We start from the raw sequence: 57,671 nt of genomic DNA, 5'->3' as shown, positions 1-57,671 counted from the left end.
TCATTTCGGCTCCAAAAGGACACGTCGTTGGCGTGAAAGGTCAATGTCTGATAGTTTTGCTGCCTTTTTAACAATTTAGGCAAGCTTGGTAAATCTTTGTTGCTGTATGTTTCTGACGCCGCTTGAAAAGCGGGCGGATAAATGGACGTATTCAGTAAAAACTCGGCGTCGGACGTATTCCCTTGGCCAACCTGCTGATAAAAGTTAGGAAAATGAAAGCTTTCTTTTAATAAGTCATTAAGGAAGGGTGTCACAGGCTTTCCGTCTACTTCCAGTCCAAGAGCGAATTGCTGAAAGGCTTCGAGCTGCAGGACAAAAATATGGCGTCCTTCGGCAGCGCCGAATAAGTTTCGTTCTTCTGGTGAAGCATTGTAAGAAGCAAAGGCTTGCTGCGGGTCTTTGATTTCCTGAATGGTTTCGATCATTTCTTCCTTATTTTCAATCGCAAGCGCAAGCTCACTGCTGCCATCGGCAAAGGCGAGCACTTCATACGTAATCAGCCCTTGTTTTTCAGCTGCGACGGCGGTATCTGGGATGAATTGGTTTGAATAAGTGGTGAGATTGATCGCGATGATGACGATACCTGTAGCCGGGATCAGCCAAAACCAGCGTGACGTGCTCGTTTGCAAAAGATCAGTCCGTTTATTGGCAGAGCGAATGATGAGAATGATAATGGGCAATAGAACAAAGTCGATAAATAATAAAAAGTATTCTGGACGAATTAAAGAGGCGACGGAGTCACCGACAGTGCCGACTTGGTTGATCTGGCTTAACGCGTGATACGTAACAATATAGCCGGAGTAGTTATAATAAACGACGACAGAGAATAAAAAAACACTCATAATGAGATTCACGATGACAAAGAGCGTCCATTTGACAGGGCGCCAGCGTATCATCGCGACCATCCCAAGGATCGCCAACACATAGCCTATCTCAACCCAAACACTTTGTAATATATTGACTTGTGAAAATAACGTTGAACGGATGAAAATCAGTTTAGCGAGCAAAACAAACGTAAACCAAAAGAAAGGCCAAGCTGTCCAGGCCTCATTGGTCCTTTCGGTTCGTGGCATTCCCATGGCAAGACACACCCCTTCACTTGTGGCGGGTTCTTTTAACCCGATCTTTCTCTAACTTATCATACAGAGGGAAAAAACGGCGTTTCACATATCATGTTCTGCCGTGTAAAAAGCATGCGCTAAGATGCTCGTTTATTTAAGAAATATTCGTTTTGATTTGTAAAAAGATGGGGATCGGCTAGATGTTTTTTTAGATTCATCAATGAAGTTGCACTGTAATGCAAACTGTTTCTAACCTTTATGGCATCGCTTGCCGTGGGTGTGTGAGTTTGACTAAATGAGGAAGATCGTGTGGGCGATTGTCAAAAGGCATAAACACCGACTGTCCAGTAAACAGCCGGTGTTGTTAATGTCTGCGGTTCTGCTGCTATTCTTCTTCAGCTTTTGCCTCCGCATCCGCTGTTTTTTGTGGAACGGCGGTCACGCGGAAGCCTGTGAGGTCAGCATTCTCGATATGTTGAACGCGTTTTGTGAAGGAGAAGGACCATGGCTTACTGCGATGGGCACCGATCGGAAATTCTTCCATCGAAAAGCCGGCTTCAGCAATGATGTTTCCTTCACGATCGACGATTCGGATTGGAAGCTCCTTAATGACTAAGTCTTTTGACGTGCCATTATGGATAAGGAGCATCACATTTAAATCGCCGTTTTCCTTATACTCAGCATTCAAACCAGTAAAGCTAATCTGGTTTTTTGCCGGTGGATTTTCCTCAACGAATTCCTTCAGTTTACGCTGGTGCGGCCGAATGAGTTTTTGTCTCCATTCAGGGTGAAGCTCTAGCGTATGCTTTTCCTCGGGCTTTTTTAAATCAAAGGCAAGTGCCCAACCGGAAGAAGGAAGCTCATCTTTTGGCACGTTCAAGTCCGCATCGCGAAACGTAAAGAGCCAAGGGCGATCACTTTCCGCAGGCAGGCGGCCGAGGCGGGCTAAGTCAAAGACACGATGACCAAGCTGGTTTTCGTCTTTATCCAACAAGTAAACGCCCATTTTCGGAAGTCCGATGTCATACGCTAAGCTGTTGCGGACGAACGCTGTGACGCCGACGTCTTTCCGGTTCACTTGCAAGTCGATTCCGGCCATCGAGATTTGATTCGGTTGAAGCGCCGGCAAGTCATTGCTCATAAATTGATACACGTATTTCTCTTCATCCTGCAGCTTCCACTGCGGGTGAAAGGAGAGCTTTGTTTGAACCGGTTCGTTACGATTAGGTGTTGCTTGTTTTTCAATGTTCAGGTCATCTGAGCTGACAGAGCGTTCTTTTCCTTTTCGCTCAATCGGCTTATTTTTTTTGTTTTTAAAGAATGGGAGCATTCCAATTCCTCACTTTCCTTCGACAGTTTCCAGTGATTCAGCTTCCGGCATAGCAATTTCCGCCGCCGCTTTCGCTGACTTTTGAGCTTCAAAAAGTTGGTTGGCGACGATCGCAAGCTGCCGCGTCACATCGCGTTCAATGTTTTGGTACATCATCGTGAACAATTCAAAGCCGTCGTTTTGATACAAACGCATTGGGTCTTCCTGCTGGTATCTGCGCATACTAATCCCTTCCTTGAGGCGAGTCATCTGCTCAAGGTGGCGAATATAATGGTGATCGACCGCAGACAAGCAGGCACGTTTCATAGCGCCTGTTAATTCTTCGTTCTGAAGGAACGGCTTCAGTCGTTCTTTATAGGCTTCAGTCGTGTCATTTAGTTGCTTCATGAGATCTTCACGGTCTTCGATCGTCGTTAGCTCAGGCTCAAAAGTCGTATCGGCGAGGCATTGGTTTACCTCGAAGTTTAAGCCTTGCAAATCCCATTCCTCTGGTAAAAGGTCTTCGGCACAATATTTTTTCATGATATTGTCAAAGTGACCGTCAACGAGAGGCATTAAGTCTTTGAGAAGGTCTTCTGACGCAAGCCAACGGTCGCGTAGCTGGTAAACGACGTTTCGCTGTTCATTGATGACGTCATCAAGCTTTAACGTATACTCGCGGATGCTGTAGTTGCTTCCTTCAGAAATGCGCTGCACGCGATCGATGAAATCGTAAATATCTTTATTTAAAATTTTTCCGTCGACGTTCAGCGTAAAGCCGTCTTTCTTTTTCTCAAGCTCTTCGCTTGCAAAGCGTTGGATAATGTCATCTTCTACAGAGACAAAGAAGGTTGATTCTCCAGGATCTCCTTGGCGTCCGCTCCGCCCTTTGAGCTGGTTATCAATCCGCCGCGATTCGTGACGCTCTGTACCTAAGACGAAAAGCCCGCCGAGCTCAGCGACGCCATCGCCGAGGAGAATGTCAGTACCGCGACCAGCCATATTGGTCGCAATTGTAATTTGTCCAAGCTGTCCGGCGTTGGCAATCATCTCGACTTCTTGCTCCACGCTTTTCGCATTTAATATTTGGTAAGGAATCTGTTCTTTGTCTAAGTAGGAAGCGACCTCTTCTGACTGAATGATCGACGTCGTCCCAACCAACACAGGCTGCCCTTTTTCGTGACGTTCTTTCACTTCTTGCAACATCGCTGTATATTTGTTTTCTTTGGTTAGAAAGACGTTGCCTTTATTGTCTTTACGAATGATTGGCCGGTTCGTCGGAATTTGGATGACGTCCATGCCGTAAAGCTCACGGAACTCTTTTTCCTCGGTTTTGGCCGTTCCGGTCATACCGGCAAGCATCGGATACATTCGGTAATAGTTTTGCACAGTAATTGATGCGGTTGTTTTGTTTTCTTCTGTGACAGTGACTTTTTCCTTCGCTTCAATTGCCTGGTGCAATCCATCGGACAGGGTACGTCCTTCCATGACTCTTCCTGTGAACATATCGACGAGCAAAATTTTGTCATCTTTGACAATGTAGTCGACATCTTTTTTAAACATCACCCGAGCTCTTAATGCTTGGATCGTGTAATGATAGAGCGTTTGGTGCTCAAGATCATATAGGTTGTCAACACCAAAGGCTTTTTCGACTTCTTGAATGCCGTCGTCGGTGAGGTTTGTCGTTTTCGACAGGAGATCAAAGGTAAAATGCACGTCTTGTTCAAATCGTCTTGCCAGCATCGCACAGACGTGATGAAGCTGGGCGCTGACAGTCGTTTTGGCAGCAATAATCAGTGGCGTCTTCGATTCGTCGATTAACACTGAGTCCACTTCGTCGATAATGGCGAAATGGTAGGGCCGTTGCACTTTTTGCGACATGTCATTGACGAGGTTGTCGCGCAAATAGTCAAAGCCGAATTCATTGCCGAGACCGTATGTAATGTCGGCTTGGTATGCTTCAGCTTTCTGACCACGGTCCATCATCGGCACATTTAAGCCGACTGTCAAGCCGAGAAATTCATGAATTTTGCCAATTTCTTCAAAATCTCGGCGGGCGAGGTATTCGTTGACGGTAATCACATGAACGCCTTGTCCTTCCAATGCCTTCACATAGCTTGGTAAGGAAGCGACGAGCGTCTTTCCTTCACCTGTCGGCATTTCGGCAATATTTCCGTCAAGCAGTGCGAAACCTCCAATAAGTTGGACATCGTAATGACGTTTTCCAAGCACTCGTTTAGAAGCTTCGCGTACGACCGCAAAAGCTTCCTCTTGAATCGCTTCTATTCCTTGTTTATAGCGGCGAATCCCTTCAATGACTTCTTTCCATTGCAGCGTTTTTTGCCGAAGCTCGTCATCGGTCAATCGTGCGATGTCGTCTTCCATAGCATTGATTCTTTGTACACGCTTTTCATAGTATTTGAGCTTACGCTGTTGCTCAGACCCCAGAATTCGTTTTAATGTGTCAAGCATTCAATTCGCTCCTTACATTGAGGCTCATTATAGTATATCATGTATGATAGAAAACGATAAATGTAGAAATATGGTTGTTTTTGGGGGAAGTGTGGGAAATAGAATCAGAGAATGAATCAAGGGAGGAACATTTTTGAGGGGAACATGGAAGCTGGCCGTCTTTATGGCCTTGGTCTTTTCTGTATTAATTCCACAATGGACAGAGGCACAAGACCAGTCATTAGAGCAAGTGCGCACCTACGTCAAAGATTATTATGTCGATCAGGTCGACCCTGAAATTTTGGAACGAGACAGCATTCAGAGCATCATGGATGGTCTTGATGAATACTCTGTTTATTTATCCCCCAAGGACTTTTCATCATTTGTCGGGAGTATAGACCGCGCCATTTCAGGAATTGGCGTCTCAGTATCTCCGCACGAAAAAGGTCTTGAGATCGTAGAAGTGTTTAAGCAAACACCCGCAGCCGAAGCGGGAATTAAAGCCGGTGATATTTTAACGACAGCGGATGGTGTCACCTTGGAAGGCAAATCGTCGGATGAGGCCTCCAGTCTGCTTCAAGGCGAGCCAGGAACGTCGCTGAAAGTGACTGTTTCTAGAGAAGGCACCGATGAGACGCTTACGTTTACATTATTTCGTGCGAAAATTTCTGTTCCGACCGTAGACTATCAAGTGCTAGGTGGAGACATCGGTTATTTTCATTTATACAGCTTTAATGAACAGTCAGCAAATGAAATGAAAGCAGCGATGAAAGCGATGGGGCCGGTCGAGCAATATATTGTTGATATTCGTGATAACGGTGGCGGTTATTTAAATGTGGCCCAAGAAGTAGCCGGCTTGTTCCCAGGTGTCATGGAAGCAGTGATGACTGAGGACAGAGAAGGTTTCCAAGACCTTTATTTTGCAGCTAAGCAGGATCAAACGTTTAAGCCGCCTGTGTTTTTAGTGATCAATGGTCAATCGGCAAGTGCATCTGAGGTATTGGCTGCTGCTGTGAAAGAGCAAGGTGACGGTGTACTATATGGAACGAACACGTTTGGGAAAGGTACGGTGCAGACGATCTTCCCATTAGATAATGGCGGTGTCATTAAGCTGACGGTCGCGCGTTTTTATTCACCAAGTGGTGCACCGATTGATGAAGTAGGCGTTACCCCAGATGTTGAGACTGCGCAAGGTGAAGAATTATTCAAAGCACACGAGGACGCGCTTTTACGGCAATGGGATTTGGAAGGTGAAGACATCACGGCTTTGCAAGGCAGTGCGGGAAAAGCATTTTTACTTCACTCTGACCATCCTTCCAATTGGAGCATGATGGAAGAGGAAGAGGTGTCTCTTGTCGAGTTAGGTGGCGACGGTGTTGATGTTTCTCTAGAACCATTATCATTGAAAACAGCTGCGCTTTTACCGAAAACCTCCATGCAGCAAGAGACAACCTATCTCATAGGTGTTGACGAGGAAACGGCGTCACGTGTAGAGATTACAGGAGAATTAGGCCCACCCACGACCTTGAAAGCTCCCTTTTCAGATGTAAAAAACGATCAATATTTTACCGACGCAATTCGCGTATTGGCAAACGAAACAATGGTCAGAGGGACAGGAGATGCGCGGTTTAGACCACATGAGAAAGCAACACGTGCAGAAGGTGCCATCTTGCTGACGAGAGCGATGGAGCTGACAGGCCAAGGAAAGAACAGTTTGTTTGCTGACGTGCAGAAAGATGATTACTATGCCCCTGCTGTCAATGGTCTTGTGAGTGAAGGGGTTATTCAGGCAGATGCTGAGCACCGATTTTATCCGCAAAAACATTTGACGAGGGGAGAGTTTGCTGTCTGGATTCAACGCGCCTTTAACCTACAGGCTGGGAATGACCTGCCATTTACAGATGTCGTCGCAAATTCGACGTATGGTCATGCGGTCAGTGCATTATATGAAGCATCTGTCATTAAAGGTGGAAGTAACCAGCAGTTTAATCCTCATCAGACGGTCACTAGAAGTGACATGGCCGTGATGGTATACCGTGCCCTCCTGTTACAAACAAAGGATCCTGATGTGCAAAAGATCACTTGGATGCCTTAAAAAGAGAAAAACATAAGGGTGTGGGGAAATGAAAAAAAAGTGGCTGCTCGCTGCGGGACTTGTGCTTGCAACCCCGCTGCACGCTGAGGGCGCAGATGATGTCTCAGGACATTATTTTGAAGTGGAAATTCGTGATTTACAAGAAGCGGGCATTATGAATGGATATGGCCATGGAGAGTTTAGACCCGATCAGCAGGTGACAAGAGCTGAGTTTGCTGCCTTTATCTCAAGAGCGCTAGCGTTACCTAAAGGTGATGCACGCTTTTCTGATGTTTCAAACAGCCATCCTTTGTTCGATGAGGTGTCTATGGCTGCTTCAGCGGGCATTGTGACCGGCGTTGACGAGCAATCATTTCAGCCGGAGCGGCCCATTTCACGTGAAGAGATCGCTGTGATGATCGATCGTGGCGTGCAATACAAGGACATTGAGCCAGAAGCTGCCACGCTAACGTTCACTGACCGTGATGATATTTTATATCCATTAAATGTTCGCCACGCGGTCTCTTTAGGCATCGTTGCTGGGAATAAGGATGGTCGTTTTCTGCCGAAAGACACAGCGACACGCGGTCAAGCAGCAACTTTTATTCATCGAATGCTTGAAGCAATTGAGCGCATAGAGAAAGAAAAGCAAGCTGAAAAAGAAAGGCTAGAGGCTGAGAAAGAAAAAGAAGCAGCGGAACAAAGAGAGCAAGAAGCAGAAGCTGACAAAGAGGAACCTGCTGACCCACCGGAACCAAAACAAGGTGAGTTTCGCGTCGCTTCTTTCGACGATGACGGTCAGGCAGACTACTCTGATGTGTTTACCTCTTGGGAAGAAGCCCTCGAATTAGCTGAAGATGAAGGTGCAGAAGCGATTTACGAAGGTGACAAAGTTGTCTGGATTTCGGAAGGTCTTGCTGTTAGTTCAGGACTGACATACATTTATGCCCCATCTGAAGATAATAAAGACGGGAATGGAGCGCAAATTACATACGTTGCCCCAGGTACGGAAATGAAATTGCTGTCCCCTGGCGAGGAACGGGTCGATGTGATGCTGCAAGGGCTGGATGGCTCAGTGAATTTACATGATGTGACTTTAATCCCTGCATCGCTCGTTAAAGAAAGGGCATACTACACGAACGAAGATGGAAATCTCGTACATTATTTATATATTAACGGGAGTTATGTAAAATATTTGTACGGCGAGGCCCCTTCCTTTATTAATGAAGGCGACAAAGCGTTTAGCTGGGACGGTTATACGTTTAGCGACGACACATTTTATCAGTATTTTTCCTTTATGCCCCTTCGCTCAGAATCGGCCTACTCTGCGGAAGAGTTAGACCGATACGTTAAAGAGCATAAGCCTGAATCGCCTTTAATCGGCTTAGGAGAGGTGTTTAAGGAAGCTGAAGACACGTATGAAGTAAATGCATTGTATCTGCTTGCCCATGCGATTCATGAGAGCAATTGGGGAACGAGTACTATTGCTCGAGAAAAAAATAATTTGTATGGTTTGCGAGCTTATGACGTGAATCCGAATGAAAATGCGATGGCTTTTGAGTCAATGGAAGCCAATATTGATTTTGCTGCGTCTTACGTGTCAGAACGCTATTTGACGGATGCGGAAGGGACGTATTTTAACGGCGAATATCTCGGAAATAAAAAGGGCGGCATGAATGTCGTGTATGCGTCAGACCCTTATTGGGGGCAAAAGATCGCTGGGCGCATGTACCAGGCGGACAAATTCCTCGGCGGGAAGGATATCGACGCGCTTGATATCATTGAGCCATGATCTAAAAGGGAAAAAGAAGAGTTAGGTGAGAGATATGGAAACGGTAAACATACTAGAAGTTCCATTTGCGAAGGCGACGATGGATGAGATGGTGACGACATTGGAAAAGCGTCTGTTGAACGAAGAAAAAACGTTTGTCGTTACAGCGAATCCGGAGTTTGTCATGCATGCGCGGGAAAAACAGGCTTTTTTGAGCGAATTCAAGAAGCCGATTTCATCACAGCCGATGGCATTGGTGTCGTGAAGGCGGCGCAATGATTGGTGACCCGTTGCCGGAGCGGGTCGCCGGCTACGATCTAATGCATCGCTTACTTGCTGAATGCGCAGCCCACGGGCGCTCGGTTTATATGATTGGTGCTCAGCAGGAAGTGATTGAGCAAGCAGTTGGGGAAGTGGAAAAGCTCTATCCAGGTATCACGATTGCGGGTTGGCGCAATGGCTATTTTGATATCGATGATGAACAGGTGATTGCTGACGTTCAAGCTGCCAAGCCTGATCTTGTGCTTGCCGCTTTAGGAATGGAGCGTCAGGAAAACTGGATTGCTACAGCACTCCCTTACGTGGAAAAAGGGGTATTTATTGGTGTAGGCGGTAGCTTTGATACGTTGACTGGAAAAATGCCACGGGCACCGTTAATCTTTAGAAAAGCAAACTTAGAATGGTTTTATCGTTTGTGTAAGCAGCCCTCGCGGTGGCGCCGTATGCTCGCGCTCCCTAAATTTGTGCTAACTGTGAAACGTGAGCAAAAACAAAGGTCTGCCTTATGAGTACGCCGTCATTTGTAAAAAGTGCGCTTATTATTACAATGGCGACGCTCGTCTCAAAAGTATTGGGCAGTGTTTTTCTCATCCCGTTGCAAAACATTGCTGGCGATGAAGTGTTTGGTATTTTCCGGTTCGTCTATCCTTTTTATATGGTGGCACTCATTTTATCAGTGGCCGGAATTCCAATTGCGATATCCAAGCTGATCTCGGAAGCGCGGGCTGAAGGTCATTCGTCCAGCGTCCGAGATATTTTTGCGACAGCTTCCATTTTGGCGCTTGCTTTTGGCGTTGTCACCTTTTCGTTGATGTTTAGTTTATCAGGCCCGTTTGCGAAGTGGTTTTGGAATGATACGGCTCAGCTATCTCTTGCGGTCGTCTCCGTTACACTGCTCGTCGCCCCATATATGGCCGTATATCGCGGTTTTTTTCAAGGCTTCGATGATATGAGGCCGACAGCTTTTTCACAAATGTTTGAGCAATTTGTTCGGGCTGGCGTGACCTTGATCGCAGCTTACGTCTTTGTACAATTAGGTACAGACGTGTCAACGTTGGCAGGGTATGTGATGACCGGCTCGATCGCTGGTGTAGTGGTCTCACTCTTTTACTTGCGTTGGACGTGGATTCGCTCACCTTTTCGCCCACATGCTGAGGAGCCATATACGGTGGCGCGTTTCTTGAGTTGGTCAAAACGAATTTTAAGCTTGTCGCTTCCGGTTGCGGTCGGGACGTTGACGATGGCTTTATTGAACTTAGTCGATTCAATGACGATCCCGAATGCCCTCGATGGTGATCCTAGTATATTGTACTCTCTCTATGGGCGTGGGGTGACCCTCGTGCAGATTGCGACGGTCTTTTCGAGTGCGATTATTTTACCGTTGATTCCGCGGATTACGCGCGCGCTCACCACAAATAATGATGGTGAAGCGAAACTATTTGTTACACGGTCTTTAAATATGGCTCATTTAATCAGTTGGCCGGCTGCCGTGGGGCTAGTGGCTCTTGTCGTACCGGTGAATATCGCCTTATTCAAGGATGCAAGTGGTAGTGAAGCCATTGCTCTCCTCAGCGTAAGCAGTCTGTTTACTTCTTTTTCCGTCTTGACGACAGGAATATTACAAGGCATTGGTCGAGCCCGCATGGCGGCTTATATCATTATTGGTGCTGTATTGATTAAAGCAATGCTGAATATGTGGCTAACACAGACAGCTAGCATTTCAGGTGCGGCGATAGCGACCATCATCGTGTATGCGTTGATTTGGCTGGTCAATGTTTGGTTGTCACAGCGTACTCTGCCGTATTCAGTGCAGTGGCGTACGCCGATCGTCTGTTTTATCGCAAGTGTGATCATGGGCGCTTTTATTGGCACGCCATGGTTGCTCATTGACGGTTTGGTTAGCTCAAGAGGCTCGGCGTTGTTATATGTCATCATTGCGATCCCAGTAGGCGCTTTATTGTACGCTGCGCTCGTGCTTTTCGGTCGAGGGGTGAACCGTGACGAGTTACAGATGATTCCTGGCGCAAGCCGCTTTTTTAAAAAAACCCTTCATTGATTTTTAGCAAAAAATAGTGTATCTTTTCTGAAGTGTTATTGGACAACTGTTGCGCTCTTTTCAGCAATGATACGTGTATAGTGGTTGTGCAAATGACGAACGCTATCCTTTGTACAGGAATGTAAATCAGGGAGTTGGGCCATTAATGATTGAATTGATTGCTATCATGAGTTGTTTTATTGCTTCAATAATATTGACACCAGTCGTCAAAAAATTGGCTTTTGCTATTGGCGCTGTAGATCGTCCGAATCACCGAAAGGTCCATCAGCGTATTATGCCCCGCCTCGGCGGTTTGGCAATTTTTATGAGCTTTGTGCTCGGTTTTTTGTTTTTCCAGCCAGATAAAAGCTTGTTGTGGCCGATTCTTGTAGGTGCATTGATCATCGTGATCACAGGTGTGTTGGATGATATCTTTGAGCTGTCGGCAAAATGGAAGCTGATCGGGCAGATTTTAGCTGCTTCTGTCGTCATTCTTTCAGATATTCAGATCACCTACATCGATATTCCGTTTATCGGATTATGGGAGCTTGGTCTTCTTAGTGTACCATTTACGTTATTATGGATCGTCGGGATTACGAATGCCATTAACTTAATAGACGGACTCGACGGTTTAGCAGCAGGTGTTTCAGCGATCGTGCTCCTTGCTGTTTCGACGATGGCTATTTTAATGGGCGATACGTTCGTTGCGATGCTCGGTTTTATCCTTATGGGGAGCACGCTCGGTTTTCTCGCCTATAACTTTCATCCAGCGAAGATTTTTATGGGCGATACCGGCGCGCTGTTTTTAGGCTTTATGATTTCGGTGCTTGCCATTCTTGGCTTTAAAAACATTACGTTTTTTTCGCTACTCGTACCTGTCATTATGCTCGGTGTGCCGATTTCAGATACGTTCTTTGCGATTATTCGTCGTATTGTTAATAAAAAGCCGTTGTCGGCGCCTGATAAATCACATTTGCATCATTGTTTACTCAACTTAGGTCTGTCCCACCGTGCGACAGTTCTCGTCATTTATGCAATGGCAGCGATGTTTGGCTTAGTGGCGATCGTCTTTTCACAAGCGACTTCTACGCTCTGGGTTGCGGTCGGCATCATCGTTGTTTTGCTTTTGGTGATTCAACTGATTGCCGAAGGAATTGGTTTAATGGGGAGCTCGTTTAAACCGCTCTTAAACTTTTTCCGCCGTGTTGGTGCGCGACGCTAAATCAATATCGTTTTATTTGTGAGTGGTCCGGTGAGCTATCGTAGCCCACCGGACTTTCTTCGTTCAGAGTGGTGTAGGAGTTGATGGGAGGATATCCTGTGAAATGCAGGATATGGTATGATAAAGCTTAGATTAGACTAGAATTTGAGGGAGTGTCGTGCGTTTTGAAAAAAATATTGATGGTTGTCTTTGTTGTCAGCCTGCTTGTGACCGCACCGCTCATTGTTGAACGGTTTTCTGTGGAGCAAGCTAATGATACATACCAAGTTGTTGTGCCTGAAAGTCAGCTCAACGGTTTCGAACGTTGGGGAATCGATGAAGAAGGCTTAGTCAATGGGTTAAAGCAGGCTGGTGTACATGCAATTTCTGTTGAACCAGAAACGATTCAATCGTTGGAAGATCAGCTGGAGTTGCTTTATGTGAACAAGCCTGATTTTTTAAGGGAGCATCCTGACGCTGTCGCCGAATACCGAGACAAGTCTGGCTTCTTTATTGCACCTGTCGAAGGCTCTGAAGACATTTTTCAGCAGGTCCAATCCGCTCTTGGCGATGCGATTGAGGGAACGATGCAAACGAATGATGTAGGGCATCCTTACTTTTTCGTGCAAGGTGGAGAATGGCTGACTGAAAAACCGATCACGTTTAATATGGATCGCATTGACCAATTGAAACAAAGCGAGTTTGGTATCGTCCTTCGAATGAGCAATGATATTGATGAAAATAATGACTATTTGCTAGATCAGATGGTCACGATTCAAGAAGAGTATGCAGCAGACCAAGTGATTTTTCTCGGTGAAAAAGCTTTAGGGATGCCGCTTGAAGAGCCTGTATACAATGGGGAGAATGAAGAAAAAAGGTTAGAAGAGTTTACCGACTTCTTTAAAGAAAATGGCTTTAAGGTGGCGCAAATCGAGTTTTTTGAACAAGAAGGTTTGCAATCGTATGGTTTCGCATTAGGCAACAGAATTTTGCGACTTCATAGCCTTAATCTATATGACAATCGCTCTCCTGAATCATACGTAGAGCGGGCGAGTCGGGCTGTCAAAGAACGAAACATGCGTTTGCTCTTCGTGAATATTTTTGATGAAGGCAAGCTGGAGAGCGGTTCATTCAAGCCGGATTCAATGCTGCAAAATTCGGTCAACACGATTGCTGCGATTCATGAGGCGATTCCGAACCAGTTTGAGCATGGAAAAGCTCAGCCATTTAGTGAAATTACCCAGCCATTGTGGGCGAAGTTGGCGGTTGCAGTAGCCATTGCTGCTTTGACAGGTTTAGCACTATTAAATGTGTCGCGACGCCTGGCCTATGTAGGGATGGCCAGTATGCTCGTCGTTGGGCTGCTTTGGACGGTTGTTGATATTGGATTGATTGGTAAGGCGCTAGCACTTTTCGTTGGTATTCTCGCTCCGGCGATGGCGGTTGGTCAAGCGCTGCACGTGAAAAGCAAAGCCGATTTGTTGAAAAAATATGTGCTTGCTGGTGCGTTATCTCTTGCAGGATCGTGGTTGATCGTTGTGATTTTGTACGGCAATGAGTTTTTAGTAAAGGTCGACGAATTCCGTGGCGTGAAACTACTTTATGTAGGTTCGATCGTATTGCTGACGGTATATCTAATCTACAAAAATAAAACGTGGCTCGGATATTTACGTGAGCCAGTTCGCTACTACCAGGTTGCGATCATCGGTGTGCTGCTGGCCGCCTTTGCGTACTTTTTAATGAGGAGTGGAAATGACGCCACTGTGAGCGGGATCGAATTGCAGTTTCGGACAGCGCTGGAACAGCTTTTATACGTAAGACCTCGTACGAAAGAATTTCTGATTGGATTCCCGGTCTTTGTCTTTGCGATGTATCATGTCATGAAAGGACGTAACATGGCGGTTGTCCTTTATCTAGGGGCAGTCATTGGCACGATGTCTCTCGTTAATACGTTTACACATTTGCACATTCCGCTGTCAATTTCGCTCTTACGTTCGATCTATGGCCTCATCATCGGACTTATCATCGGCTTGTTGCTCATCGTCGTTTGGAAAGGGCTTGTCCGCTTGTATCATCGTTTCATTCGTCCGAGGTGGTCATGATGAAGGTCGTGCTGTCAGGCTACTATGGATACGATAATATGGGAGATGAAGCGATCCTTTATTCGATCATTCAGGCGCTCCGTGCACAGGACCCGGCAATTGACATTACGGTTCTGTCGAATCAACCTGAAGAAACAGCGAAAGCATACGGCGTTTCAGCAGTGAACCGCTGGAGAATTAAAGATATGATGAAGTCGCTGAAAGAGGCGGATGGTTTCATTAGCGGGGGCGGCAGCCTGCTGCAAGATGCGACGAGCAATAAAACGGTGCCTTATTATGCTGGGTTAATGCAGATGGCTTCCTGGCTCGGTAAACCATATGCCGTTTATGCACAAGGTATCGGTCCGTTATCCAAAAAACTTGGGCAGCGACTGACTGTGTCATCAATGAATAAAGCGGCCGTTGTGACCGTACGAGATGAAGGCTCGCTTGCATTGCTTCGCTCCCTTGGCGTGAATCGATCTGTTGACGTCGTTCCTGATCCTGTGATGGCTTTGGAGCCGTCTGATGCATTGCCTAATTGGTTTCATGAGCAAGGTGAATCACGTCCTGTGATCACGTTGTCGGTAAGGGATTGGCCATCGGAAGAGCCATATTTGCAAAAAATGGCTACTTCTGTTGAAAGGCTTGCAAAAGAGAAAGGAGCCGCGGTTGCGCTGCTTCCGGTGCATGGTGAACATGACTTAAAAACGAGTCAGGCTCTCGCCGAGCACCTGCAATCTCCTTATTTGATGTTTCCACATGATGCTTCTTTAGAAGAAAAGCTCGCAATGGTTAGGGATAGCGAGCTCTTGATTGGAATGCGTCTTCACGCACTTATTTTTGCAGCAACAAGCAACACACCTTTTGTTGCCGTAAGCTATGACCCTAAAATTGATGCGATAGCAAAACAATTGCAGCAACCGCTTGTCGGTCATGTATCGGATCCATGGACGGCAGACGATTTGTATAAGCTCTCTAGCCAACTTTGGAATGATCCAGATATTCGGACTGTGTTGGGTGAGAAAGTAAAGCCATTAAAAGAAAGTGCTGAACGAACAGCCATAAAGGTGCTTACCGCCTTCGGTACGTAATCAAATTGTAAACTTTCGCCTGAATGCTTGAATCACAAGTGTTCAGGCGTTTTTTTTTCTGGATAAATTGACATATTCCGACGGTAAACCCTATTTTATCTTGAATTTTTTTCGTTGAAGGCTTACATTTAGAAAAGGAGACGGCATCATCGCACATTCCTTCTTAAAACTCCTTCAACGAGAAAAAACACCTGTGAATCAATGATTCCATCCTCGAAATTGATGTTGTTCAGTACCTTATTGAATGTATGTCGGGCATTCAAAACGACGACGCAGGACAGATAAAGATGTGAAGGTATGTTTTGTTAAAAGAGAAAAAGAACAAAGAAATGAAGGATATTGTGCGGGAAAAACGTATTTTGGAGGTTTGTGTAAGGATGGGGAAGAGTAGGAGAATACTTCACGGTTTTGGTGCGCTGTTGTTTGGATTGGTTTTTTTACTTGCCGCTAATCAGGCAATGGCTGCTGCCAAGGGCACGGTTACTGTCGATGGCTTAAATGTTCGTTCGTCGCCCGCAATGGATGGGAGTGTTCTCGGAAAGCTAAATACGGAGCAAGAAGTATCCGTTTCCGACACTCAGGGAGATTGGCTTACCATCACATACAAGGGAGAAAAAGCATACGTACATAAAGATTATGTATCTTTGGGCAAGAGCAATGGAAAGGCTACAGAGAAATTTGCTATCACAGTGAACGGACAAACAGTGCAATCACCTGTTTCGCCTGTGATGGAAAATGATCGGTTACTCGTTCCCTTTCGTGCGATCTCAGAAGCCTTAGGTGTCACAGTGCATTGGGTGAATGACACTCGACAAGTTCACGCTAAAGATAACGGAAAAAAGATTGTGATGACCGTTGATTCAGCAGATGTTTCGGTTGATGGACAGACGACAACAGTGAATCCAGCACCATCGATTCGTAATGAGCACACGATGATCCCTTTGCGTTTCTTTTCTGAAACCTTTGGTGCTACTGTCCACTGGGATCAGAACACACAGTCAGTCACAATTAAGCGGGATGCGTCTGATATCCCACCTGCCCCAAATCCATCAGACGGCTCACAGGCGGCTCAAGTGGAACAAGTAGGGAAAGATACAGAGCTGAAAGCAACGCCAATGAGCACTTCTAAAACGATCGCTTCCTTAAATAAAGGGGATGACGTTCGCGTCATTCGCGAGGAAGGCGGCTGGCTGTACGTTGAGCATGAGGGGAAAAAGGGATATATTAGCCAAACGGTTCTTTCTAGTGGCGGAACAGAAGCTGAAGGGCTTGTAGCGGTCGTCAATGCAGACATTTTGAATGTTCGCAGCTCAGCCGATGCAAGCAGTAAAAAGCTAGGAAGCCTTGACCGGGGTGAAGAGGTTGACGTGATTACAACACAGGACAACTGGGCAAAAATTCGAAGAGGCAACCTTGTTGGCTGGATTCATACCGGCTATGCAACCCTGTATGATAGAGGTGGCCAGCTGACTAGAGAGCTATCTGCACCGGAAAAAACGGAAGGCAACAACCGGACAACGTTTACGTGGTCAAAGCTCGGTGATGTAAACACGAGGCAAATTATGACCGAGCAAGGCGTAGCGATTAGCACGAATGCTGGAGAGATCGGAAGCTTTAATTTTCAGCACCCTGGAATCCAAAGCGTCAGCACGACCAATGGAAATTACGGAAAGCAGATTGATGTAAAGCTATCACCTGGCTACCATTATGTCGTTCGTCATTCGTCCGGCAGTGTCTCGTTAGACATCTTACCGAGCGGGTTAAAGGGCAAAAAAGTCGTTGTCGATGCAGGGCATGGAGGGCATGATAGTGGAGCTGTTGGAGCGACTGGGCTTCTTGAAAAAGAGGTTACGCTTGACGTTGCGAAAAAGCTGAAGGCGAAGCTTGAAGCTGCTGGGGCGACTGTGATTGAATCACGTCCGACGGGGGATTTTACAACCCTCTCAGGGCGGGTACAAATCGCACATGAAAATGGCGGGGATGTCTTTGTCAGCATTCATGCCGATTCGTTCTCAGCAACATCAAAAGGTTCAACATCATTTTATCATTCTGGTAAAAACCCTAGCTGGGAGCAAAGTAAAGAGCTGTCAGACCTAGTTATTCATTATTTAACAAGTAATTTAGGGACTGTAAGCCGTGGGTCAGTGGATAAAAGCTTCCACGTCATTCGTGAGACAGAAATTCCTGCCATTCTTGCAGAGACAGCCTTCTTGTCAAACCCGCAAGAAGAAGCATTGTTAAAGACAGATGCGTTTCGTGAAAAAGCGGCAACTGCTCTTTTCCAAGCGCTTGAAGCGTATTTTAAGTAAAACATCTATGCAAGACCGCGTCTTCTCTGGTAAAACGATCTAGGGGATTGGCGCGGTTTTTGTCTTTTTCATACTCAGCAGGGCAATAAACAATGTCGAGCGCAAGCTTTGACAGCCTTGAGCAGCATCTGTAAGTTCGCCCGGACGGCTGACAAACGCTCGTATCCATCGTTGCTTGACTTGTTTCGTCTCGTCAGTAACCAAGGTTCTATTCAAGTCTTCTCTCGCCTTCACGCTCAGGCTGTTAAACAGGAGAGTTAGCAAAAAACGATCGACAAAGCCAAGTTTGACTTTGACTGCACACTGAAAGCCCCGCCTGTTAAAGGCGGGGCTTTATAGTTTGTTTCTATCGAGAAGGAGACGAGGCAGTGCTCGTGTCATCTTCTGGAGAGTTGACGTCTAAATGCCTTTGTAAATTTTGTTGTACTTCTTGGAGTGAATCGTCAGAAACTTGATAGTAGTAAACGTCTTGACCAACGGAATTACGGATATATGTCCCTTCACCAATTAACGAGAGGTGCTCGACATCGAGCTGTCCGTTCGTTGTCAAATAGTCGTGGAAAGAGATCATGTCGTTAAATTTCATATTGGTCGTTAAATGATCACTAATATCTGTGAACACATCATCAAATTTTGTAATCGATTCAAGCCTCATGGATTTTTCTAAGACCGACTCGATAATCAGCTGTTGTCGTTGTCCACGTTGAAAATCGCTGTCAATTCGCGTGCGGGCGAAGGCGAGAGCTTCCTCGCCATTTAACGTCTGCTCCCCTTCTCGGAGCGTAATGGCACCTTGGACATCTTCAGAGTTTTGTTCAGAAAATGCAAATGGAACGTCAACGGTGACACCGCCTAAAGTGTCAATGATCGACATAAAAGCTTGAAAGTCTAAACGGACATAATAGTCGACCGGTACTTGCAAAAATTGCTCAACTGTTTGCACGGTCATGTCGATACCGCCAAATGCATGGGCATGATTAATCTTATCATTATAATCGCGACCGATAATCTCTGTATATGTGTCGCGTGGAATGCTGACAACTTTTACCGATTTATCATTTTTATTAAAAGTTGCAAGCAGTAAAGCATCGGTACGGGCGTTGTCACTTCCAAATCCTCGTGTGTCACTAGAATCAATGCCCATAAACAAAATGGATGTATTATCGACATTCGGGTCAATTGGTTTGTCTCTTAATGATGATTTATTGCTCTCTTTCCTGCTTTCAAGTTCCTGCTGAGCCTGATCTACGGCTTCTTTCGCAGATAATCCGACGCTCACGGCGTAAGAGGTTGCTGCAATGCCTAAAACGAGAAAGGGAATGAGGACAAAAACCACAGCCTCCTCCTTTTTTGTAATCGGCGTTTTTTTCGCGTTTCACTCATTCGTAATAAACTCCTTTTTTCTGTAGCAGCCTGGTTTTATGATGATCCATGGTGAACATCCTTCTCCAAGTATTCGCTCCCTAAGATCGAAATTTGTCCTTGTCCATTTGTCATTTCTGTTATCCAATCGACAAAGTGATCGTGATCATTAGGTGCAACATACATTTGTATGCCGACTTGATTAGAATAGTCCATTTGCTTCACAGGGTATTGAGAAGACCGAACTTCATTTTCTACTTTTCCAACCCAGTGGTAATCAATTTCGACAAGAACAACATTCATTAAAATACGTTCAACGATGCCTACATGTTTTAATGTTTCGCTTACTGTTTTCCCGTAGGCACGTATGAGTCCACCGGCACCGAGCTTAATGCCGCCAAAATATCTCGTAACGACAACAACTGTGTCCTTCAGTTGTTGTTTTTTTAACACTTCCAGCATTGGGACACCAGCGGTACCGCTTGGTTCACCATCATCATTGGCTTTTTGAATTTGGTCGTGTTCGCCAGTTAAATAAGCAGAGCAATTATGTGTTGCAGATGCGTGCTCTTTTTTTTTCTGCTGAATAAACGAGAGGGCCTCATCGGAACTTTCGACACGTCGACAAGCACCGATAAATCTCGATTTTTGTATAACGATTTCGTGTTCCCCCTCTTGTTTTACGGTATAATAGTGTGACAACATGAAAAAGCCCCCCTTGGCAGCACCTTTTCTATTTCTATTCATCTAGTATAAAACAGCGGCTGACAAATGCAAATATATGCATTGCGATTGATTTGTCAAAAACGAGGGAGGGACATAGTTAAAACAAACCTACATACAAAAGAAATAAACAATGTGTTACAATTTCAATACTATTGTCGAAATTAGCCGACAGTAGGCGAAGCAGATGAGTAAACAAACGTTCTGTCGGTGCATGCGGAGGGTTGACATGTGTGCCAAAAAATTGACGTGAAATTGCTTGATAGTGTCGTTGAGCGAATGGTCAAGACTGTACATAGTAGTAAAAATGAAGTGTTTCAAATCGGCGAACAATCTCGTCAGGAATTCGAGCAGTTAAAAAAAGAAAGTATGGAAACACGCAGAAAACTGAATGACATTATTGATGAAGGGGATCGGCTGGAGGCACACACGAAGCTTGCCAGAATGCGGCTGTCTGAAGTGAGTAAAAACTTTAAACAGTTTTCTGAATCCGAAGTACGGGAAGCTTACGAGAGAGCACATGACTTACAAATGCAATTAACGATGAACCGGCAGAAAGAGCAACAATTACGAGAGCGCAGAGATGACTTAGACCGAAGAATCATGAATTTGCGTAAAACTGTAGAACGTGCCGAGACTCTAGGGAGTCAAATTACAGTTGTGCTCAATTATCTGACAGGAAGCTTCCAGCAGGTTGGCGAGATGATTGAAGATGCGAAGCAAAAGCAGGAGTTTGGTCTGAAAATTATTGAAGCACAGGAGGATGAGAGGCGACGACTGTCTCGAGAAATCCATGACGGACCAGCGCAAATGCTTGCCAATGTCATGATGCGTTCAGAGCTTATCGATCGGATTGCGAAGGAACGAAGTATGGGGGAAGCTCTTTCTGAGGTGAGAGATTTACGGAAAATGGTACGGTCAGCTTTATATGAAGTCAGACGAATTATTTATGATCTGAGACCGATGGCTTTGGATGATCTTGGGCTCGTTCCCACCTTGCAACGTTATTTAGTTACGATCGAAGAGTACAACAAGATTCACATTGAATTTCAAAATATAGGTGAGGAGCGCCGGATTTCATCACGGCTTGAGGTCGCTCTTTTTCGTCTCGTCCAAGAGGCTGTTCAAAATGCTGTCAAGCATGCTGAGCCTTTAGAGGTCAAGGTGAAGCTTGAGATCACGAAACAAAATTGCACCGTGATCGTGTCAGATAATGGAAAAGGGTTTGATCCGGATCAACAACACAGCAACTCATTTGGTTTGATAGGAATGCGCGAACGTGTAGACTTACTAGAGGGTGAGATGACGATATTCTCCGCCCAAAATCAAGGAACGCGAATTACGATTATCGTACCAATGACCGATTCAGATTAGCCAAGTGCATTCATTTAATTTTAAATAAGAAATAGTGAAGAATAGAGGAGGGCGTGGTATGTCATCCACACGTATCGTCATTATTGATGATCATCAATTGTTTCGAGAAGGGATCAAACGAATCTTAGAGCTGGAACGCACATTCGAAGTCGTCGCGGAAGGCGATGATGGCGATGAAGCGATTGATTTAATCAGAACGTACAAGCCGGATGTCGTCATTATGGATATTAACATGCCCCGGGTTAATGGGGTGGAGGCCACAAAGCGCTTAGTCGAAACATTTCCGGGTACAAAGGTGATTATCCTATCGATTCACGATGATGAGTCGTATGTGACCCATGCATTAAAAACGGGCGCAACGGGCTATCTCCTGAAAGAAATGGATGCAGATACACTCATTGAAGCAGTTAAAATAGTGAGCGATGGTGGTTCTTATTTACACCCGAAAATCACCCATAACTTAGTCAAGGAATACCGTCGCCTCTTGCAGCAGAAGCAAAACCATTATGGAGAGGCAGAGCCTGAGGAAGTCCGTCGTCCATTGCATATCCTGACACGTCGCGAATGTGAGGTTTTGCAATTACTGGCTGATGGAAAAAGCAATCGCTCCATAGGTGAAACATTATATATTTCTGAAAAAACGGTAAAAAACCATGTGAGCAATATTCTACAAAAAATGAATGTCAATGATCGAACACAGGCGGTTGTCGTCGCGATTAAAAATGGTTGGGTCGTCGTGCGGTAAAAAGATTTGCAACAAAGTTTATGATCAGCGATGCTGTCAATGCAAAAAGCCAACCTGACCACAAATACGGTTCAAAGCGCTTCTTTGCTCCAGAGGCTCGTTTTAGTAGGCGGACGTGATCGTCAAAGCGTTCGCTTTTTTCGCCTATGCCGACTTCTCCCAAGGCCTCCATTTTTACCAACCTCCCCTTATCTACTCTCTAGAAAAATGCAGATAGCAATTCCTTAGCTGAGCATGTAAACTATGATAGATATAGGCAATTAGAAGTTTCGTTAGAAAAGGAATGGTGAATTTTGAAAACAGCCATTGTAACAGATAGTACTGCTTATTTAACAGAAGCGATGCTTAAAAATAACAACATCTATCGAATTCCTCTGAACGTCATCATGAACGGAGAGAGCTTCCAAGAAGAGATAGAGTTAACAGCAGACGATTTTTATGACAAAGTTCGTGATGCAGATGAATTGCCAAAAACATCGCAACCGGCGATTGGTGAGTTCACTAAGCTTTACGAAGAGATTGCGCAATCATATGATGCTGTCATTTCGATACACTTATCAAGCGCCATTTCCGGAACGTATCAGGCGGCGATCACTGCTGGTGATATGATTGAAAATTTAGAGGTGTATGTCTTTGATTCTGAAATCAGCTGTATGCCCCAAGGGATGCTTGTGCTTGCCGCAGCAAAGAAGGCGCAAGCAGGAATACATCCACAAGAGATTGTTCAACAATTACATAAACTGCGCCAACATACAAAGGCTTACTTTATCGTTGAAGATCTAAAGCATTTGCAAAAAGGCGGACGTTTAACAGGTGCTCAGGCACTCGTAGGCAGTATGCTGCAAATCAAGCCTGTATTGCATTTCGTTGATAAAAAGATCGTTCCGTATGAAAAAATTCGCACACGGAAACGAGCGAAAGCACGCATTATGCAGAAGCTCTCTGAAAGCCTAGAGCGTGAAGGGAACGCAACCATCACGATTATTCATGCAAACCGTCTGGAGGAAGCCAACGAATTAAAACAGGAAATTGAACGTGAGTATCCGAGTGCGTCTGTTTTTATTAGTTATTTTGGTGCAGTGATTGGGACGCATTTAGGTGAAGGCGCTTTAGGAATTGGTTGGTGTCCTGTCGCATTAACTGAGTAGTCGTCACGATTTAGTAAGTCCCACTGCTTTCGTCTCTTCATGAACGCTCTTCATTTACGCGTACGCTTCATTCAAAAATTAGTTAACGAACGGTGTAAATAGACTGACCAAAAAAGTGTAGACAAAATATCACCTAAGTTTGTCTGCACTTTATAACCTTTTTATGATGAAGTGGCGTACTTCTTACTTCTCCATTTTCCAAACCCTATTTCCCCCGATTGGAGGCCTCGGTAAATGTTCTCTTCTCCTTGTTTAGATGATGTGTCGAACGTTCAAGTCAATCACCCTGAAAAGAGTTTTTTCGCAGGACGCCAATTACTATCCTCTGAGTTATCTCAATATTCACAAATCCCAAGTGGTTATGAGACTATCACTGCGGTTGATCAAAAAAACGGAAAGACAACGTGTCGACGGTGTGGAAATCAACAGATGTCGTCTTTTTATAGTCACACTTGCGCCTATTGTGGTAAGCTGAGCACTTATTGTCGCCGATGTCTTCAGCTTGGTAGAAGTGATACGTGTACATTGTTGTATCGTTGGCCAGCGCATGCTTCCCATGTGAAGCAAAAGGTACAGCTCGTCTGGTCGGGTGAATTGACTGCTCAGCAGCTTTACGCCAGCGAACTTATTAGCGACACGATCGACGGCGGCGAAAAACTAACCGTTTGGGCAGTTTGTGGATCTGGAAAAACCGAAATGCTGTTTGCTGGAATAGCGAAAGCCCTTTCTGAAGGAAAGCGGGTAGCGATCGCATCTCCGCGCTCCGATGTCATTCGCGAGCTAGCACCGCGCCTTCGGGCTGTTTTTCCACAGGTTCCGATGGCTGCCTTATATGCAGGCACTTTAGATGTGGTCAAAGACCAAGCTTTATTATTATGCACAACGCATCAGCTATTGCGGTTTTTTGCAGCTTTTGATTGTATTATTATTGATGAGGTAGATGCATTTCCATACGCGATGGATGATATGCTACAGTTTGCGGTAAAGCAGGCTGCCAAACCTAGATGTGCGATTATTTATTTAACAGCGACGCCTAGTCAAGAGATGAAACAGCAAATCAAGCAAAAGAAGCTCGCAGTCGTAAGAATTCCCGCACGATATCACGGCAAGCCTTTGCCAGAGCCTACATTTCAACGCCTCTTGTTTGGGGAGCGGCACTTTCAGCAGCAACGAATACCTTTAGGCTTGAAAAAAAGATTAAACCGTTGGTTGGATGAGCGTCGTCCCGTCTTTCTGTTCGTTCCGACGGTTAAAGATGTGGCGGCGATGGTAGAGCTTGTGCAACGCATCACACCGAAAGTGGCGGGAGTGCATGCGGAAGATGCAGAGCGAATTGAAAAGGTGCAGGCGTTTCGTAAGCAAGAGATTGCCGTCTTAGTGACAACATCAATTTTGGAAAGAGGCGTGACGATTCCGTATGTAGCCGTAGCTGTATGGCAGGCGCATCATGCCATTTTTACTGAGAGTGCACTCGTACAAATCTGCGGAAGAGTCGGCCGGAGCATTGATGATCCGCTAGGTGATATTGTTTTATTTCATGAAGGTTTGACAAAGGACATGCTTGCGGCGCGTTCGCATATTCAAGATATGAATCACCTCGCTATGAACGAAAAGAGGGGAGAGGGACAATGAATTGTTTATATTGTCGTCTTCCGATTCCAAAATCAAGCGGATGGCTTGATTGGTATAACAGCAGGCCACAATGGTTGTGTCAAGAATGCGAGCGGCAGTTTGAGCCGATTGATGGTCAATATTGTTTTCGCTGTATGAAACAATCTGATGTTGAAGTAGAGATTTGCAGCGATTGCGAAAAATGGAATGGCGTTGTCCCTCACACGTTGCAGAGAAACTATTCACTTTTTCGATATAATGATTTTATGAAAGGCTTTATTGCCCAGTGGAAGTATCGTGGTGACTATCAGCTTGGAGAAGTGCTTTCCCCTGTTTTTAACAACGCCTTTCAGCATGTCTTTTCACGTCAATTTACCGTAGTGATTCCTGTTCCAGTTAACAATGAACGAAAAAGAAGAAGAAAATTTAACCAAGCTGAGCAGCTGGCTCTTTTTACAGGCGCTCGTATCTGGCGTGGTGTAGACCGAATCAGTGCAGAAGCGCAAAGTAAAAAAACGAGACATGCTCGCATGGAAGCGAAAATACATTTTGAAGTGACAGAAGCAGATGTACCGACGAAAGCGGTCATTATAGATGATTTATATACGACAGGTGCGACGGTTCATGCGTTAGCTGCTCACTTAAAACAAGCTGGAATGAGAGAAATTGCGTCAATGACATTGATTCGTGTTTGAATCAGACTCAAGTAAAAGAGTGCATATTGACAAGTGCTTTAACTCTGTAATGCTTCGCTCGCAGGCTGAGACATAGTAGCAACTATAGTCTATAACTAGAAAAAGTGTAGAATGACTATTTCTATAGTGCTCATAAAATATTTCGTTTTGTAGCTGTTTTCTCCTAAAATCGTATACACTTATATAAGTGAGACAGGTCAATGGTCGTGTTTCATCTAAAAAACCGTTTAAAATGCTAAACTTCATTTTTATATATGACGATATAAAGTTTAAGACTGGAGGGGTACTTCATGGAGGTTGACAACTGTCCTAGCTGTGGCGCTTTATTTTATCGCACAGCAACCCAAGATGTTTGTCGCAGTTGTTTTCTAAAAGAAGAAGAGCTTTTCGATCGTGTACACGTTTTTTTAAAGCAAAGGAAAAACCGGACTGCTAATATGCAGGAAGTTGTGGAAAAAACCGGTGTTGAAGAACCTGTGATATTAAAGTTTCTCAAAAAAGGACGTTTGCGTGTCGTTAATTTTCCAAACTTAGGTTATCCGTGCGAACGGTGTGGTCAAGCGATTCAGCAAGGGACGATTTGCGACTCTTGCAGTCAAGAAATCTCGAGAGATTTGGCGACCTTTGATAAAGAGCAGGAACGTACAGCACGAGTAAAAGCAGAATCCCGGCACACGTATCATATATGGTCCGGTAAATCCGATAAGCCAGACGAGAGGTGAACTTAGGCTTGAAAATCAATCCTTACCAATCGCTGTCATCTTCACTATACATTCAAAATAAAGAGAATGCTTCACAAGACAGCAAGGCAGAAAACGCGCAACAAAAAGAGCTTTCCCAGCGGATAGCTAATGATTCTATTGATATTTCTAAAGAGGCAAAAATCATGCAAATGAGTCAGACGCTTGATGAAGACCGTACTGCTAAACTTGAAAAACTAAAAGAGCAAATTGATCAGGGGACTTATGATAAAGATTTATTAAAGACCGCTCAGAAGATGTTTGACTATTGGAACCCTCGGGGGACGGATCAATGACAATCGTGGAGATGCTCCAGCAATTACACTTTATCCATATCGAGCTGCTTGAGATTGCTCGCTCTAAACGTGTTGTCCTTTTAGAGAACAACATGGAAAGACTACAAGAAATGACCGCTCGTGAAAAAGTGTGTATTGACCAAGTGAATGCGATTTGGAAGCATATGCAAGAGAACGGTATGCATCACATCGAGCATGGGTTGTCCGATATGGAGCCTGACGCTGAGCAAGCTGCGCGCGGTGACCTTGCCCAATTATTAGAGACGATGAATACGCTACGTTTACTAAACGATGAGAATCAGAAGCTTGTCGAGCAATCCTTGCACTTTGTTCATCAGACCATCGATTGGGCATTGCCGCCAGCTACTGATTATACATATGATCCAAACCAACAGACGACTGCACCGCCCATTCGTACATTTGATTCAAAAGCATAGGGGGACTTGCATTGACATCTACTTTTCATGGGCTTGAGACTGCCCTAAGAGGCTTGCGTGCTCAACAATATTCGTTACAAACGATCAATCATAATGTAGCCAATGCCAACACGCCAGGTTATACACGCCAGCGCGTTAATTTAGTTGCAACAGACGGCTTTCCTTCTGTTGGACGAAATCGACCATTGATTCCAGGTCATATGGGTACGGGAGTCGAAGGCACTGACGTTCAACGTGTTCGCAATGCTTTCTTAGACCAGCGTTTCCGAACAGAATATACGAAGACCACCTATTGGGGAAATCGTTACGATTCATTGAGCCGTCTTGAAGGCTTAATGAATGAGCCAAGTGAAGATGGTCTTGCGAGCACGTTTAATGAGTTTTGGGACTCAATGCAAGTGCTGGCCACTAACGGTGAAAACCTTGGCGCTCGTAGTGTCGTACGCCAGAAGGGTATGGCGTTGGCAAACACGTTTAACTATTTACATGACAGCATCGTTGAATATCAAAATCAGGCGAAAGAAGAAATACAGCAGACAACTTTTGATATTAATTCCATTTTGACCCGTATAAATCAAATTAATCAGGAAATCGGTAAAATCGAGCCTCACGGTGATGTTCCTAATGGTTTGTATGACCAAAGAGACATGTTGGTGGATGAGCTGTCTTCTTTAGTGAATATAAAAACAGAATTAATTCAACCGGGAGCAAATGCTTCTGAAGTTGCAGAAGGGAAAATGAGCATTGAAATCGTTCAAGACAGCGGTTTATCCTATGACCCTCCGATCGTTTTACTAAATGGAAAAACCAATTCCACTCAAGAAATGGAAGTTCAATTTAGCGATAGTGAACAAGCTGCTACTGGCTTTTCTGTAGGAGACAAAAGTTACTCCTTTAATGGGCAAGCAGATGTTGCGATTCCGATGGGCACATTAAAGGCAAAAATTGAATCGTTTGGTTTTGAAATCGGTGGACAAGTGAAGGGGATTTATCCAGACATGCTTGCAGAGCTCGACCGAATGGCCTTTACGTTTGCGACGGCCTTTAATGAGCAGCATGAAAAAGGTCAAACATTAACGGAAATCAATGGCGGAACCGTCGGGGCAGATAATCCGTTCTTTGTCGGTGACAATAATCAAATGCCTGCGACAATGAAAGGTTTTGCAGGGCAAATCACAGTTTCAGAGGAGATTATGAATGACTATAATTTAATCGCTGCCGCATCTCCTGGCAATGATATCGGCAGTGGAGATGGTGGCAACGCGCAGGCGCTAGCCGATTTAATGAAAGCTGATCTGGATTTTGGCAATGGCGTGGAAGCAAGCTTTACCGATTATTATGAGAAAATGATTGGTGATATGGGAACGACGACGAAAGAGTCGCAAACATTGCTTGAGAATGCAGAGCTTGCTTTACTCACAGTGGACCAAGGCCGTCAATCGATTAGTGGTGTTTTACTAGATGAAGAAATTACGAATATGGTCAAATTTCAGCATGCGTACAATGCTGCGGCAAGAAGCATGACAACTGTCGATGAAATGCTCGATCGGATCATCAATGGCATGGGCCGCGTAGGGAGGTAACGTAACATGAGAGTGACGCAATCGATGCTGGCAGGAAATATGTTGCGAAATATTGGTCAGAGCTACGGTCGTTTAGGCGAGTTGCAAAACCAGCTTTATTCGAACCGGAAAATTAGTAAGCCTTCGCAAGATCCAGTCGTGGCGATGAAAGGCATCGCCTACCGTGAAAGTTTAGCTGAAATTAAACAATTTCAAAAAAATGTCTCTCACGCGCAAAGCTGGCTTGATAATACGGATACGAGTCTTGCTCACGCCGATAACGCAATGAAACGAATTCGTGACCTCGTCGTTCAGGCAAATAATGGTCCTGTATCCGCAGGAGATCAGGCGAAAATCGAAAAAGAAGTTGCTGAGCTTCGTGAAGACCTCATAGATATAGCCAATACCCAATTTGGTGGGCGCTATATTTTTAATGGCACAAACACAGAGACACCTCCGATCGATGAAAGCCGTCCAGCTGGTGGTGATCCACCTCCATACATGACGGGTCAGCAGCCATATGAAGTAGAAGTATCTAAAGGTGTCAAAATTGATATTAGTACAAAAGCGGAAGATTTATTTAATGAAGACCTTTTTAACATGCTCGATGATTTAAAAGCAGCCTTGTCCGATACGGAAAACAGTGACATGGATGGAATGCTTGATAAGATTGACAATTACTTAGGGGACTTGACTGCTGAGCGGGCAGAAGTTGGAGCACGGACGAACCGTGTTGACCTTGTCAAGGATCGTATGGATTCTCAGCATTTGTTTGCCACCGAAGTGTTGTCTAAAAATGAAGACGCTGATATTGAAAAAGTCATCACAGAACTAAAAATGCAGGAAACGGTTCATCGAGCGGCGCTTTCAGTAGGTGCGCGTATCATGCAGCCGAGCCTCATGGATTTTCTAAGATAAGTATGCGTCCCGCCATGGTTACGGTTGCATTGAGTAACATTATTGGCGGGTGTTTTAAATTTTGTGTATGAGAAGGTGAAATAATGGATATGCCCCGTTTACAAATAAAATCGACCGATGCTCAACTTGGCATTCACACGACACAACCACAGCAGACGATACGCCAGCCAAAAGCAGAAATGTCTATTCGTCAACCAAAAGCAACGGTGCGAATTCAAAGCGAACCAGCTTCACTACAAATCGACCAGACACGTGCTTGGGAAAGTATGGGGCTTTTTTCGGTAAGGCGTGCGATTGAAAAATCGGCCGATAGAGGACAGCAATCAGCCCTTGCGTTTATAGGGGATATTGCTTCTGCAGGGGATGAGTTGATGAAAATTGAACGCGGTGGTGATCCATTAAACCGTCAGGCTGCAGAAAAACATTTTATGCCACAATATGAATTTAATATTGGTTGGATTCCCGAGCCATTTAGTGTTTCAATTCGCGCGAGACGGGGCGAGTTATCCATAGATGTCACCTCACACTCACCACAGATTAACGTTGAGCCACAAAAACCCATTCATTTATACGAGCCGGGAAGTGTTCGTACATACTTGAAAAAAGCGCCAACCCTGTCCATATCTGTGGTACGCTAACAGTAAAAATGATCAAAGTGACGTAGGAGGAGCGAGCCATATGCATATTGAGACGAAATATCATGGAACTATCACAGTTCCTGAGCCGGACCATTTGCATTTTTCTGGAGGGTTACCTGGCTTTACAGATGAAAGAGCTTTTGTGCTCTTACCATTTGGAGAAGAAACGCCTTATTATGTTCTTCAGTCTGTCAAGACGAAAGAAGTCGCTTTTGTTGTGACAAATCCATTTCTATTTTATAACGACTATCAATTTAAGCTGGAGGACCATACGAAGCAAGCTCTTGATATTCAATCGCGGGAGGAAGTAGCGGTTTATGTAGTCGTCACTTTGCGGGATCCTTTCAATACGTCAACAGTGAATTTAAAAGCGCCAATCGTGATCAATCAACGCACCCGTCAAGCACGGCAAACGGTGTTAGAGTATGAAGCATATCAGACGCGCCATCCATTGTTTCCAAAGGAAAAGGAGGCAGCGGAATGCTCGTATTGACCCGGAAGCTCCATGAAGCAATTCAAATTGGTGATGATATCGAAGTGAAAATCGTGTCGATCGATGGTGATCAAATCAAGTTAGGCATTAATGCTCCGAAGCATATCGACATTCATAGGCGAGAAGTATATGTCAATATTCAAGAGGAAAATACGGAGGCGGTCAGCGCGCCGGCCCATTTGATTGAGGCTTTAAAACATAGTTCATCATAGAGGTGACGAACTGATGGCACGTCCGAATTGCGGGATGGTGCCTTTTTTATGACCTCAGCCTGTTGCCAAACGCTTTCATCCGTCGTTGCTCAGCTCACTTGTCCTAAGGTTCTATTCGCGTCATCGCTCGCTTTCGCGCCTAGTCTGACAAGCGTTTTCAAACAAGGCTGAGAATGAGGGTGTTGCCAAACGCTTTCATCCGTCGGCCGCGTGCTCACTCGTCCCCTCATGCACAATTGTTTTATTCGCGTCTGGGCTAACAGATGAAAGAAAATGCTAAACGGGCGCTGAAAAAGTGCAGAAAAAATTAAAAATCAGCTTTCTCTACACGCACGTTACATATTTTCTTTTTTCTCTCCATTCGCTAAAAAAATAAGCAGAACAACCGATAGTAAAGATAGGAAAATCTCGAGGAGAGGGGTAGGGGTATGACGCACATCCAACAATCTGCTATGAACAGCCTCCAATCGTCAACTCCAGATGTAAAGTCTAATCGTATTGCTTCAGTTAAAGTGACGAACGTTACTTCAGCAAGTGAAGCTACCATTCGTCTGGATGGAAAAGACTACTTGGCGACTGCAAAAGAAGGCTCGTTCCAAGAAGGTGCTACAACTGTAAAGGTGCATGGCATGAAAAACGGTGTGCTTGAAGTGAGTGTCGTAGACGCTCGTCAGAGCAATGTGGCACAAGAAAGCACGAGACCATCTCAATCAGCTCCTCACCCTGCACTTGGGAGGCACATGTCTGCTTCAGAGACCGAAGCACTTCACCGATTTATACAAACTCATCCCGGAGAAGCGGATCGTGTAGACGAGTGGCTTCAAGCGTTAGGAAAAAAACAATTGCCAGTGACTGAAGCGCATTTAAAAGCCGTTCGTGCCGCATTATCACCGTCGGTCGAGTATGGAATAGGTACATCGTCAAATCTTAATGGAATGGCTTCGGAAGTTGAACAATGGTTCACGAGGCTGCCTCTTTCGGCACAAGCTGAAATAGAGGCGAACCTTCAGCAAATTCAAAAGCTCTTTGCTCAAGGAAATAAGGCGGAAGCGCAGCGAATGCTCGAGCAAATACTTACTCAGCATGCTGCGCCTTCATCCGTTATCAAAGGGTTTCAGGAGCAGATGCAAACGTTCCAACGTTTTATACCGATGCTTTCAGCTGCTGGTACGGACACACAAACAGCAGGGCTGGTCAAAGAGGCACTTACAAAAGCGATGTTACAGTCTAACATGTCAGACGTTTTACATGAATGGACTCGTCGTATTCACGAAGCAGACGAACCTCTTCAGCCAATGCTGACAAAGGCTGTCGAACAAGCGAGGAATGCTTATGAAACAGGGAGAGAGCTTTCCGCACGCGGAATCTTAGAAAAAGCACTCGCTCAACTGCCCAGCCAGGCACCAGCCCAACAAATGCTAATCAATTCAGCAAACTACGTTGCTCAGCTAGCAGATCAATTACAAGTGACCCCTGATGTAAAGACGTTTCTCGTTACAAAAGTGACACAACATATGGCAGAAGCAGAAGCTTCGTTTAAGAATGACCAACGCTTTTTACTGCGACAATTAACGTTGTTTCAAAACAATACTCCAGTCCCACACGAGTCGCGCCAAAATCTATTGGAAGCGTCTATACGCAAACTCGATCATCAGCTTTTAAAAGGCGATGCAATGCTTTATGCGGATATGAAAACTGAAAAAGAATTGATGAAAGCGAGCAGCCAGCTCACCGAGGCACGGACAGCATTGCAGCGAGGAGACGCTGTTGAAGCGAAGCGGATTGTGAACCAAGTGCAACGTTTGTTGGAAAGTGTTCAGTTTCGGCCGTCCGAGCAACGTTTGCAACGTTTTGTGCAAACAGAGGGAGCTTTTTTACAAAAAGAGGAGCCGCTGTTACGGCAACCACAGGCAGCACAAGTTTTCGGATCAGGACGCCAAGTGCTTGAGCAAGTCCGTCAGTTAGGGATGACATATGAGGCAGACGTCGCCAAAGCGCTCGTCCGCAACGATGCTCAAGCGATGGAGCAATCGCAGCGAAGCTTAAAGGCGTTCCTCTTGCAACAATGGGGGACAGATGCAGATGCGTCTGCCAAGTCAGCTGCCGAAAGTCAACTGCTTAAATTGAACGGACAGCAACTTTTAAGCAAGCCTGATCAAGGTTCGTTACAGCATTTGTTCTTTAGTTTGCCGACCATGCTTGGGCAAAAGGCAGGGGACATGCAAGTATATGTTAAGGGGCGTAACCAAGGAGAGCGGGTTGATTGGGAAAACTGCAACGTGACCTTCATGCTCGAAACAGAGCATTTAGGCGAAGTAGCGATTCATGTGACGAGTCAAAGCCGAAACTTGACTGTAACCATTCAAAATAACACGCCTCATCTTAGTGAAGCAGTAGCGCCACTCTTAAAAAAGACAGAGGAACGATTGGCTGATATAGGCTATAACGTATCAGGAATGCGGTTTGAACCTTTGCAAAAAACAAAGACAGAGGCAAGCGACCACGCCCAGACGTCTAAGTCTACAAACAGCAAAGCCGGAGCTGAGCAAAAGGGGTATGACGTTTCGATATGAAGTATGCTTATCATCATACTAAACAAATGAAAGATCGTCGGGGGCCTTCAGCTGCTGTTCTGAAATATGATGAGCAGTCAGGACAAAGCCCGAAAGTCGTTGCCCAAGGACACGGTCGAGTAGCCGCAGAATTAATCGAGCTTGCCAAACACAATCACATTCATCTCGAAGAAAATCCAGGACTGCTCGCAGATTTACTCGCGGTTGATCTTGGTGATCAAGTGCCACCTCAGCTATATCAAGTTATTGCAGAAGTTTTGCTGCTTATCGAAGATTTAGAAGCAAGTCAATCAAACCGTGGATCATTTATCCGTCCGACGGCTCGGGAGGAGATGACGATCGATGAATGAAGACGTATTACATCAAAAAAGCCCGCAAGAACTCGTAGGACTGTTACTTGAAGCCGCTCTAATTCATTTGGAAGAAGGGCGTTTAAGCATAGAAGCAAAACAGCTCCAAAAAGCAAATGAAGCACTGTACAAAAGCACGCAAGTTTTTAGAAAGCTCCAAGAAGGCATTCAGCCAAACGCCGGGATTATCGCGGATCAGCTGGCTGAGCTATACCGTTATTTAGAAGACTTGACACTGCAGGCGAATGTAAAAAAATCGATAGCGTCTATTCAGCTGGCTGAGACGATCGTCAAAGAAATATCTTCGTCTTGGCAAAATGCATTACACAGCAATCCACCGTCACAAAGTCTTGGAAGAACCGTTCAACAATCGTATGACCGTCATGTCATGACAATGAATGATGAAACATAGAGGAGGCCGACAAATGAGAATTAACCACAATATTCAAGCCTTGAATGCTTACCGAAATCTTGCCAACAATCAAGTCAACACGAGCAAAAGCTTAGAAAAGCTTTCCTCCGGCTTACGGATTAACAAAGCGGCTGATGATGCCGCCGGACTGGCGATTTCAGAGAAAATGCGCAGCCAAATCCGCGGTTTAGAGGTTGCTGAACGCAATGCACTAGACGGAATTTCACTGATTCAAACTGCTGAAGGTGCAATGGGGGAAATGCATGAGATGACCCAACGGATGAGAGAACTAGCCGTTCAAGCCGCCAACGATTCAAATACTGAAGCAGATCGCGCGCAAATTCAAAAAGAAATTGATCAGCTTACTTCGGAAATCAACAAAATCTCTGAGTTTACCGAGTTTAATGGTATGAAGCTGCTCGATGGAAGCTTTGACGGTACAAATAATAACGAGCTTCAATTCCAAATTGGTGCGAATGAAGGCCAGCTTGCCTCTGTTGTCCTTGGGGCGATGAGCGCATATGAACTCGGGTTGTCCAATGATTCAAATGGAACCCGTATTTTGCAACCAGGCGATGCCGCAAATGGTATTGAAGAAATTGTTGGTCAATATTCAGACGATGCAAAAGTTGAGCCAGCTGATGGGAATTCAAACGAGCATGCACTTGACGTCATGACGAAAGAAAGTGCTTCAGCAGCGATCTCGGCTTATGATCATGCGATTGAAAAAATATCCTCACAGCGGGCAACGCTTGGTGCCGTGCAAAATCGGATGGAACATACATTAAATAACTTAAAGATTACGCGGGAAAATCTCACATCTTCCGAATCGAGAATTCGCGATGTTGATATGGCACTCGAAATGACTGAGTTTACGAAGAATAACATCCTAAATCAGTCCGCTCAAGCGATGTTAGCGCAGGCAAATCAGCTTCCGCAAGGCGTTCTGCAATTACTACAATCGTAAGCCATTAGAAACTGTGGAAAGGAGTACATGACTAATGGTAGACGTAAGACGTATTCAAAGCACCGAGCTGAAGGCTGCCTCAGCGCCTAAAAAAAGCACACCACAATCATCCATGTCCTTCCAGGAGGTGATTGCCAGCGGGCGCATCGAAAAAACACGCGAAAAACTGACGGGGTTAATGAAAGACATTGATGCCCAAGGAAAAGTGCTTGCCGACTCAAGAAGCGTTGAAGAGTTACGACGTTATAAAGCGCTTGTGAAAGAGTTTATGCAGGATGCTGTCGATGTTGGTCTTCAGCTTCAGGAACGCCGAGGCTTTAATCGGCAAGGGAGGACGAAGATCTACAAAATTGTGGAGACTGTTGATGCAAAGCTGGCAGAGCTGACATCATCTGTATTGGAAAAAGAGGCCTCCAGCTTGCAAATTCTCGACCAAATCGGTGAAATCAAAGGACTGTTACTAAATATTTATACATGACAATAAAATAAAATTGTGAAAGAGGGTCTTTTACAAATGGAGATCAACTCTTCTGCTCAGCCGCCACTCATTCGTCAAGAGGCCACGGTTTTGCAGCAGCACCCATTTGCTGAGGCTTCAAAGAAACGTCATCATGAATCTGCAAATCAACCAATCAAATCGCAAGTCGATGAAGTATTGGAAAGTGTAAATCATATGCTGAAGCCACTGCATACACGATTGAAGTTTGAGATGCATGAAAATTTAAATGAATACTATATCACGCTAGTGGACACTGACACAAAAGAAGTCATTCGGGAGATTCCACCTAAAAAAATGCTTGATGCATACTACGCGATGCTTGAACAGTTCGGCATTGTGATTGACAAAAAAGTTTAGAGAGGCTGAAAAACATGAATACAAATCGCATTAGCGGCCTTGCCAGTGGGATGGATACAGAACAAATCATTAGAGATCTAATGAAAGCTGAACGTCTTCCACTTGATCGAATGTATCAAAAAAAGACAATCATGGAGTGGCAGCGTGATCAATACCGTGAAATTAATAAGAAACTGCTAGAGTTGCGCGATGCGACTTTTGATTTCAAGCTATCTAGCACCTTTAGCTCCCGTAATGTAGCTTCATCTAACGATACATTTGTGACTGCGACGGCCAATTCTAACGCCTTACTCGCATCGTTTAATATCTCTGAAGTATCACGGCTTGCTACAGCCGCCCAACGTTTAAGCACACAGTCCATTGAAAAAAACGGTGAAACGATCGACCTAAACAAATCTCTCTGGTCACAAAAAGGTTCGTTCGATCAGATGCCAGCTGATCAATGGAGAAAAGGAGCTGTCGAATATGGTTCCACAGTTACAAACGCATCAGGACGTACGTTTTCTTTCCTAAAAGGAGATATTAAAACGACAAACGGACAAGCAGAAGCCGTTGTCAAGGTTGATGGTCAAAGCTTTGAAGTGGTAACGGGTGTTGATCCTGCGACATTAAACGAGAATCAAGTTCTCTTAGATACGGCAAGCGGAGAGCTGACGTTCGGGAAGACAATCGACAAGCAATCACAAATTGACGTCAATTATGTTGCGAACAGCCGCACAGACTCCTTTACCGTGGGAGAGGAGCCGTCATACAATTATAATCTCGCTCGAAAATCGATTGCTGGAGAAGCGGGTGCAGGCAGTGTGTTAAGCTCTGTGCAAGTAACAGTGGATGGTCAGGACTATACGGTCGTGACAGATCTTAATGAACTTGAATCAGGAGCAAACCGCGTGTACTTAAACCAGGAGACGGGACAGTTAAAGTTCTCTACATCAGATGCAAATATCGCTGAAGACGCAAAGATAGAGGTGACGTATCAACAAAATTACACTTCCGCATCTTTTGGTGTCTATGATGAAAATGGAGAAGAGCAGAAAACGTCTTTATTTATTCAAGGCTCAGACAGCTTCTCAACCTTCATGTCACAATTAAATCGAGATGATACTGGCGTTAAAGCGTTTTATGATGAATTTACAGGTCGCTTTTCATTAACACGCTCAGAGTCGGGGAATTTTAATGACGCTGGGGATGAGATTAATCTCTACGGTAGCTTTATGAACGATATTTTGAAGCTTGGCGCTGAGACAGGCGGAGAAAATGCTAAATTTACGATTAATGGGATTGAAACAGAACGCCGTAGTAACCAATTCACACAAAATGGCGTGGAGTTTCAATTAAACAGTACGTTTACTCAAGCTGACGGTCCTGTAACCTTAACTGTAACAAATAATTCTGACGACGTCTTTGAACGGATTAAAGGCTATGTCGAAAAATATAATGAGCTAGTTGATTTAGTCAATTCAAAAACGATGGAAGAACGCTACAGGGATTTTCATCCACTGACGGATGAGCAAAAGCAAGAAATGACAGAAAGACAAGTTGAGCTTTGGGAAGAAAAAGCCCAAAGTGGTCTCCTGAAGAGTGATCCAATGCTAAATGGCCTCTTGTCAGGTATACGAATGGACTTGTACGGTAAAGTGGAATCAAATGCAATGAATAGTCAATTTGATCAAATTTCCGAAATTGGCATTACCACTTCTCCAGACTATTTGTCAGGAGGAAAACTGGTCATTAATGAAAGCAAACTAAAAGAAGCTCTGCAGACAGATCCGGAATCCGTGGAAGCACTGTTCAACGCTTCTGGAGAGTCAACAGCTAAGCAAGGAATTGCCCAACGTTTGTATGATACAATGGACTCATATATGGAGCGTATTACAGATAAAGCTGGACGTTCGACGATGACAAATGAACAGTTTAGTTTAGGAAAAAAGATTGATGATATGAGTTCACGAATGGAACGCTTTGAAGACCGGTTAACGATGATCGAAAACCGTTATTATCGACAGTTTACGGCAATGGAACAAGCGATCCAGCGCAGTAACCAACAGGGTGCGTACATTATGCAACAGTTTGGCGGGGGCGGGATGGCTTAACACCAGTTTTCGCCTAGAAGTAAGGAGTGAATCTCTGTGACAATGCAAAACCCGTATCAAGCATATCAACAAAATAGTGTGACGACCGCGTCTCCCGGAGAGCTCACATTAATGTTGTACAACGGCTGTTTAAAATTCATCGCTCAAGCGCGTGAAGCAATGAATTCAGGTCAGCAAGAAAGAAAAAATGAGCTGCTCATTAAGGCTCAAGACATTATTTCAGAGCTTAGTATAACGCTAAACGGCACGACTGAACTTTCCCAACAGATGCAGACGATGTATGAGTATATTCAACACCAGCTCATTCAGGCAAATACACATAACAGTCAAGAAGCGCTTCAAGAAGCAGAAACTTATGTAAAAGAGTTTGTGATACGTGGAAAGAAGTATTAAAAGAGGTTCGAAAACAGCAATTTGCAAAAGGCGGACATGCGTAATGAGTATTCGCGAGATCTATGATCGGACACAAGAGTTGTTAACGATCGTAAATCGTTCTGTGACTGAGGACCGGAGAGATGCGATGCTTCTCCATATTGACCGCGTTTTAAGCGAACGAGAAGAGCTGTTAAAAGGTGCAGCTCTTCCAGCTCCAGTTACCACTGAGGAGAAAGAGATCGCTCAAAAGATTGTAGCGATGAATGAAGAAATTCAAATACAGCTACAAAAACATTTAGAGTTAGTCGAGCGCGACTTAAAAAAAGTGCGCCATCAACAAACAAATGAGAAAGCATATCATCAGTCTTACACCGCAAACGTCGACGGGGCCTTTTTCGATTCCCGTCGATAAGTTGGCGGTTTTTTAATAAGTAAACGAATTATTCTAATAAATCATATTTGACAATATTTTTCGTCTTCTGATATAGTAGAGTAGAAAGATGAACAAGCTATTTGAAGGGAATGTGAATGATGCAAGGTAAAGTAAAATGGTTTAACGCTGAAAAAGGCTATGGGTTTATTGAAAGAGAAGATGGAGATGACGTTTTTATTCATTATTCAGCCATTCAAGAAGATGGATTTAAAACTGTTGACGAAGGTCAAGAAGTCGAGTTTGATATTGTAGAAGGTAACCGTGGCCCACAGGCTGAAAATGTTACAAAAAAATAAAGCAACTGTGAATTTGCAGAGACCTGACAGTTAAAGCAAGTCTCTTGGAGTGTAGAATAAGTCTAGCCAGACGTTTTCTGCACTCTTTTTATCGTTTTCTGACAGAAGACTCCCACTTCAAGAAATGTGTAGGGCGTTGCCCACGGAGACATGGAAGAGTAAAAATGAACGAAGAAACAAACATCATAAATGAATTTAGGAAATATTCATCTTGGTTAAACACATTAGAAGATATGGATGAAACATTATGGGCTAAACCAGTAGCTAAAGATCGATGGTCTGTCAGTGAAATCATTGCGCATATTATATATTGGGATAATCACCTCTTATCCGAAGTTCTCCTCTCAGTACGACATGATAAGGGGATGACGTTTCCTGATTTCGATACACAGAACCAAAAAGCAGCTGATTATGCAAAATCAGGAATTTCCCAAGCAAAACTACTTGAAGAAGCAAGAAACACTAGGGAACACTTTATAAGAGAGCTGAACGAACTGCCGACCGACATGTTAAACGCATCATCATCAAGGTCAAATTATACCTTTTCTAGAGGCAAGCAATTTGCAGTCGATTCGATTTGGTTTTTGCTGCACTTCTTGTTATGAACTGTTGTATCATTACAATTTTGACGCGTTTAAAAAACTTTGTTCGACGACTTTGATTAAATGCTCAATCTCTCCTTTTTTGTAATCAATGGAACAAGTAGGGAAACAATGAGTTGCTATCCCATGATAACCTTCCAACCACCCTCGCAAGCAAATATGTGTTTTAACGTGACTTAAATCTGTCCTTTCTCCTCTCCATGAGATCTACAGCATTAAACTCACCTGTAATTTTCAACAAACCTTCACAAATCTATGACAAAGTGATGTTCAATGAGAATCAAGCGTTTACAGAAGTGAGAAGCGTGGTATTATATAAGTGTAGTAGACATACTACTTACAGATGAAACAAGGAGGGGTTTATTCATGCAAAGCAATATTCGCGGGGAAAACATCGAGGTTTCAGATGCACTAAAAAATTATGTCGAAAAGAAAATGAACAAACTCCAAAGATATTTTGAACAGCCCATTTTTGAAGCAAATGTAAGACTAAAAGTTTACAACGACGAACAGCATGTCGAAGTGACAATTCCAATGTCACGTCTAACGCTCCGCGCGGAAGAAATCCATGCCGATATGTACGCGGCGATTGACCTTGTTGTAGACAAATTGGAAAGACAAATCCGTAAACATAAAACGCGTGTCAATCGAAAGTATCGTCAAGAAGGATCTCCTAAGCATGTATTTGCTGAAATCGAGAAAGAAAATGGTACGTTATTAACTGAACAAGAAGAAGATCAATTTGAAGTTGTTCGTACGAAACGGTTTAATTTAAAGCCAATGGATTCTGAAGAAGCAATTTTGCAAATGAACATGCTTGGCCATACATTTTTCGTGTTTACGAATGCGACAACAAACAACACGAATGTCGTATATAAGCGAAAAGATGGAAAATACGGCTTAATTGAGCCAAGCTAAAGACTGTTATTCAAATGCACCTGCTGACCACACCATTTTGAGTGTGGGCAGCAGGTTTTTTGTCGTTCTTGCGATGGCATGTTACCAAGACTTGTGGTCGCTATCGGATTCATGAACTGAAATATCAGCGACAATGTCCGTTTATCAAGAATACAAATGTATGAGTTAAGAAATTCACATGTACTTATAGAGGGGTGAAAATGACAATTTACCCAATCTGTTTGGCAAAAGACTTGCACTCTCTCGCACTTACATTTCAAACATAGCGCATTCAGCCAAGTATCTTTTGCGAATGATTGTGACCTTAGTGGCACTGCATCCTAGAAAGTGTTAAAATAACGAGTAGCCCATGAGAGAGAACGATGTGCTCTATTAGGCTTCTACATATATAGAAGATCAGAAAATTTAATGGGTGTCGGTCAAGAACGATACGAGGGCATTTCGTAAACACAAGGTCACATAACCTTTACATTGTCTCAAAAGGTCGGTTTGTTAGAAAAAGATCGATCAGTGAACAGCCTGTTTGCAACAAGCAATGTAGTAGAGGAGCGTATATATATGATAGGTTTATTAAAAAAAGTGTTTGGCGATGGAAATCAACGAGTGGTCAATAAGCACCAGAAAGTCGTTGAAAAGGTTGAAGCATTAGCCGATGAATTTAAACAAAAGTCGGATGAGGAATTGCGTCAAATGACAGATGTGTTAAAGGAGCGTATAGAGCAGGGGGAGTCCCTTGATGCTATCCTTCCTGAAGCGTATGCGACTGTTCGCGAGGCTTCAACTCGTGTCTTAGGTTTAACGCCGTACCCTGTCCAGATCATGGGTGCGATTGCGCTCCATGAAGGAAATATTGCTGAGATGAAAACGGGTGAAGGGAAAACCTTGTCCGCGACGATGCCTGCCTATTTAAATGCGCTTCCAGGTGAAGGTGTCCATATCGTTACAGTCAACGAATATTTGGCCCAGCGTGATGCGGAGCAGATGGGACAACTGTTTGACTTTTTAGGGCTGACAGTTGGTTTAAATGGCAACGGTTTGACGAAAGAAGAGAAAAGAGAAGCGTACGCAGCGGACATCACTTACGGGACAAACAATGAGTACGGATTTGACTACTTGCGCGATAACATGGTGTTGTATCCACATGAAAAAGTTCAGCGGCCTCTTAACTATGCCATCATTGATGAGGTAGACTCTATTTTAATTGATGAGGCAAGGACGCCATTAATTATTTCTGGCTCTGCACGTAAGTCGGCGACACTCTATCTTCAGGCGAATATGTTTGTGTCGCGGTTAAAACACGAAGAAGACTATACGTATGATGTTAAAACAAAAGGTGTTCAGCTGACTGAAGAAGGAATCAACAAGGCAGAACAAACATTCCACATTGAGAATTTATTTGATATATCGAATGCATTACTTTTCCACCACATCAATCAGGCATTGCGTGCACACGTAAGTATGCATCGTGATACCGACTATGTTGTCCAAGAAGGAGAAGTTGTCATTGTTGACCAGTTTACTGGCCGTTTAATGAAAGGGCGTCGATATAGCGACGGTCTTCACCAAGCGATCGAGGCGAAGGAAGGACTCGATATCCAGAACGAAAGCATGACGCTCGCAACAATTACCTTCCAAAACTATTTTAGAATGTATAAAAAGCTATCAGGGATGACTGGAACAGCAAAAACAGAAGAAGAAGAGTTTCGTAACATCTATAACATGAACGTGACCGTCATTCCAACAAACCGTGAAGTCGTTAGAAAGGATTATCCAGACGCTGTTTATAAAACGGTTGAAGGCAAGTACCGTGCGATCGTCGAGGACATCGCAGAAAAGCATAAAAATGGACAACCCATTCTTGTCGGTACAGTTGCGATTGAAACGTCAGAAATTATTTCCAAGCTTTTAAAGAAAAAAGGCGTGCCACATCATGTGCTGAATGCAAAAAATCATGGACGTGAAGCGGAAATCATTGAAAATGCGGGTGAGCGCGGAGCCGTCACAATCGCAACCAATATGGCCGGTCGTGGGACAGACATTAAGCTTGGTGAGGGTGTGTCTGGGCTAGGCGGATTGGCTGTTATCGGTACTGAACGTCACGAAAGTCGTCGGATTGACAACCAGCTGAGAGGACGTTCTGGTCGTCAAGGTGACCCAGGGGAAACGCGCTTTTACTTATCTATGGAAGACGAGTTAATGCGTCGATTCGGCTCTGATAATATGCGTAATATGATGGAACGGCTTGGGATGGATGATGAGCAGCCGATTGAAAGTAAACTCGTCAGTCGTGCCGTGGAGTCTGCACAAAAACGAGTCGAAGGCAACAACTTTGATGCCCGGAAACAAATCTTGCAATATGATGATGTGCTTCGCCAGCAAAGAGATGTCATCTATAAGCAGCGTGATGAAGTGTTAACTTCAGAAAACCTCGCAGAAATTGTGACCCGAATGATTCGTTCTACTCTTGAACGAGCGGTTGAGGCGCAGACGGGCTCAGACATTGAAGAAGAATGGAATCTCCAAGCGATTGCCGATTATGTCAACGCCAACTTTTTCGAAGACGGCGCGTTTACCGATAAAGATTTTGCGGGAATAGAGCCTGATGAAATGGTCGAGAAGCTGATGGCTGAAGTAGAGAAGCGACTAGCAGAAAAACAAGAGCTTATTGAACCAGAACAAATGAGGGAATTTGAAAAGGTCATTCTCCTTCGTACTGTTGACCAAAAGTGGATGGATCATATCGATGCAATGGATCAGTTAAGACAGGGGATTCATTTAAGAGCTTACGGGCAGAACGATCCGTTACGTGAGTATCAAATGGAAGGCTTTCAAATGTTTGAGACGATGGTTGCTTCGATTGAGGAAGATGTCAGCAAATATATTATGAAAGCCCAAATTCAACGAAATTTAGAAAGAGAACAAGTTGTTGAAGCTCAGTCGGCCGTTCATCCAAAAGAGGGTGAAGGGACAGAGGCTAAGAAAAAGCCATTGAAAAAAGAGCTTCGCGTCGGCAGGAATGACCCATGCCCATGTGGTAGCGGTAAAAATATAAACATTGCTGTGGGGCGCAAGGTTAATCGCAAAAAGTAAAGGTGGAAAGTTGTATGGACATAACAGAAATGAAGCAGTTGTTGGAAAAACTTGAAGCACGCCTTCAAGATTTTAGGGGGTCTCTTTGACTTAGAGACAAAGGAGAAACGAATTGCTGAATTGGAGCTAGAAATGACAGCCCCTTCGTTTTGGGATGATCAGCAGGAGGCTCAAAAGGTCATCAATGAAGTGAACGGTTTAAAAGAGATTGTGCGCGGGTTTAACGACCTGCAAGAAACATTTGAAGACCAACAGGTGGCCTATGAGCTTGTTCGTGAAGAAGATGACGACGAACTGCGCGCAGACTTAGAAAAAGATTTAAAGCAGTTGAATAAAGACTTTAATCAATTTGAGCTTGAGCTTTTATTGAGCGAGCCGCATGACAAAAACAACGCCATTTTAGAATTGCATCCTGGTGCAGGCGGGACAGAGTCGCAAGATTGGGCTTCGATGCTCCTAAGAATGTATACCCGCTGGGGGGAGCGAAAAGGCTTTAAAGTCGAAACACTCGACTACTTGCCAGGCGATGAAGCAGGTGTTAAAAGTGTCACGCTCCTCATTAAAGGACATAATAGCTATGGTTATTTGAAAGCAGAAAAGGGTGTGCACCGTCTCGTCCGTATTTCACCGTTTGACTCTTCTGGTCGCCGCCATACGTCGTTTGTATCTTGTGAAGTCATGCCAGAGTTTAACGATGAAGTCGATATTGACATTCGTCCAGATGACTTGAAAATTGATACGTATCGCTCAAGCGGTGCTGGCGGTCAGCACGTCAATACGACTGATTCGGCCGTAAGAATTACACATACCCCTACAAACACAGTTGTGACATGTCAATCAGAGCGCTCACAGATTAAAAACCGTGAGCGGGCGATGAAAATGCTACAAGCAAAGCTGTATCAGCTGAAAATTGAAGAACAGGAAAAAGAATTGGCTGAAATCCGTGGCGAGCAAAAGGAGATTGGTTGGGGAAGCCAAATCCGCTCATATGTCTTTCACCCTTATTCGATGGTGAAAGATCATCGAACAAATGTTGAAAATGGCAATGTCCAAGCTGTCATGGATGGAGAGATTGATTCGTTTATAGATGCATATTTGCGTTCTCGCATTAATGTGTAAATTTGTGGAAAAAACTGACTCCGAGGAGTCAGTCTTTTTTCGTTTATAGAGGGTTCGTCTTAGTAACGTATTAAAGAAACCTAAAGTTGACAGCATGGAAGTCATCTATTCAGGTTAACTTAACCATAAGGGAGGAAAAGGTATGGTAAAACAATGGCTCCCATACGTGTGGATTGTAGCTGGTGCGGCGGTCGTTGCCTTTTCATTTAATTTATTTCTGTTGCCAAACCAGATTGCGTCCGGCGGGGTTAGTGGGATCAGTACACTTACATATGAATTGTTTGGATGGGAGCCTGCATACGTCCAGTGGGCCATCAATATTCCGTTATTCATCTTAGGCGTCGTTTTGCTCGGGCGGCTATTTGGAGTGAAAACCTTTATTGGTACCATTCTCTTGCCGTTCTTTGTGTATCTTTCAAAGGATTGGCCACCTTCAACGCTTGATCCGTTGCTTGGTGGACTTTTCGGAGGACTTGGTGTCGGTAGTGGACTTGGAATGGTTTTTCGAGGAGGCGGCTCTACAGGAGGGACGGATCTTGTGGCTCAGATTGTGCATCGTTTTTTTGGTATGTCTCTTGGGAAAGCCGTCGCCATCATTGACGGTTTAATTGTGATAACAGCCGCTTTTTCTTTTGGACTTGAACGTGCGCTTTATGCTTTAATCGGCCTATATTGTACAGCAAAAGCAATTAATCTCGTCCAGCTTGGGGCGCACGTATCAAAAACAGCAATCATCATTACGAGCAAGGAGAAAGAAGTGATGAAAGCCATTTTGGAAGAGGTTGATCGGGGAATTACACGTTTGACAGGGTATGGAGGATTTACGACTGAAGAGCGTACGGTATTAATGACCGTTGTCCATCAGCAAGAGTTCACAAAGTTGAAACAAACGGTCAAACGCGAAGACCCATCAGCGTTTATCGTCATTTTGGATACGAGTGAAGTACATGGACAGGGTTTCATTCAGGCGTAAATTGGTTATACTATATGTAGCCATTTTTTTCATGGCAGTAAGACAATGTAAAGGGGATTTGGAAATGAAGAAGCAATTAATGGCATTATTGTTTGGGACGACGCTCGTCTTGGCAGCATGTGGAGGCGGCGGTGAAGAAGCACCTGCAGAAGAGCCTGCGACTGAAGAAGAAGATGCTGGCGGCGATGAAGAAGCAGATACGTCAGGCGAATCCGTTGCAGTAGGTGAAGAAGTGTATGCGCAAGCATGTGCCTCTTGCCATGGTGACAACCTTGGTGGAGGAGCAGGTCCAGCTTTAACGAATATCGGTTCAAAAATGGATGCCGACCAAATTCGTGATATCATTGCTTCCGGTCCAGGAAACATGCCGCCAAACGCAGCCGAAGGCGCAGAAGCTGACGCTGTTTCCGAATGGTTAGCTCAACAAAAATAATCTGACTCGATGCAGCAGCATCGGCCTAAGAGTGTAGACGAAGTGTAGCATGACTTTGTCCGCACTCTTTTTTACATCTCAGACCGCTAAACTGATTAGAAAGTAAGTACAAATAGTAAAGTTAGATGAGTTAGCAACATAGTGATTCAAAAAAACTCAGTAACTCAGTCTCCAGTCTCACTTCACAAGTGAAAAAGCCACCTTACTTTCAACATTGCCGAATCAAGCCGATATATAAACTATGAAATGAAATTGTAACAAATTCCGCCATTAATTTTTTCTGAATCAATGTTATAATGAGACAAGTACAGTCAAGTGAATACAGATGCAGACATGACATCTGCAGAATAGACATCTTTAGACATTTCAGAGCGATATACAGGGGATGAACGATGATTACGATGAAAGATGTACATAAAACGTACGCGAATGGGGTCGTCGCTCTCTCTGACATTTCGGTTGATATTCAACCAGGAGAGTTTGTTTATATTGTCGGACCGAGCGGAGCAGGAAAATCGACGTTCATGAAAATGATGTACAGAGAAGAGAAACCATCAAAAGGAACGATCGAAATTAATCAAGTTGACTTAACAAAACTGAAAAATCGACACATCCCACAGTTGCGAAGAAATATCGGGGTTATTTTTCAGGACTTCAAACTCTTGCCAACGCTTACAGTCTATGAAAATGTAGCGTTTGCGTTGGAAGTGACCGAAGAGCACCCGAAGCTAGTCAAACGTAAAGTGATGGATGTACTTGATCTCGTGAGGCTGAAGCATAAGGCGCGCTTTCTACCACACGAGTTGTCAGGTGGCGAGCAACAACGTGTCTCAATTGCGCGTTCGATTGTGAATAGACCAAAGGTAGTTGTAGCAGATGAGCCGACCGGCAATCTGGATCCTGCGACATCATGGAGCATCATGGACATTTTAGAAGAGATTAATGATCGTGGGACAACGGTGATCATGGCTACACACAATAAAGAAATCGTGAACACCGTCAAAAAACGCGTGATTGCTATTGAGAACGGCCGTATAGCGAGAGACGAACTAAGGGGAGCATACGGCTATGAAAGCTAGAACATTTGCAAAACAAATGAAAGAGGGGGTAAAAAACCTCGGTCGCAACGGATGGATGACGTTTGCCTCTATTTCCGCGGTCACTGTGACACTTTTGCTCGTAGGGTCATTTTTATTGCTTGTTTCAGTATTAAATACTACGGCAAATGCTGTCGAAAGTGACGTCACGCTGCAAGTTCTCATCGATACAGATACGACTGAAGAAGAACAGAGCGCTTTAGGGAATAAGATTGAGAACTTAGGAAAAGTAGCAAAGGTGGAGTATTCCACTAAGGAAGAAGAGCTTGAAAAAATTATCGAAGGCTACGGCGAACAAGGACAGGCATATGCAGCAATGAAAGAGATGGGGGAAAATCCTCTAAACGATGTGTTCATTGTGTATCCGCTGTTTCCACGAGATATAGAACATATTCAAGAGGCCATTGAGTCGTTTGATCACGTATTTTTAACCGTCTACCAAGATGAAACAGTAGGGCAATTGTTTCAATTTATGGACTACGCGAGATATGTAGGCATTGCTTTAATCGTCGGTTTAATTTTCACAGCGATGTTTCTTATTTCCAATACAATTAAGATTACGATTTTTTCTAGGCGAAGAGAAATTGAAATTATGAAGCTCGTTGGGGCAACAAATTCATACATACGCTGGCCGTTTTTTTTGGAAGGCTTATTTTTAGGGATATTGGGCGCGATCGTACCTATTACCATTTTAGCCCTTGCCTTTTACTACATTATTGATCTGTTATCTGGTCAAAGTCTGATTGTTACCCCGGATTATCAAAGTAGTATCATGCGCTTATCTTTTATCCTTGTCGGAATTGGGGTCGTTATTGGAGGATTTGGAAGTATGATTTCCATCCGGCGCTTCTTAAAAGTCTAATTTAATCTACGCAGGAAGGAGCTAGAAGCAATAGTGAGCACCTTTCAAAAAAGGTTGACATGGTTACTGATTTTCGTATTATGGTTGGCTGCTGGACCTGTTCAGATTGCAGAAGCGAATGCAGAGCTGGAGCAAAAAAAGAATAACAACTTACAAAAACAAGCTGAGGTTGAGGAAAACAAAAGTCAGACTGAAAATGAAATAAATGAAAATCAAAGCGAGCAGAAGAAGATTGATCGGCAAATTCGCGAGCTCGATGATCAAATCGCGGAATTGTCTCAAGATATAAGGCAAAAAGAACAAGAGATTGCCACGACTGAAGCAGAAATCAAACAGCTTCAAGAAGAGATTGCTGAATTAAAAAAGCGCATTGAAGAAAGAGATCAACTGATTAAACAAAAGCTTCGAGCCGTTCAACAAAGCGGTGGGCAGATCAGTTATTTAGATGTACTTATGGGTGCAAACAATTTCTCTGACTTTGTTACACGTGCTAACAATGTCACGACCATTGTCAATTATGATAAGCAGATGATGGAGCAACAAATGGCTGATAAACAAGAGTTAGAAGACAAAGAAGCAGAAGTGAAAGAGAAGCTCGCACGTTTAGAAAAACAACTGGCGGAGCTTGAGGACTTAAAGCAAGAGCTCAGCAAGCAAAGGGAAGCAAAAAATGAATTAATGAAACAGCTTGAGGAAGAAGAAGTCGATCTAAGAGAGAAGAAAGAATCATTAGAAGAAGAGAAAGCGATTCTAAAAGCACAAGAATCAGCAATTGAAGCAGAGATCGATGAATGGGAGCGTCAAGAAAGGCTTCGAAAAGAACGTGAACGTCGGGCACGTGAGCGTCGCGAGGCACAACAAAATGGCCACAGCTCAGTGGGTGTGGGAGAAAAGCCACCGATTAGTTCAGGTAAATTTATGAGGCCAGCCAATGGACCAGTAACTTCTGAATACGGTCAGCGCTGGGGAAAGCTTCACGCCGGAATTGACATCGGAAAACGTGGCGCATCTGTACCGATTGTAGCGGCAGCGAATGGAACGGTTTTCCGTTCAGATTATTCTATGTCATACGGGAATGTCGTTTTTGTGACCCATAACATTGACGGTCAAGTGTATACGACTGTTTATGCCCATATGGAAAGCCGCATAGTGAAACCAGGAGAAGTCGTCAATAAAGGGGACACACTCGGGTATATGGGAAATACGGGATATTCTCTCGGTGCCCATCTGCATTTTGAGATTCATGAAGGTCCTTGGAATGGGGCAAAATCAAATTCAGTGAACCCACGAAACTACGTTAATTTTTAATGTTGTTACATAAAGGACGACGCAGTTAAAGTGAAGGCGAGGGCTTAGCATCCCTTTGTCTTCACTTTTTTAGCAGGATTAACGTATAGCCGGCGTCCGTCAGTAGTTCTATTAACTCGTCATCTGCGGTCTAAAACAATGAGTGCGTAGAAACAATGTCTTTGCCTGCAATAATAAGTTGCTTTAGGCTACTCATTTTACTGCCGTCTCGCCATCAAGTCGCCCTTAAATGTTGAATCAATGAGTACTAGAATGATATAGAAAAACCTATACCGATCTATTCATTGACCGCCAGAAAGAGGCGGTTTTTTATGCGCAAAATCCTCAGTATCTGCAGCCTTGATCTGCTTAATATAATAAATGACGAAAACACAAGATAAACAAAGAGAAACAACAAATTTACATTAAATTAATATTGTGATCATTGTATGTTTACAAAAGTCTAGTACATTTATAACTGTAGAACAAACTAAAAACAACAAAAGCAACACTAAGCAACAGATGGTATTACTTTTATTTTGTATTTCACAGTCATATGACGTGCGCAACGCTAATGGTTTTTTTAGGCACAACCTGATGTCCTGAATATTGCAAGATGTTGCTTTGTCGCGAGAGGCTTAGAAGTAGTAAACATTTGAAAGGTGGATGAACAATGAACAAAATTGCAGGTGTCATTTTTGATTGGGCAGGAACGACGATTGACTACGGTTGCTTTGCCCCATTACACGTCTTTGTCAAAATCTTTGCTGACAAAGGCGTCAATATTACGATTGATGAAGCACGCAAGCCAATGGGATTGTTAAAAATTGAACATATTCGGACGATCACGGAAATGCCAAGAGTGCGAGAGGAATGGGTGTCCGTTCTTGGAACAGAACCAACAGAAGAAGACATTGTCGCAATGAACAATGCGTTTGAACAACAATTATTCAAAGTATTGCCTGAATATACAGATCCACTTCCAGGTGTTTTAGATGTCGTGGCTGAGCTTCGTAACAGAGGGCTGAAAATTGGCTCTACGACAGGCTATACGCGTGAAATGATGGACGTCGTCGTTGAAAAGGCGAAAGAAAAAGGCTATTCTCCGGATTTCTATACTACTGCAGAAGATGTGAAGGAAGGCCGTCCGGCGCCATGGATGTGCTATTACAACGCAATGCAATTAGGAATCTATCCTATGAATCGTTTCATCAAGGTTGGCGACACAGTCAGTGATATGAAAGAAGGACGCAATGGTGGCATGGTAACAGTCGGCGTCATTTTAGGAAGCAGTGTCCTTGGGCTTTCGCAAGAAGAAGTCAACGCATTAAATGAAGGTGAGCTCAAAGAAAAAATGACAGCTGCACGTCGTACCTTTGAAGAGGCAGGAGCACACTACGTCATCGATCAAATGGAAGACTTACTGCCATTGCTCGAGCAAATTGAAAAAGAAGAAGTTCACGCTCACGCTTAACAGGAGGTAAGAATATTGAAAAACGAATATTTATTACTGACGCCAGGACCGTTAAGCACAACTTCACGTGTAAGAGAAGCGATGCAGCTAGACTTGTGTACATGGGATGATGATTACCTTGAACTTGTCCAAAGCATACGTGAAGCGCTTGTTACACTTGCCACGAAAGACACAGCATCTTATACAGCAGTCTTAATGCAAGGGAGCGGTACGTTCGGAGTCGAATCAGTCATTGGTTCAGTCATGCCGAAAGAATCTGGAAAGCTTCTGATTGCGACAAATGGTGCATACGGTGACCGTATTGCTGAAATTGCCGACGTTTTGGGCATTGAGACTGTGGTTTGTAGGGCGGAACAGCAGAAACCAATTGATGTCAACGCAGTTGAACAGCTATTGAAAACAGATCGCGATATCACACATACGATCGTCGTTCATTGTGAGACGACAACGGGAATTTTGAATCCTGTGAAAGAGGTATGTGCACTTGCAAAGACATATGAGAAGACGACGATCGTTGATGCGATGAGTAGTTTTGGCGGTATTGAGATCGATGTTGCCGAATGGAAGATCGATTTCTTAATTAGTAGTGCCAATAAATGTATTCAAGGCGTCCCTGGTTTTAGTTTTATCATTGCAAATAAGGAAAATTTACAAGCATGTAAAGGTCAAGCCCGATCATTATCTTTAGATTTATATGACCAATGGAAGACAATGGAGGAGAGGCAAGGAAAGTGGCGTTATACATCACCAACGCACACTGTACGAGCTTTTAAACAGGCGCTCCTTGAGCTCGAGGAAGAAGGCGGCGTTCAGGCAAGGTTCGCAAGATATACGCAGAATCAAAAAACGCTCGTACACGGCATGACTCAAAATGGATTTACACCATATATCGACGAAGCACATCAGTCTCCAATGATTACGTCGTTTATTTATCCAAATGAATCATTTGATTTTAATGAGTTTTACAACCGACTTAAAACAGAAGGTTTTGTCATTTATCCAGGGAAAGTTTCAGAAAAAGAGACATTTAGAATTGGAAATATTGGCGACGTTTATCCACATGATATAGAAAGACTTGTAGAAGCAGTTAAACAATATATAAACGGATAAAGGAGTTTTAAAACATGAAAGTATTTTGTTTAGGTGGCGCAGGAAAAATTGCTCGGGAAGCGACTTTGGATTTAGTACAGCATTCAGATTTTGACGTCATTACAGTTGGCGACTATAACGAAGAAGAAGGGAAGAAAGTCGTTGAATGGCTTGATGATCCCCGTGTAAGCTTTGTGAAGGTGAACGTTCACGATCATGCAGATACTGTTGAAAAGCTAAAAGGTTATGACATCGTTATGGACGGAACAACCATTGCTTTAAATGGTAAAACAACTGCTTGCATCGCGGAAGCTGGTTGTCATGGAATTAATTTAAACGGTTTTGGTGAAGAAGATAAGCATCATGACACATTTATCGAAAAAGGAAAAACATGCCTTCCAGGGTTTGGAATGACGCCTGGTCTCACCCAGCTTATGGCAATGCATGCAGCCAACCAGCTCGATACGGTTGAGAGCGTCCGGGTCAGTCACGGCTCATACCGTCCGATTGCTTTTTCAAAATCGATTACAGAAACGACAACTTACGAATACGATCCAGACCTACCTGGCCGCGTCGTTTATGAGAATGGCGAATTCGTTCAAGTTCCACCATTCGCTCGCCCGAGAGAAATCACTTTGCCTGAGCCGTACGGGGTGGGGACGCAATATATCATTCCGCATGCTGAGACGAGAACTTTAGCGAAAGCATTAAAGTCAAAAGGAGTCAATTTAATTGAAGTGCGTGGAACGTGGCCGCAAAAAATATGCGCTTAATTCGTGCCCTCTATGAATATGGTATTCTACGAAATGATGAAATTGAGGTTGGTGGTCAGAAGGTTGGCATTATGGATTGTATCGGTCAATATTTACACCAATCTGAGGAAGGTAATACGACAGAACTTTATGGTTACTCTCTCCATGTAGAAGTCATCGGCAATAAAGATGGTGAAACGGTCATGCACACACTGACGCATACACATCCAGCATCTGACGGATCTGTAGAAGGGTGGGAAGGTCTGCGCGCCTATACGCGAAACGTCGCAACACCATTTGCCATTGCAACGGAAATGGTCGCAAAGGGCTCAATTCATCAACAAGGGATTGTTATTCCAGAAGAGGCGTTTCCTGAGCCACAACCGTTTTTTAAAGAATTGGAGAAACGTGGTATAGTAGTTCATGAAACGAAGGAAAATATAAGCATTCCTACAAATGTTTAAAACTAAAGGTGAATGATAAATGTCACTACTTGCAGAAGAACGTAAAAAAACCATCTTGCTCGACTTAGATAGGAATGGCAAGGTGCGTGTCGCAGACCTTGCGGAACAGTTTAACGTGTCTACAGAAACAATTCGCCGTTATCTTGAAGAGCTTGAGGACGAAAAGAAGCTGAAGAAAGTTTATGGTGGTGCAGTACGAATCGAGCGGGGCGGAGAACCGACGATGTTTGAGCGGGAAATTCTTCGCATTGATGAGAAAAAAAAGATCGCTCAAAGTGCATTACAGTTTATCAAAGATCGTGATGTTATCATTATTGATGAAGGAAGTACTCCCTTACAAATGGTAGAAGGGCTTTGTCAAAAGCGACAACTGACAGTCATTACAAACTCCTTTTCCGTGACGTCGATGCTCATTTCGTATACGAACAAAAACCTTTTTGACGGTGAAATCATTTTTATCGGCGGAACTGTGCAGCCATTACACTACCGTACTGGCGGTTCTTTATCCGGGAAATTTGCCTCTGATTTTTATGCAAATAAAGCATTTATCTCAGCTGATGGATTAGATCATCGCAAAGGTGTGACGAGCTACAACTTAGAAAAAGCCCAAATTACTAAAGTCTTTATGAACAATGCCACCGAATCGTACTTAATGGTTGATCACTCAAAGCTAAATGCCATTGCACCATACAAGATTGCAGATTTTATTCAATTCGATCACATTATTACCACCGGAGACTTTCCAAACGAATGGGACAATGAGATGATCAAAGAACGGTGGGTTCAATGTTAGTGGGGATAGGCATTTGCTCAACTGCACAGCGGCTTCAAGATCAATGATGAAATACAATTACATGATGATGTCTACACAGAGAAGGTATAGGAAACTATGCCTTCTTTTTTTTAACTAAAAGCAAATCTTATTCCAAATTTAGCGAGATAAAATATATTAACAAGACTTAACAAAGGTAGCAGAATTTTTACATAAGACCTAAATTTACTTAATATAAGTTCAATACAATGTAATTACAATCAAAAACAACTAAAGCAATGATCGTAATGTTTTTTTATTATGGTTCTAGCAATTGTAAAGGGATTGAAAGAGAAAACTTGTCGTCTATAGACTCGCAGTGTTCATTTTCATTAAACAGACAAACTTTTGGGAGTGAGAACAGTAATGAAGAAGAAGAAACGGGCAGTAACTGGATTGTTAGCAGTAAATTTAGCGGTAAGTGGTTTAGCTATCACACTTTCGGAACCTGTGAATGCGCTTGCCACAAGTGAAGTGATGGCGAAGGCTGAGAACATCAACAATCTAGCAAATCGTAGCGATCAGGATCATGCAAATACATCCAGTACCCCAAAAGATGAAAACATAGAGTCAGCTGACCAAGGTAGCGACAATCAGAATACAGATGGTGAAGCATCAGAAAGTCATGGTGAGGGTACAGAAACGGTTGATGAAGATCAAGAATCAGTTGGAGAAGCACTAGACAATGATGAAGGCGATACAGAAACGGTCGACCAAGGTCGTGGAACTGAAGATGCTGGTGAGGAAGGGGCATCAAGTAGTGATGGCGACAAAGAAGCGAGCGACCAAGGCACTGCGCCCTCTGAAGAAGGATCGACAGCCAGTGAGGATGGATCAGAACTGGTTGACCAAGGCACTGAAAACGAAGATTTGAATTTGGAATATGAAGAAAATAGTGATACTACCGAGGAATTTCAGGAAATAGAAAGCATTGAGTTAGAACAGGCGCTTGAGAAAACAGGCGAAGAAACTGCTGAAAAAGGTTTGCCTTTAAATAAAGTCAGCTGGGAAGTTGTTTCAGTAAGTAGTTATGAAGATAGCCCTGAGACTTTACCGGAAAATGCTTTTGATGATGATGCGTCTACACAATGGGACTCTGCTTGGGAAGGCGAAGATTATCCTCACGAAATCGTCATCGATACCGGCAGGGTGCAATCGGTGAATGGTCTTGGATACGTAAGGCGTCAAGATGGCAATCCGAATGGAAACATTAAAGAATATGCGTTTTATGTGAGCGAGGACGGGGAAGATTGGGGCGACCCTATTCTTGAAGGAGCATTCCCCGATGAAGATACCGAGGCTTTTGTACCGTTTGAAGACACGCAAGCACGCTACGTTAAGCTTGTCGCACTAAGTGAACATACTGGCCAAGAATGGGCGACGATTGCAGAGTTAAATCTTTATAAAGACCCTGAAAATATTGATATTAATGTTGAATCCGTGGAAATGAACAAGGAATCAATTGAAACACAACAGGGCGATGTACGTTCGCTGACTGCTAACGTGTTACCGCTCGAAGCAGAAAATAAAAATATGACGTGGACATCTAGCAACCCCGATATTGTCAGCATTCATGAGCTTAGTGAAATCAGTGATTCTGTCATTTTAGACAGCGTAAGCTCAGGAACAGCAACAATTACGGTGACGACAGAAGACGGAAACAAAGTGGCGAGTACGACAGTGACTGTTGAGGAGCCGCCTAGCATTTCACTTGACAATTTAAACCATTATTACGGCTCGTTCCACGAACATACATCTTATACAGATGGGTCGGGAACACCGGAGCAAGCATTCAAATATGTAAAGGAAAATGGTCGCGCAGACTTTATGTCCATCTCAGATCATATGTCCGGCATTTCACAACAAGAGTGGCTTAACACTGTGAAAGCAGCCGAAGAAGCAACAGATGAAAGCTTTTTGGCGTTAGCTTCTACGGAAGGCGGTCTGAATGACATGTATATTGATGAAGACGGCCAAGAAGTGAACAACGGCGGGGAAATTACCGTGCACGGTTTTGCGGACTATTCGGTGCTCCGAGGAGGGCAAGGTCAACTCCCAGTTGCGAAAGGAATGGACGGATGGGTTGACTCATTGGATAATTCGCCGAATGCAATTGGCTTGATTACTCACCCTCAGGAAGCCGGGTGGCCAACAGACAAACTGTGGAATTCGTACAACCAGTTTAGAGATTATTCTGAAGAAGCAGATGAAGTGATCGCTGGTGTAGAAACATCGAACGACAGTAGCGGACCATACAATCTTTTGCACGAGTTCAGCTATCCGATGGCGCTTGATCGCGGCTGGCGTGTTGGTCCGGTAGCCGTTGGGGATTCTCATGTCGGTGAATGGACGACAAAATGGGATACTCGAACGGTGATTTTAGCACCGAAGTTGGATACGTACCACCTTCATGATGCGCTTGAGAATCAACGCTTTTACGCAACAGAAGATCATAATACAAAGATGAATTTTACGATAAATGGTGAACTTATGGGCTCGACATTGAATGAAACAGAACAAAACTACGACATCAATGTCGTTTTGGAAGACCCAGACCAAGAGACAGATGAACAGAAGTTTGAGAAAGTGGAAATTATTTCTGACTATGGCAGAGTTGTTCATAGCGAAGAAGTCGATAGCCACAATGTCAACCTTGATATTGAGCTTACGTCTAGCACATCTCGTTATTATTTCGTACGTGCGGTAAAGAAAAACGGCAAACGCGTTTGGTCAGCGCCAATATGGACAGGAAGAGACGCCGATCCAATTGAAAAAGAGCAGGACAAAGGCGACCGTATCGAACGGAGTAGCTGGGAAGTTGTCTCTACAGAGAATGAAAAGGCTGGTACAGTTGACAAGGCATTTGATGGAGACGTGAATTCCTCATGGGAAACGACAGCCCCAACCGGAGAAATCGTTGTCGACATGGGTGAAACGAAAGCTGTCACAGGGTTTGGCTTTAAACGTAACCAAATCCCGTACATGAGTTACGAAGAAACATACAAGCTGATGCGCCACGTGAAGTATTACGTTAGTAATGATGGTGAAAACTGGGAAGAAGTTGTCGATAAAATCGTGACAGGCTGGGGAGAAGAAATCTATACCCCAATCGCAGAGACTGAAGCACGTTACTTTAAAATTGAAGGTTTAGATTCAATTGGTGGAGCTAAGGTCGCTGCGAGTGAGGTCTTTGCTTACGAAAATGGCAGTATGAGTGAAGAGCCAGGCGATGGCGGTGAAGAGCCAGGCGACGGCGGCGAAGAGCCAGGTGACGACTCCGATGACAAAGACAAAGACAAGGATAAAGACAAAGACAAAGACAAAGACAAAGATAAAGATAAAGACAAGTCCAATCCTGCCCAGCCTAAAGAAGGCAAGCTTGTCTTAGAGCCTACAGTGTCTAAAGATAATAAGGAAGCAATCGTTGAGCTTTCTTTAGAACAGTTGGAGATCCTTAAAAAGCAGGCGAAAGCAAATACTCAAGGTGTAAAACAGGTTCAAGTAGAGCTGAAGTCTACTGATGATGCCGAGGAATATACATTAAACATGTCCAGTGATCTATGGACAACGGACGACGCTCTAGATCTTCAAGTGGTCACTCCATATGGCACGGTGATCATGCCAGCCGATGTGCTAGGAAAGAATGTGAAGGCAAAAGCTGACGTTGAGCTTCACTTTAAACGGACTGCTGGTCAAGGGTTTGTGTTCAACGTTGAAGTAGACGGA

General features: G+C 44.0%; 50 protein-coding genes and 2 pseudogenes (1 of these 52 running past the window's edge). 46 read left to right on the top strand and 6 right to left on the bottom strand.

All coding sequences use genetic code 11. From position 1 onward, the window contains the following. The 3 genes from G4V62_RS08300 to secA2 form a co-directional block, all read right to left on the bottom strand. Nucleotides 1-1,079: the 5' portion of an LTA synthase family protein gene (locus G4V62_RS08300; protein ID WP_165201124.1), read on the bottom strand. 829 nt of this gene lie to the left of the window's left edge; only the first 1,079 of its 1,908 coding nucleotides appear in the window; it begins with the start codon at nucleotides 1,077-1,079; its stop codon lies beyond the left edge, outside the window. Nucleotides 1,080-1,446: 367 nt separating this feature from the next. Further along, the gene (locus G4V62_RS08295) at nucleotides 1,447-2,391 is read right to left on the bottom strand and encodes an accessory Sec system S-layer assembly protein (RefSeq protein ID WP_165201122.1); all 945 of its coding nucleotides are present in this window, start codon (nucleotides 2,389-2,391) and stop codon (nucleotides 1,447-1,449) included. Nucleotides 2,392-2,400: 9 nt separating this feature from the next. After that, the gene (gene secA2 / locus G4V62_RS08290; protein WP_165201120.1) at nucleotides 2,401-4,842 is read right to left on the bottom strand and encodes an accessory Sec system translocase SecA2; all 2,442 of its coding nucleotides are present in this window, start codon (nucleotides 4,840-4,842) and stop codon (nucleotides 2,401-2,403) included. Nucleotides 4,843-4,975: 133 nt separating this feature from the next. Here secA2 and G4V62_RS08285 point away from each other — a divergent pair, with 133 nt between their 5' ends. The 9 genes from G4V62_RS08285 to G4V62_RS08250 all read left to right on the top strand — a co-directional run bounded on the left by G4V62_RS08285 (nucleotide 4,976) and on the right by G4V62_RS08250 (nucleotide 17,665). Next, nucleotides 4,976-6,916: a S41 family peptidase gene (locus tag G4V62_RS08285; RefSeq protein WP_165201118.1), complete on the top strand. Its 1,941-nt coding sequence runs from the start codon at nucleotides 4,976-4,978 to the stop codon at nucleotides 6,914-6,916. Between the two features lie 28 nt (nucleotides 6,917-6,944). Next, the gene (locus G4V62_RS08280; RefSeq protein ID WP_165201116.1) at nucleotides 6,945-8,687 is read left to right on the top strand and encodes an S-layer homology domain-containing protein; all 1,743 of its coding nucleotides are present in this window, start codon (nucleotides 6,945-6,947) and stop codon (nucleotides 8,685-8,687) included. A gap of 34 nt (nucleotides 8,688-8,721) precedes the next feature. Continuing rightward, a complete protein-coding gene (locus tag G4V62_RS20560) occupies nucleotides 8,722-8,931 on the top strand; it encodes a WecB/TagA/CpsF family glycosyltransferase (RefSeq protein ID WP_312855463.1) in 210 nt (69 codons plus the stop codon). 10 nt (nucleotides 8,932-8,941) lie between these two features. Further along, nucleotides 8,942-9,454 (top strand): WecB/TagA/CpsF family glycosyltransferase, encoded by a 513-nt coding sequence (locus G4V62_RS08275; RefSeq protein ID WP_312855462.1) that lies wholly within the window; start codon nucleotides 8,942-8,944, stop codon nucleotides 9,452-9,454. Beyond that, nucleotides 9,451-11,001: a putative polysaccharide biosynthesis protein gene (locus G4V62_RS08270; RefSeq protein WP_165201114.1), complete on the top strand. Its 1,551-nt coding sequence runs from the start codon at nucleotides 9,451-9,453 to the stop codon at nucleotides 10,999-11,001. The genes G4V62_RS08275 and G4V62_RS08270 overlap by 4 nt, the downstream gene beginning before the upstream one ends. 145 nt (nucleotides 11,002-11,146) lie before the next feature. Next, complete coding sequence (locus G4V62_RS08265) at nucleotides 11,147-12,202, top strand: glycosyltransferase family 4 protein (RefSeq protein WP_165201112.1); 1,056 nt, start codon at nucleotides 11,147-11,149, stop codon at nucleotides 12,200-12,202. 164 nt (nucleotides 12,203-12,366) lie between these two features. After that, complete coding sequence (locus tag G4V62_RS08260) at nucleotides 12,367-14,283, top strand: DUF5693 family protein (protein ID WP_165201110.1); 1,917 nt, start codon at nucleotides 12,367-12,369, stop codon at nucleotides 14,281-14,283. Then, nucleotides 14,283-15,356, top strand: a complete 1,074-nt coding sequence (gene csaB / locus G4V62_RS08255) for a polysaccharide pyruvyl transferase CsaB (RefSeq protein WP_246218335.1) — start codon at nucleotides 14,283-14,285, stop codon at nucleotides 15,354-15,356. Before G4V62_RS08260 ends, csaB begins: the two co-directional genes overlap by 1 nt. 377 nt (nucleotides 15,357-15,733) lie before the next feature. Then, entirely contained in the window at nucleotides 15,734-17,665 is a 1,932-nt protein-coding gene (locus G4V62_RS08250; RefSeq protein WP_165201106.1) for an N-acetylmuramoyl-L-alanine amidase, read from the top strand. A 39-nt stretch (nucleotides 17,666-17,704) separates the two neighbouring features. Here the strand turns inward: G4V62_RS08250 and G4V62_RS08245 are convergent, their stop codons facing one another. The 3 genes from G4V62_RS08245 to G4V62_RS08235 form a co-directional block, all read right to left on the bottom strand. Next, nucleotides 17,705-17,881: a hypothetical protein gene (locus G4V62_RS08245; protein ID WP_165201104.1), complete on the bottom strand. Its 177-nt coding sequence runs from the start codon at nucleotides 17,879-17,881 to the stop codon at nucleotides 17,705-17,707. 130 nt (nucleotides 17,882-18,011) lie between these two features. After that, nucleotides 18,012-19,001, bottom strand: coding sequence for an LCP family protein (locus G4V62_RS08240; RefSeq protein WP_312855461.1), 990 nt, complete (start codon nucleotides 18,999-19,001; stop codon nucleotides 18,012-18,014). Nucleotides 19,002-19,084: 83 nt separating this feature from the next. Then, entirely contained in the window at nucleotides 19,085-19,732 is a 648-nt protein-coding gene (locus tag G4V62_RS08235) for a YigZ family protein (RefSeq protein WP_165201103.1), read from the bottom strand. Between the two features lie 249 nt (nucleotides 19,733-19,981). Between G4V62_RS08235 and G4V62_RS08230 the strand changes: the two genes are divergently transcribed. From G4V62_RS08230 to G4V62_RS08050, 37 genes and pseudogenes are all read left to right on the top strand, one after another. Beyond that, nucleotides 19,982-21,124, top strand: coding sequence for a sensor histidine kinase (locus tag G4V62_RS08230; RefSeq protein WP_165201102.1), 1,143 nt, complete (start codon nucleotides 19,982-19,984; stop codon nucleotides 21,122-21,124). Nucleotides 21,125-21,182: 58 nt separating this feature from the next. Continuing rightward, nucleotides 21,183-21,869: a response regulator transcription factor gene (locus G4V62_RS08225; protein WP_165201100.1), complete on the top strand. Its 687-nt coding sequence runs from the start codon at nucleotides 21,183-21,185 to the stop codon at nucleotides 21,867-21,869. 293 nt (nucleotides 21,870-22,162) lie between these two features. After that, nucleotides 22,163-23,017: a fatty acid kinase binding subunit FakB gene (locus G4V62_RS08220; RefSeq protein WP_165201098.1), complete on the top strand. Its 855-nt coding sequence runs from the start codon at nucleotides 22,163-22,165 to the stop codon at nucleotides 23,015-23,017. A gap of 234 nt (nucleotides 23,018-23,251) precedes the next feature. Next, complete coding sequence (locus G4V62_RS08215; RefSeq protein WP_165201096.1) at nucleotides 23,252-24,649, top strand: ATP-dependent helicase ComFA; 1,398 nt, start codon at nucleotides 23,252-23,254, stop codon at nucleotides 24,647-24,649. Continuing rightward, entirely contained in the window at nucleotides 24,646-25,323 is a 678-nt protein-coding gene (locus tag G4V62_RS08210) for a ComF family protein (RefSeq protein WP_165201094.1), read from the top strand. Before G4V62_RS08215 ends, G4V62_RS08210 begins: the two co-directional genes overlap by 4 nt. Nucleotides 25,324-25,613: 290 nt before the next feature. Then, the gene (locus G4V62_RS08205) at nucleotides 25,614-26,045 is read left to right on the top strand and encodes a TIGR03826 family flagellar region protein (RefSeq protein ID WP_165201092.1); all 432 of its coding nucleotides are present in this window, start codon (nucleotides 25,614-25,616) and stop codon (nucleotides 26,043-26,045) included. A gap of 8 nt (nucleotides 26,046-26,053) precedes the next feature. Further along, nucleotides 26,054-26,359, top strand: coding sequence for a flagellar biosynthesis anti-sigma factor FlgM (gene flgM / locus G4V62_RS08200; RefSeq protein ID WP_165201090.1), 306 nt, complete (start codon nucleotides 26,054-26,056; stop codon nucleotides 26,357-26,359). Then, entirely contained in the window at nucleotides 26,356-26,796 is a 441-nt protein-coding gene (locus tag G4V62_RS08195) for a flagellar protein FlgN (RefSeq protein ID WP_165201088.1), read from the top strand. The genes flgM and G4V62_RS08195 overlap by 4 nt, the downstream gene beginning before the upstream one ends. A gap of 11 nt (nucleotides 26,797-26,807) precedes the next feature. Then, the gene (gene flgK / locus G4V62_RS08190) at nucleotides 26,808-28,379 is read left to right on the top strand and encodes a flagellar hook-associated protein FlgK (protein WP_165201086.1); all 1,572 of its coding nucleotides are present in this window, start codon (nucleotides 26,808-26,810) and stop codon (nucleotides 28,377-28,379) included. A gap of 6 nt (nucleotides 28,380-28,385) precedes the next feature. Continuing rightward, a complete protein-coding gene (gene flgL, locus G4V62_RS08185) occupies nucleotides 28,386-29,276 on the top strand; it encodes a flagellar hook-associated protein FlgL (protein ID WP_165201084.1) in 891 nt (296 codons plus the stop codon). Nucleotides 29,277-29,359: 83 nt separating this feature from the next. Beyond that, entirely contained in the window at nucleotides 29,360-29,914 is a 555-nt protein-coding gene (locus G4V62_RS08180; RefSeq protein ID WP_165201082.1) for a DUF6470 family protein, read from the top strand. Nucleotides 29,915-29,954: 40 nt separating this feature from the next. Further along, a complete protein-coding gene (fliW, locus tag G4V62_RS08175) occupies nucleotides 29,955-30,407 on the top strand; it encodes a flagellar assembly protein FliW (protein WP_165201080.1) in 453 nt (150 codons plus the stop codon). Then, a complete protein-coding gene (csrA, locus tag G4V62_RS08170) occupies nucleotides 30,395-30,619 on the top strand; it encodes a carbon storage regulator CsrA (protein WP_165201078.1) in 225 nt (74 codons plus the stop codon). The genes fliW and csrA overlap by 13 nt, the downstream gene beginning before the upstream one ends. A gap of 428 nt (nucleotides 30,620-31,047) precedes the next feature. Then, nucleotides 31,048-33,192, top strand: coding sequence for a hypothetical protein (locus tag G4V62_RS08165; RefSeq protein ID WP_165201076.1), 2,145 nt, complete (start codon nucleotides 31,048-31,050; stop codon nucleotides 33,190-33,192). Then, nucleotides 33,189-33,542: an EscU/YscU/HrcU family type III secretion system export apparatus switch protein gene (locus G4V62_RS08160; RefSeq protein ID WP_165201074.1), complete on the top strand. Its 354-nt coding sequence runs from the start codon at nucleotides 33,189-33,191 to the stop codon at nucleotides 33,540-33,542. Before G4V62_RS08165 ends, G4V62_RS08160 begins: the two co-directional genes overlap by 4 nt. Further along, nucleotides 33,535-33,954, top strand: a complete 420-nt coding sequence (locus G4V62_RS08155; protein ID WP_165201072.1) for a flagellar export chaperone FliS — start codon at nucleotides 33,535-33,537, stop codon at nucleotides 33,952-33,954. Before G4V62_RS08160 ends, G4V62_RS08155 begins: the two co-directional genes overlap by 8 nt. A 13-nt stretch (nucleotides 33,955-33,967) precedes the next feature. Further along, a complete protein-coding gene (locus G4V62_RS08150; RefSeq protein ID WP_165201070.1) occupies nucleotides 33,968-34,921 on the top strand; it encodes a flagellin N-terminal helical domain-containing protein in 954 nt (317 codons plus the stop codon). A 34-nt stretch (nucleotides 34,922-34,955) separates the two neighbouring features. Further along, nucleotides 34,956-35,399, top strand: coding sequence for a YaaR family protein (locus G4V62_RS08145; RefSeq protein WP_165201068.1), 444 nt, complete (start codon nucleotides 34,956-34,958; stop codon nucleotides 35,397-35,399). A gap of 36 nt (nucleotides 35,400-35,435) precedes the next feature. Further along, a complete protein-coding gene (gene flaG / locus G4V62_RS08140) occupies nucleotides 35,436-35,777 on the top strand; it encodes a flagellar protein FlaG (protein WP_165201066.1) in 342 nt (113 codons plus the stop codon). Between the two features lie 14 nt (nucleotides 35,778-35,791). Beyond that, nucleotides 35,792-37,870, top strand: coding sequence for a flagellar filament capping protein FliD (gene fliD / locus G4V62_RS08135; RefSeq protein ID WP_165201064.1), 2,079 nt, complete (start codon nucleotides 35,792-35,794; stop codon nucleotides 37,868-37,870). Nucleotides 37,871-37,906: 36 nt separating this feature from the next. Continuing rightward, nucleotides 37,907-38,307: pseudogene (gene fliS, locus G4V62_RS08130) on the top strand (flagellar export chaperone FliS). After that, complete coding sequence (gene fliT / locus G4V62_RS08125; protein WP_165201062.1) at nucleotides 38,307-38,657, top strand: flagellar protein FliT; 351 nt, start codon at nucleotides 38,307-38,309, stop codon at nucleotides 38,655-38,657. Before fliS ends, fliT begins: the two are co-directional and overlap by 1 nt. 119 nt (nucleotides 38,658-38,776) lie before the next feature. Further along, nucleotides 38,777-38,974: a cold shock domain-containing protein gene (locus G4V62_RS08120; RefSeq protein ID WP_165201160.1), complete on the top strand. Its 198-nt coding sequence runs from the start codon at nucleotides 38,777-38,779 to the stop codon at nucleotides 38,972-38,974. Between the two features lie 164 nt (nucleotides 38,975-39,138). Next, complete coding sequence (locus G4V62_RS08115) at nucleotides 39,139-39,579, top strand: DinB family protein (RefSeq protein WP_165201060.1); 441 nt, start codon at nucleotides 39,139-39,141, stop codon at nucleotides 39,577-39,579. A 363-nt stretch (nucleotides 39,580-39,942) separates the two neighbouring features. Next, the gene (hpf, locus tag G4V62_RS08110) at nucleotides 39,943-40,494 is read left to right on the top strand and encodes a ribosome hibernation-promoting factor, HPF/YfiA family (RefSeq protein WP_165201058.1); all 552 of its coding nucleotides are present in this window, start codon (nucleotides 39,943-39,945) and stop codon (nucleotides 40,492-40,494) included. A 558-nt stretch (nucleotides 40,495-41,052) separates the two neighbouring features. Beyond that, nucleotides 41,053-43,584: a preprotein translocase subunit SecA gene (gene secA / locus G4V62_RS08105; RefSeq protein ID WP_165201056.1), complete on the top strand. Its 2,532-nt coding sequence runs from the start codon at nucleotides 41,053-41,055 to the stop codon at nucleotides 43,582-43,584. 14 nt (nucleotides 43,585-43,598) lie between these two features. Then, nucleotides 43,599-44,703, top strand: a protein-coding gene (gene prfB / locus G4V62_RS08100; RefSeq protein WP_165201054.1) for a peptide chain release factor 2 whose coding sequence is annotated in 2 segments (ribosomal slippage) — nucleotides 43,599-43,670 and nucleotides 43,672-44,703 — 1,104 coding nt in all. Because the reading frame shifts where the segments join, the coding sequence is not laid out codon by codon here. 142 nt (nucleotides 44,704-44,845) lie between these two features. After that, nucleotides 44,846-45,676, top strand: coding sequence for a YitT family protein (locus tag G4V62_RS08095; protein WP_165201052.1), 831 nt, complete (start codon nucleotides 44,846-44,848; stop codon nucleotides 45,674-45,676). 64 nt (nucleotides 45,677-45,740) lie between these two features. Next, nucleotides 45,741-46,109 carry a cytochrome c551 gene (gene cccB / locus G4V62_RS08090; protein ID WP_165201050.1) on the top strand — a complete coding sequence of 123 codons (369 nt, stop codon included), beginning with the start codon at nucleotides 45,741-45,743 and terminating at the stop codon, nucleotides 46,107-46,109. 392 nt (nucleotides 46,110-46,501) lie between these two features. After that, nucleotides 46,502-47,188 carry a cell division ATP-binding protein FtsE gene (ftsE, locus tag G4V62_RS08085; RefSeq protein WP_165201048.1) on the top strand — a complete coding sequence of 229 codons (687 nt, stop codon included), beginning with the start codon at nucleotides 46,502-46,504 and terminating at the stop codon, nucleotides 47,186-47,188. Next, nucleotides 47,178-48,068 (top strand): permease-like cell division protein FtsX, encoded by an 891-nt coding sequence (gene ftsX, locus G4V62_RS08080; protein ID WP_165201046.1) that lies wholly within the window; start codon nucleotides 47,178-47,180, stop codon nucleotides 48,066-48,068. The genes ftsE and ftsX overlap by 11 nt, the downstream gene beginning before the upstream one ends. A 33-nt stretch (nucleotides 48,069-48,101) precedes the next feature. Further along, the gene (locus tag G4V62_RS08075; protein WP_165201044.1) at nucleotides 48,102-49,376 is read left to right on the top strand and encodes a murein hydrolase activator EnvC family protein; all 1,275 of its coding nucleotides are present in this window, start codon (nucleotides 48,102-48,104) and stop codon (nucleotides 49,374-49,376) included. A 652-nt stretch (nucleotides 49,377-50,028) separates the two neighbouring features. After that, entirely contained in the window at nucleotides 50,029-50,829 is an 801-nt protein-coding gene (gene phnX, locus G4V62_RS08070; RefSeq protein ID WP_165201042.1) for a phosphonoacetaldehyde hydrolase, read from the top strand. A 12-nt stretch (nucleotides 50,830-50,841) separates the two neighbouring features. After that, entirely contained in the window at nucleotides 50,842-51,939 is a 1,098-nt protein-coding gene (gene phnW, locus G4V62_RS08065) for a 2-aminoethylphosphonate--pyruvate transaminase (protein ID WP_165201158.1), read from the top strand. Nucleotides 51,940-51,953: 14 nt separating this feature from the next. Further along, a pseudogene (locus G4V62_RS08060) lies at nucleotides 51,954-53,202 on the top strand (saccharopine dehydrogenase family protein). Further along, entirely contained in the window at nucleotides 53,154-53,927 is a 774-nt protein-coding gene (locus tag G4V62_RS08055; RefSeq protein ID WP_165201040.1) for a DeoR/GlpR family DNA-binding transcription regulator, read from the top strand. Before G4V62_RS08060 ends, G4V62_RS08055 begins: the two are co-directional and overlap by 49 nt. A gap of 384 nt (nucleotides 53,928-54,311) precedes the next feature. Continuing rightward, nucleotides 54,312-57,671: discoidin domain-containing protein (locus G4V62_RS08050; RefSeq protein ID WP_165201038.1), on the top strand; the 3,360-nt coding region annotated here is incomplete at its 3' end.

The sequence above is a fragment of the Litoribacterium kuwaitense genome (assembly GCF_011058155.1).
Lineage (GTDB): Bacteria > Bacillota > Bacilli > Bacillales > DSM-28697 > Litoribacterium > Litoribacterium kuwaitense.
The sequence above is the reverse complement of the archived record's forward strand: the minus strand, read 5'-3'. Positions and strand labels throughout refer to the sequence as shown.

What these genes read in the sequence shown, in the direction of transcription:
- G4V62_RS08295 (WP_165201122.1), bottom strand. Translation starts at nt 2,391, where the DNA reads ATGCTCCCATTCTTTAAAAACAAAAAAAATAAGCCGATTGAGCGAAAA.
- secA2 (WP_165201120.1), bottom strand. Translation starts at nt 4,842, where the DNA reads ATGCTTGACACATTAAAACGAATTCTGGGGTCTGAGCAACAGCGTAAG.
- G4V62_RS08280 (WP_165201116.1), top strand. Translation starts at nt 6,945, where the DNA reads ATGAAAAAAAAGTGGCTGCTCGCTGCGGGACTTGTGCTTGCAACCCCG.
- G4V62_RS20560 (WP_312855463.1), top strand. Translation starts at nt 8,722, where the DNA reads ATGGAAACGGTAAACATACTAGAAGTTCCATTTGCGAAGGCGACGATG.
- G4V62_RS08275 (WP_312855462.1), top strand. Translation starts at nt 8,942, where the DNA reads ATGATTGGTGACCCGTTGCCGGAGCGGGTCGCCGGCTACGATCTAATG.
- G4V62_RS08270 (WP_165201114.1), top strand. Translation starts at nt 9,451, where the DNA reads ATGAGTACGCCGTCATTTGTAAAAAGTGCGCTTATTATTACAATGGCG.
- G4V62_RS08265 (WP_165201112.1), top strand. Translation starts at nt 11,147, where the DNA reads ATGATTGAATTGATTGCTATCATGAGTTGTTTTATTGCTTCAATAATA.
- csaB (WP_246218335.1), top strand. Translation starts at nt 14,283, where the DNA reads ATGAAGGTCGTGCTGTCAGGCTACTATGGATACGATAATATGGGAGAT.
- G4V62_RS08250 (WP_165201106.1), top strand. Translation starts at nt 15,734, where the DNA reads ATGGGGAAGAGTAGGAGAATACTTCACGGTTTTGGTGCGCTGTTGTTT.
- G4V62_RS08235 (WP_165201103.1), bottom strand. Translation starts at nt 19,732, where the DNA reads ATGTTGTCACACTATTATACCGTAAAACAAGAGGGGGAACACGAAATC.
- G4V62_RS08225 (WP_165201100.1), top strand. Translation starts at nt 21,183, where the DNA reads ATGTCATCCACACGTATCGTCATTATTGATGATCATCAATTGTTTCGA.
- G4V62_RS08215 (WP_165201096.1), top strand. Translation starts at nt 23,252, where the DNA reads ATGTTCTCTTCTCCTTGTTTAGATGATGTGTCGAACGTTCAAGTCAAT.
- G4V62_RS08210 (WP_165201094.1), top strand. Translation starts at nt 24,646, where the DNA reads ATGAATTGTTTATATTGTCGTCTTCCGATTCCAAAATCAAGCGGATGG.
- G4V62_RS08205 (WP_165201092.1), top strand. Translation starts at nt 25,614, where the DNA reads ATGGAGGTTGACAACTGTCCTAGCTGTGGCGCTTTATTTTATCGCACA.
- G4V62_RS08195 (WP_165201088.1), top strand. Translation starts at nt 26,356, where the DNA reads ATGACAATCGTGGAGATGCTCCAGCAATTACACTTTATCCATATCGAG.
- flgL (WP_165201084.1), top strand. Translation starts at nt 28,386, where the DNA reads ATGAGAGTGACGCAATCGATGCTGGCAGGAAATATGTTGCGAAATATT.
- G4V62_RS08180 (WP_165201082.1), top strand. Translation starts at nt 29,360, where the DNA reads ATGGATATGCCCCGTTTACAAATAAAATCGACCGATGCTCAACTTGGC.
- fliW (WP_165201080.1), top strand. Translation starts at nt 29,955, where the DNA reads ATGCATATTGAGACGAAATATCATGGAACTATCACAGTTCCTGAGCCG.
- csrA (WP_165201078.1), top strand. Translation starts at nt 30,395, where the DNA reads ATGCTCGTATTGACCCGGAAGCTCCATGAAGCAATTCAAATTGGTGAT.
- G4V62_RS08165 (WP_165201076.1), top strand. Translation starts at nt 31,048, where the DNA reads ATGACGCACATCCAACAATCTGCTATGAACAGCCTCCAATCGTCAACT.
- G4V62_RS08160 (WP_165201074.1), top strand. Translation starts at nt 33,189, where the DNA reads ATGAAGTATGCTTATCATCATACTAAACAAATGAAAGATCGTCGGGGG.
- G4V62_RS08155 (WP_165201072.1), top strand. Translation starts at nt 33,535, where the DNA reads ATGAATGAAGACGTATTACATCAAAAAAGCCCGCAAGAACTCGTAGGA.
- G4V62_RS08150 (WP_165201070.1), top strand. Translation starts at nt 33,968, where the DNA reads ATGAGAATTAACCACAATATTCAAGCCTTGAATGCTTACCGAAATCTT.
- G4V62_RS08145 (WP_165201068.1), top strand. Translation starts at nt 34,956, where the DNA reads ATGGTAGACGTAAGACGTATTCAAAGCACCGAGCTGAAGGCTGCCTCA.
- flaG (WP_165201066.1), top strand. Translation starts at nt 35,436, where the DNA reads ATGGAGATCAACTCTTCTGCTCAGCCGCCACTCATTCGTCAAGAGGCC.
- fliD (WP_165201064.1), top strand. Translation starts at nt 35,792, where the DNA reads ATGAATACAAATCGCATTAGCGGCCTTGCCAGTGGGATGGATACAGAA.
- fliT (WP_165201062.1), top strand. Translation starts at nt 38,307, where the DNA reads ATGAGTATTCGCGAGATCTATGATCGGACACAAGAGTTGTTAACGATC.
- G4V62_RS08120 (WP_165201160.1), top strand. Translation starts at nt 38,777, where the DNA reads ATGCAAGGTAAAGTAAAATGGTTTAACGCTGAAAAAGGCTATGGGTTT.
- G4V62_RS08115 (WP_165201060.1), top strand. Translation starts at nt 39,139, where the DNA reads ATGAACGAAGAAACAAACATCATAAATGAATTTAGGAAATATTCATCT.
- hpf (WP_165201058.1), top strand. Translation starts at nt 39,943, where the DNA reads ATGCAAAGCAATATTCGCGGGGAAAACATCGAGGTTTCAGATGCACTA.
- secA (WP_165201056.1), top strand. Translation starts at nt 41,053, where the DNA reads ATGATAGGTTTATTAAAAAAAGTGTTTGGCGATGGAAATCAACGAGTG.
- G4V62_RS08095 (WP_165201052.1), top strand. Translation starts at nt 44,846, where the DNA reads ATGGTAAAACAATGGCTCCCATACGTGTGGATTGTAGCTGGTGCGGCG.
- cccB (WP_165201050.1), top strand. Translation starts at nt 45,741, where the DNA reads ATGAAGAAGCAATTAATGGCATTATTGTTTGGGACGACGCTCGTCTTG.
- ftsE (WP_165201048.1), top strand. Translation starts at nt 46,502, where the DNA reads ATGATTACGATGAAAGATGTACATAAAACGTACGCGAATGGGGTCGTC.
- ftsX (WP_165201046.1), top strand. Translation starts at nt 47,178, where the DNA reads ATGAAAGCTAGAACATTTGCAAAACAAATGAAAGAGGGGGTAAAAAAC.
- phnX (WP_165201042.1), top strand. Translation starts at nt 50,029, where the DNA reads ATGAACAAAATTGCAGGTGTCATTTTTGATTGGGCAGGAACGACGATT.
- G4V62_RS08055 (WP_165201040.1), top strand. Translation starts at nt 53,154, where the DNA reads ATGTCACTACTTGCAGAAGAACGTAAAAAAACCATCTTGCTCGACTTA.